53 protein-coding genes and 5 pseudogenes (2 of these 58 cut by a window edge) are annotated in these 54,995 nt (G+C 70.2%); 26 read left to right on the top strand and 32 right to left on the bottom strand.

Annotated features, from left to right (window positions below; translation table 11 throughout):
• The 3 genes from LPC08_RS25380 to LPC08_RS25390 all read left to right on the top strand — a co-directional run.
• A protein-coding gene (locus LPC08_RS25380; RefSeq protein ID WP_230453220.1) for an HNH endonuclease crosses the window boundary here: on the top strand, window positions 1–352 show its final stretch. It extends 560 nt beyond the left edge of the window; only the last 352 of its 912 coding nucleotides appear in the window; its start codon lies off the left edge, out of view; its stop codon occupies window positions 350–352.
• 169 nt (window positions 353–521) lie between these two features.
• Window positions 522–2,261, top strand: a complete 1,740-nt coding sequence (locus LPC08_RS25385) for a hypothetical protein (protein WP_230453221.1) — start codon at window positions 522–524, stop codon at window positions 2,259–2,261.
• A gap of 329 nt (window positions 2,262–2,590) precedes the next feature.
• Window positions 2,591–3,412, top strand: a complete 822-nt coding sequence (locus tag LPC08_RS25390) for an IS5 family transposase (protein ID WP_230450819.1) — start codon at window positions 2,591–2,593, stop codon at window positions 3,410–3,412.
• 30 nt (window positions 3,413–3,442) lie between these two features.
• Here LPC08_RS25390 and LPC08_RS25395 read toward each other — a convergent pair whose 3' ends face one another.
• The 3 genes from LPC08_RS25395 to LPC08_RS25405 are packed head-to-tail and all read right to left on the bottom strand — an operon-like array spanning window position 3,443 to window position 6,338.
• Entirely contained in the window at window positions 3,443–4,522 is a 1,080-nt protein-coding gene (locus tag LPC08_RS25395; protein WP_230453222.1) for a DNA cytosine methyltransferase, read from the bottom strand.
• Window positions 4,519–5,250: an MAE_28990/MAE_18760 family HEPN-like nuclease gene (locus LPC08_RS25400; RefSeq protein ID WP_230453223.1), complete on the bottom strand. Its 732-nt coding sequence runs from the start codon at window positions 5,248–5,250 to the stop codon at window positions 4,519–4,521. Before LPC08_RS25400 ends, LPC08_RS25395 begins: the two co-directional genes overlap by 4 nt.
• The gene (locus tag LPC08_RS25405; protein WP_230453385.1) at window positions 5,250–6,338 is read right to left on the bottom strand and encodes a DUF262 domain-containing protein; all 1,089 of its coding nucleotides are present in this window, start codon (window positions 6,336–6,338) and stop codon (window positions 5,250–5,252) included. The genes LPC08_RS25400 and LPC08_RS25405 overlap by 1 nt, the downstream gene beginning before the upstream one ends.
• Before the next feature lie 412 nt (window positions 6,339–6,750).
• Here LPC08_RS25405 and LPC08_RS25410 point away from each other — a divergent pair, with 412 nt between their 5' ends.
• The gene (locus LPC08_RS25410) at window positions 6,751–7,431 is read left to right on the top strand and encodes a hypothetical protein (protein WP_230453224.1); all 681 of its coding nucleotides are present in this window, start codon (window positions 6,751–6,753) and stop codon (window positions 7,429–7,431) included.
• Window positions 7,432–7,610: 179 nt separating this feature from the next.
• Window positions 7,611–8,498, top strand: coding sequence for a hypothetical protein (locus LPC08_RS25415; protein WP_230453225.1), 888 nt, complete (start codon window positions 7,611–7,613; stop codon window positions 8,496–8,498).
• Between the two features lie 478 nt (window positions 8,499–8,976).
• On the opposite strand, the pseudogene LPC08_RS25420 reads toward LPC08_RS25415, so the two are convergent.
• Together LPC08_RS25420 and LPC08_RS25430 are read right to left on the bottom strand one after the other, a co-directional pair.
• Window positions 8,977–10,004: pseudogene (locus LPC08_RS25420) on the bottom strand (Tn3 family transposase); the annotation flags it as partial.
• Window positions 10,005–10,452: 448 nt separating this feature from the next.
• The gene (locus LPC08_RS25430) at window positions 10,453–10,977 is read right to left on the bottom strand and encodes a hypothetical protein (protein WP_230453226.1); all 525 of its coding nucleotides are present in this window, start codon (window positions 10,975–10,977) and stop codon (window positions 10,453–10,455) included.
• A gap of 1,785 nt (window positions 10,978–12,762) precedes the next feature.
• On the opposite strand from LPC08_RS25430, the gene LPC08_RS25435 reads away from it, so the two are divergent.
• On the top strand, window positions 12,763–13,890 hold the full coding sequence (locus LPC08_RS25435; RefSeq protein ID WP_230453227.1) for a hypothetical protein: 1,128 nt from the start codon (window positions 12,763–12,765) through the stop codon (window positions 13,888–13,890).
• 67 nt (window positions 13,891–13,957) lie between these two features.
• On the opposite strand, the gene LPC08_RS25440 is transcribed toward LPC08_RS25435, so the two are convergent.
• Together LPC08_RS25440 and LPC08_RS25445 are read right to left on the bottom strand one after the other, a co-directional pair.
• Complete coding sequence (locus LPC08_RS25440; protein WP_230453228.1) at window positions 13,958–14,554, bottom strand: DUF3102 domain-containing protein; 597 nt, start codon at window positions 14,552–14,554, stop codon at window positions 13,958–13,960.
• Window positions 14,535–15,257 carry a nucleotide-binding protein gene (locus LPC08_RS25445; RefSeq protein WP_230453229.1) on the bottom strand — a complete coding sequence of 241 codons (723 nt, stop codon included), beginning with the start codon at window positions 15,255–15,257 and terminating at the stop codon, window positions 14,535–14,537. The genes LPC08_RS25440 and LPC08_RS25445 overlap by 20 nt, the downstream gene beginning before the upstream one ends.
• A gap of 582 nt (window positions 15,258–15,839) precedes the next feature.
• On the opposite strand from LPC08_RS25445, the pseudogene LPC08_RS25450 reads away from it, so the two are divergent.
• Window positions 15,840–16,523, top strand: a pseudogene (locus LPC08_RS25450) (potassium-transporting ATPase subunit KdpA); the annotation flags it as partial.
• A gap of 91 nt (window positions 16,524–16,614) precedes the next feature.
• Here the strand turns inward: LPC08_RS25450 and LPC08_RS25455 are convergent.
• The 4 genes and pseudogenes from LPC08_RS25455 to LPC08_RS25470 all read right to left on the bottom strand — a co-directional run bounded on the left by LPC08_RS25455 (window position 16,615) and on the right by LPC08_RS25470 (window position 18,682).
• Entirely contained in the window at window positions 16,615–17,607 is a 993-nt protein-coding gene (locus LPC08_RS25455; protein WP_370643374.1) for a DDE-type integrase/transposase/recombinase, read from the bottom strand.
• Between the two features lie 109 nt (window positions 17,608–17,716).
• Window positions 17,717–17,920 (bottom strand): annotated as a pseudogene (locus LPC08_RS25460) (transposase); the annotation flags it as partial.
• An 85-nt stretch (window positions 17,921–18,005) separates the two neighbouring features.
• Entirely contained in the window at window positions 18,006–18,428 is a 423-nt protein-coding gene (locus tag LPC08_RS25465; RefSeq protein ID WP_230453230.1) for a type II toxin-antitoxin system VapC family toxin, read from the bottom strand.
• Window positions 18,428–18,682, bottom strand: coding sequence for a type II toxin-antitoxin system Phd/YefM family antitoxin (locus LPC08_RS25470; RefSeq protein WP_230453231.1), 255 nt, complete (start codon window positions 18,680–18,682; stop codon window positions 18,428–18,430). The genes LPC08_RS25465 and LPC08_RS25470 overlap by 1 nt, the downstream gene beginning before the upstream one ends.
• Before the next feature lie 314 nt (window positions 18,683–18,996).
• On the opposite strand from LPC08_RS25470, the gene LPC08_RS25475 reads away from it, so the two are divergent.
• The 4 genes from LPC08_RS25475 to LPC08_RS25490 all read left to right on the top strand — a co-directional run bounded on the left by LPC08_RS25475 (window position 18,997) and on the right by LPC08_RS25490 (window position 21,932).
• Complete coding sequence (locus LPC08_RS25475; protein ID WP_230453232.1) at window positions 18,997–19,320, top strand: DUF7673 family protein; 324 nt, start codon at window positions 18,997–18,999, stop codon at window positions 19,318–19,320.
• Window positions 19,317–20,372 carry a site-specific integrase gene (locus LPC08_RS25480; RefSeq protein ID WP_230453233.1) on the top strand — a complete coding sequence of 352 codons (1,056 nt, stop codon included), beginning with the start codon at window positions 19,317–19,319 and terminating at the stop codon, window positions 20,370–20,372. Before LPC08_RS25475 ends, LPC08_RS25480 begins: the two co-directional genes overlap by 4 nt.
• Before the next feature lie 134 nt (window positions 20,373–20,506).
• Entirely contained in the window at window positions 20,507–21,085 is a 579-nt protein-coding gene (locus LPC08_RS25485; protein WP_230453234.1) for a hypothetical protein, read from the top strand.
• On the top strand, window positions 21,078–21,932 hold the full coding sequence (locus LPC08_RS25490; RefSeq protein WP_230453235.1) for a segregation and condensation protein A: 855 nt from the start codon (window positions 21,078–21,080) through the stop codon (window positions 21,930–21,932). Before LPC08_RS25485 ends, LPC08_RS25490 begins: the two co-directional genes overlap by 8 nt.
• Window positions 21,933–21,988: 56 nt before the next feature.
• Here the strand turns inward: LPC08_RS25490 and LPC08_RS26355 are convergent, their stop codons facing one another.
• Window positions 21,989–22,297 carry an SDR family oxidoreductase gene (locus LPC08_RS26355; RefSeq protein ID WP_370643385.1) on the bottom strand — a complete coding sequence of 103 codons (309 nt, stop codon included), beginning with the start codon at window positions 22,295–22,297 and terminating at the stop codon, window positions 21,989–21,991.
• Between LPC08_RS26355 and LPC08_RS25500 the strand changes: the two genes are divergently transcribed.
• On the top strand, window positions 22,210–23,538 hold the full coding sequence (locus LPC08_RS25500) for an IS1182 family transposase (RefSeq protein WP_230450761.1): 1,329 nt from the start codon (window positions 22,210–22,212) through the stop codon (window positions 23,536–23,538). The genes LPC08_RS26355 and LPC08_RS25500 overlap by 88 nt on opposite strands.
• Before the next feature lie 50 nt (window positions 23,539–23,588).
• Here the strand turns inward: LPC08_RS25500 and LPC08_RS25505 are convergent, their stop codons facing one another.
• The 3 genes from LPC08_RS25505 to LPC08_RS25515 form a co-directional block, all read right to left on the bottom strand.
• The gene (locus LPC08_RS25505; protein WP_230453236.1) at window positions 23,589–24,230 is read right to left on the bottom strand and encodes a short-chain dehydrogenase/reductase; all 642 of its coding nucleotides are present in this window, start codon (window positions 24,228–24,230) and stop codon (window positions 23,589–23,591) included.
• 301 nt (window positions 24,231–24,531) lie between these two features.
• Window positions 24,532–24,669, bottom strand: coding sequence for a hypothetical protein (locus LPC08_RS25510; RefSeq protein WP_230453237.1), 138 nt, complete (start codon window positions 24,667–24,669; stop codon window positions 24,532–24,534).
• Between the two features lie 474 nt (window positions 24,670–25,143).
• Entirely contained in the window at window positions 25,144–26,415 is a 1,272-nt protein-coding gene (locus LPC08_RS25515) for a DUF1214 domain-containing protein (RefSeq protein ID WP_230453238.1), read from the bottom strand.
• Between the two features lie 167 nt (window positions 26,416–26,582).
• Here LPC08_RS25515 and LPC08_RS25520 point away from each other — a divergent pair, with 167 nt between their 5' ends.
• The 3 genes from LPC08_RS25520 to LPC08_RS25530 are packed head-to-tail and all read left to right on the top strand — an operon-like array spanning window position 26,583 to window position 30,111.
• Window positions 26,583–28,157 (top strand): TnsB C-terminal domain-containing protein, encoded by a 1,575-nt coding sequence (locus tag LPC08_RS25520; RefSeq protein ID WP_230453239.1) that lies wholly within the window; start codon window positions 26,583–26,585, stop codon window positions 28,155–28,157.
• Window positions 28,154–29,059 (top strand): TniB family NTP-binding protein, encoded by a 906-nt coding sequence (locus LPC08_RS25525; RefSeq protein ID WP_230453240.1) that lies wholly within the window; start codon window positions 28,154–28,156, stop codon window positions 29,057–29,059. Before LPC08_RS25520 ends, LPC08_RS25525 begins: the two co-directional genes overlap by 4 nt.
• 44 nt (window positions 29,060–29,103) lie before the next feature.
• Window positions 29,104–30,111 (top strand): TniQ family protein, encoded by a 1,008-nt coding sequence (locus LPC08_RS25530; protein WP_230453387.1) that lies wholly within the window; start codon window positions 29,104–29,106, stop codon window positions 30,109–30,111.
• 331 nt (window positions 30,112–30,442) lie between these two features.
• Here LPC08_RS25530 and LPC08_RS25535 read toward each other — a convergent pair whose 3' ends face one another.
• Window positions 30,443–31,273, bottom strand: coding sequence for an AraC family transcriptional regulator (locus tag LPC08_RS25535; RefSeq protein ID WP_230453241.1), 831 nt, complete (start codon window positions 31,271–31,273; stop codon window positions 30,443–30,445).
• Between the two features lie 142 nt (window positions 31,274–31,415).
• Between LPC08_RS25535 and LPC08_RS25540 the strand changes: the two genes are divergently transcribed.
• The 4 genes from LPC08_RS25540 to LPC08_RS25555 are packed head-to-tail and all read left to right on the top strand — an operon-like array spanning window position 31,416 to window position 35,590.
• The gene (locus LPC08_RS25540; protein ID WP_230453242.1) at window positions 31,416–32,735 is read left to right on the top strand and encodes a tetratricopeptide repeat protein; all 1,320 of its coding nucleotides are present in this window, start codon (window positions 31,416–31,418) and stop codon (window positions 32,733–32,735) included.
• 38 nt (window positions 32,736–32,773) lie between these two features.
• Window positions 32,774–33,982: an MFS transporter gene (locus tag LPC08_RS25545; protein WP_230453243.1), complete on the top strand. Its 1,209-nt coding sequence runs from the start codon at window positions 32,774–32,776 to the stop codon at window positions 33,980–33,982.
• Between the two features lie 38 nt (window positions 33,983–34,020).
• On the top strand, window positions 34,021–34,827 hold the full coding sequence (locus tag LPC08_RS25550) for an IS5 family transposase (RefSeq protein WP_230453244.1): 807 nt from the start codon (window positions 34,021–34,023) through the stop codon (window positions 34,825–34,827).
• Window positions 34,828–34,843: 16 nt separating this feature from the next.
• The gene (locus LPC08_RS25555) at window positions 34,844–35,590 is read left to right on the top strand and encodes an FAD-dependent oxidoreductase (RefSeq protein WP_230453245.1); all 747 of its coding nucleotides are present in this window, start codon (window positions 34,844–34,846) and stop codon (window positions 35,588–35,590) included.
• On the opposite strand, the gene LPC08_RS25560 is transcribed toward LPC08_RS25555, so the two are convergent.
• From LPC08_RS25560 to LPC08_RS25600, 9 genes are all read right to left on the bottom strand, one after another.
• Window positions 35,488–36,696, bottom strand: coding sequence for an NnrS family protein (locus tag LPC08_RS25560; protein ID WP_230453246.1), 1,209 nt, complete (start codon window positions 36,694–36,696; stop codon window positions 35,488–35,490). The two genes, LPC08_RS25555 and LPC08_RS25560, sit on opposite strands and share 103 nt — an antisense overlap.
• A 73-nt stretch (window positions 36,697–36,769) precedes the next feature.
• Window positions 36,770–37,294: a DUF4142 domain-containing protein gene (locus tag LPC08_RS25565; protein ID WP_230453247.1), complete on the bottom strand. Its 525-nt coding sequence runs from the start codon at window positions 37,292–37,294 to the stop codon at window positions 36,770–36,772.
• 2 nt (window positions 37,295–37,296) lie between these two features.
• Window positions 37,297–37,983: a NapC/NirT family cytochrome c gene (locus tag LPC08_RS25570; RefSeq protein ID WP_230453248.1), complete on the bottom strand. Its 687-nt coding sequence runs from the start codon at window positions 37,981–37,983 to the stop codon at window positions 37,297–37,299.
• Complete coding sequence (locus tag LPC08_RS25575; protein WP_230453249.1) at window positions 37,983–38,459, bottom strand: nitrate reductase cytochrome c-type subunit; 477 nt, start codon at window positions 38,457–38,459, stop codon at window positions 37,983–37,985. Before LPC08_RS25575 ends, LPC08_RS25570 begins: the two co-directional genes overlap by 1 nt.
• Complete coding sequence (napA, locus tag LPC08_RS25580) at window positions 38,459–41,008, bottom strand: nitrate reductase catalytic subunit NapA (protein WP_230453250.1); 2,550 nt, start codon at window positions 41,006–41,008, stop codon at window positions 38,459–38,461. The genes LPC08_RS25575 and napA overlap by 1 nt, the downstream gene beginning before the upstream one ends.
• The gene (locus LPC08_RS25585; RefSeq protein WP_230453251.1) at window positions 40,989–41,330 is read right to left on the bottom strand and encodes a chaperone NapD; all 342 of its coding nucleotides are present in this window, start codon (window positions 41,328–41,330) and stop codon (window positions 40,989–40,991) included. Before LPC08_RS25585 ends, napA begins: the two co-directional genes overlap by 20 nt.
• Window positions 41,323–41,649, bottom strand: coding sequence for a 4Fe-4S dicluster domain-containing protein (locus LPC08_RS25590; RefSeq protein ID WP_230453252.1), 327 nt, complete (start codon window positions 41,647–41,649; stop codon window positions 41,323–41,325). Before LPC08_RS25590 ends, LPC08_RS25585 begins: the two co-directional genes overlap by 8 nt.
• Before the next feature lie 11 nt (window positions 41,650–41,660).
• A complete protein-coding gene (locus tag LPC08_RS25595; RefSeq protein WP_230453253.1) occupies window positions 41,661–41,840 on the bottom strand; it encodes a periplasmic nitrate reductase, NapE protein in 180 nt (59 codons plus the stop codon).
• Window positions 41,841–42,170: 330 nt separating this feature from the next.
• Window positions 42,171–42,866, bottom strand: a complete 696-nt coding sequence (locus tag LPC08_RS25600) for a Crp/Fnr family transcriptional regulator (RefSeq protein WP_230453254.1) — start codon at window positions 42,864–42,866, stop codon at window positions 42,171–42,173.
• 362 nt (window positions 42,867–43,228) lie between these two features.
• Here LPC08_RS25600 and LPC08_RS25605 point away from each other — a divergent pair, with 362 nt between their 5' ends.
• The gene (locus tag LPC08_RS25605; protein WP_230453255.1) at window positions 43,229–43,639 is read left to right on the top strand and encodes a hypothetical protein; all 411 of its coding nucleotides are present in this window, start codon (window positions 43,229–43,231) and stop codon (window positions 43,637–43,639) included.
• Here the strand turns inward: LPC08_RS25605 and LPC08_RS25610 are convergent.
• A complete protein-coding gene (locus tag LPC08_RS25610; RefSeq protein ID WP_230453256.1) occupies window positions 43,611–43,793 on the bottom strand; it encodes a hypothetical protein in 183 nt (60 codons plus the stop codon). The two genes, LPC08_RS25605 and LPC08_RS25610, sit on opposite strands and share 29 nt — an antisense overlap.
• A gap of 179 nt (window positions 43,794–43,972) precedes the next feature.
• Between LPC08_RS25610 and LPC08_RS25615 the strand changes: the two genes are divergently transcribed.
• A complete protein-coding gene (locus LPC08_RS25615) occupies window positions 43,973–44,236 on the top strand; it encodes a hypothetical protein (RefSeq protein ID WP_370643378.1) in 264 nt (87 codons plus the stop codon).
• A 33-nt stretch (window positions 44,237–44,269) separates the two neighbouring features.
• On the opposite strand, the gene LPC08_RS25620 is transcribed toward LPC08_RS25615, so the two are convergent.
• The 5 genes and pseudogenes from LPC08_RS25620 to LPC08_RS25640 all read right to left on the bottom strand — a co-directional run bounded on the left by LPC08_RS25620 (window position 44,270) and on the right by LPC08_RS25640 (window position 50,249).
• Window positions 44,270–44,581: an MFS transporter gene (locus tag LPC08_RS25620; RefSeq protein WP_370643379.1), complete on the bottom strand. Its 312-nt coding sequence runs from the start codon at window positions 44,579–44,581 to the stop codon at window positions 44,270–44,272.
• 8 nt (window positions 44,582–44,589) lie between these two features.
• A protein-coding gene (locus tag LPC08_RS25625; RefSeq protein WP_230453258.1) for an IS5 family transposase occupies window positions 44,590–45,395 on the bottom strand; the annotation gives its coding sequence in 2 pieces (ribosomal slippage) (window positions 44,590–45,059 and window positions 45,059–45,395; 807 coding nt in all).
• A 40-nt stretch (window positions 45,396–45,435) separates the two neighbouring features.
• Window positions 45,436–46,392: pseudogene (locus tag LPC08_RS25630) on the bottom strand (MFS transporter); the annotation flags it as partial.
• 6 nt (window positions 46,393–46,398) lie between these two features.
• Window positions 46,399–47,907, bottom strand: coding sequence for an efflux transporter outer membrane subunit (locus tag LPC08_RS25635; protein WP_230453259.1), 1,509 nt, complete (start codon window positions 47,905–47,907; stop codon window positions 46,399–46,401).
• A 2-nt stretch (window positions 47,908–47,909) separates the two neighbouring features.
• A complete protein-coding gene (locus LPC08_RS25640; RefSeq protein ID WP_370643380.1) occupies window positions 47,910–50,249 on the bottom strand; it encodes an efflux RND transporter permease subunit in 2,340 nt (779 codons plus the stop codon).
• Between LPC08_RS25640 and LPC08_RS25650 the strand changes: the two genes are divergently transcribed.
• From LPC08_RS25650 to LPC08_RS25670, 5 genes and pseudogenes are all read left to right on the top strand, one after another.
• Complete coding sequence (locus LPC08_RS25650) at window positions 50,248–51,996, top strand: alkaline phosphatase (protein ID WP_230453260.1); 1,749 nt, start codon at window positions 50,248–50,250, stop codon at window positions 51,994–51,996. The two genes, LPC08_RS25640 and LPC08_RS25650, sit on opposite strands and share 2 nt — an antisense overlap.
• Entirely contained in the window at window positions 51,986–52,432 is a 447-nt protein-coding gene (locus tag LPC08_RS25655; protein ID WP_230453261.1) for a hypothetical protein, read from the top strand. The genes LPC08_RS25650 and LPC08_RS25655 overlap by 11 nt, the downstream gene beginning before the upstream one ends.
• Entirely contained in the window at window positions 52,425–53,123 is a 699-nt protein-coding gene (locus LPC08_RS25660) for an ABC transporter ATP-binding protein (protein ID WP_230453262.1), read from the top strand. The genes LPC08_RS25655 and LPC08_RS25660 overlap by 8 nt, the downstream gene beginning before the upstream one ends.
• Window positions 53,120–54,340 carry an FtsX-like permease family protein gene (locus LPC08_RS25665; protein ID WP_230453263.1) on the top strand — a complete coding sequence of 407 codons (1,221 nt, stop codon included), beginning with the start codon at window positions 53,120–53,122 and terminating at the stop codon, window positions 54,338–54,340. The genes LPC08_RS25660 and LPC08_RS25665 overlap by 4 nt, the downstream gene beginning before the upstream one ends.
• Before the next feature lie 31 nt (window positions 54,341–54,371).
• Window positions 54,372–54,644, top strand: a pseudogene (locus tag LPC08_RS25670) (acyl-CoA dehydrogenase family protein); the annotation flags it as partial.
• Window positions 54,645–54,841: 197 nt separating this feature from the next.
• On the opposite strand, the gene LPC08_RS25675 reads toward LPC08_RS25670, so the two are convergent.
• Window positions 54,842–54,995, bottom strand: the end of a protein-coding gene (locus tag LPC08_RS25675; protein ID WP_230453264.1) for an HpcH/HpaI aldolase family protein. The gene runs 620 nt beyond the window's last position; only the last 154 of its 774 coding nucleotides appear in the window; its start codon lies off the right edge, out of view; the stop codon is at window positions 54,842–54,844.

The following is a 54,995-nucleotide window of genomic DNA, read 5'->3' on the forward strand; positions in this document are numbered from 1 at the left end:
GAGCGTGCTCGACGCCTACGAGGACCGCTGCGCGGTGACGGGGCTCCGGATGGTCAACGGCGGCGGCCGGGCGGAGGCGCAGGCGGCGCACATCCTGCCCGTCGCGGACGGCGGCCCCGACGTGGTGCAGAACGGCATCGCGCTGTCGGCGACGGCCCACTGGCTGTTCGACCGGCACCTGATCTCCCTGACAGACGATCTCGCTCTCCTCGTCTCGCACAACAAGGTGCCCGCCGCGCTGAGATCGCTGTTCGCTCGGCAGATGCAGTTGGTCCACCTGCCTTCGGATCGAAGGCTGTGGCCTCGACCGGAGTTCGTGGCGAGGCATCGCGCCATCTTCGCTTCGGGGTGATGTCGTGCGGGCTCGCCGATCGGCGGGGATGCACGATCGAATTTCGGATACGTCGTGGCCGCCCCGGGGCCTGACGAAGGCGGAACTCGGTGGTATCAGCTGGTCCAGCGAGTGCCACCGGCTTCGATACGAGATGCGCGGAAGTTCACCTCCGAACACCTTGGCCAGGATGCTGAGGATCACGCACGAGGGCGTCCCCGAACACCTTAAGGAGTTCACCCGACGCCGGCCGGAGCTCTACGATCTCTACCTGGACGACCGCGGGCAGGCTCTGGTCGTCAAGGCCGTGGACCTCGAACTGATGAGGCGGGGAAGACGCCCGAGGATGATCGCGGCGAACCTGAGCCGAGAGGTGCTCCAGCGGCTCACCCTGGACGACCTGAGCACCCTCACGCACTACCGCGACTGCGCCGACCTGGAACTGCTCCGCAGGATCCGTCCTGAATTGCAGTCCTTCATGGCCCGGCGGGATCGACCCTCCGGACCGTACTACGCCGCGCTCTCCCACATCGCCGACGTGGCAAGCCTCGGGGTCGGGACGTTGTCGCCGGGGGTGCTGGCTCGTACCGCGAGGCATGGCACCCACGTCGAGGTAGGCAGTGTGAAGGAGGGGCACGGTCTCAGGTGCGCGGAGCTGAACGAGGCGGACCGAACGCTCGTCGGACTGTGGCAGTCCGGTCGCGACGGACCGGACCCACGCTCCGGAGACCACAAGTTTCGGAAGTCCTTCTCCGTCCTGTTCCTCGCATTCGCTCGACTGGCCGAGAAGCACGTTCTCGACCTCTACCGTTGTGGTCTGGGCGTGGATGCTCGGGACGTCTCGATCACGCAGGTCCTGGAGCCCTCCGACCTTTGGAGAACGTACGACGTCCAGGCCGACATCCCGCTCGACGTCAAGAACGCGACGAGCCGCCGGGAACGGGTCCGGCACGCCTTTATCGGCAAGTTCAAGCGTATCGAGAGGGAGGATATCGCGATCGCAGGCGTGGCTTCGCAGGTCGATTACGACCGCGTCGCCCCGGGAACGGACGGCGGAATCAGCGCCACGGTTCGCCAGACCTTCCTCGGGATCGCTTCCCTGTCGTCGATCAAGCGGATCGAACACGCAATTAACGATCTGCCGAACCGTGTCCAGAGGATGGAGATAGCCTTCTACCGGAACTCCCTGCCGCCTTGGGCCTTCGAGTTCCCGCGCCCCGTTATCGACCACGAACGCCTGCTGGTGCTGGCGGAAGCCTTCGCATGGCGGCCCGAGACAATCCTCTGCGCCGCCATCGCTCGTGGACGAAGCAAGGAGGTAAGGCCCTACCGGGGTCTGGACGAGGAGCGGAGAAGTATCGTCGACCTGTTCGCGAAAGTCGTCGATCGCGCCAGCTACACGAAGGCGACCATCGCCCTGTTCGCGATTTCGGAGTTCGTCAACCGGTGCCTGGTCCACGAGGATCCGACGCCTTTCGTCCGATTCCTCCGCGAGATCGTCTCGGTTGAAGACTTCACCAACCTTCCCGAGAAGACCGACGTGCGGTTGGTTCCGTATCTGAGACGGCAACGGCTGAAGTACGAGATCTCGAGCGACTGCGAGGCGAGCTGCTGTGGCGGCCTATACGATCCTACGCACTCGATTCGAAATCTCCTGGAATTGCTGGAGCGATGTGGGCAGGCGATCACGAAATACGACATCACCTTCGAACACTTCGATGCCCCGCACCCCCACATTCTATTGGGGCGGACCACCGAAGGGCTCATGCTCACGTTGTACGCTTACTGCGGTGGTCGGCTGGCCAGCGGCGCTTGGTGCAATAGATTTCCTCTGGTCGTCGGAGAGAATGCCATCTGCGACGGGTGTGGACGGCTCATCTGTGACGAGTGCGATTTTTGCTCGGAGGGATGTGGGAAGTCTCGGCCATGAGAGCGGGTCGTCGTTCCTCCGCGGCAGGATGAAGTCCCACCGCCCGAGCTGGTGGCGCCAGTCCCGGGGAAATATCTGCACATGGTCGGTGATCACGCCGCCCACCCCGGGACCGGCAAGGGACGTGCGGCGCTCCGCCGCGCAGCAGCTCGCGAGCGAGCGGCCGCTTAAGCGGCGTTTTCCTGAGCGGATGCCAGGCAGCGTGCCCGCACCGCCCGCTGACGTTAGAGCCTGATCCGAAATTAAGTTGAGTGGTATCAGCGGGTTAGCTTGACGCCAGCCCAGGTCATTGATTCAGGGGTTTTTGCGAAAACTTCCGGAGATCAACGATGTGGACCGATACCACTCGGGCGCAGTATGCCCGTGCGGAACTGGCTTTGCCAAGCGATTTGACCGATGCCGAATGGGCACTGCTGGAGCCGTTCTTTCCGCCAGCATCGCATGTGGGCCGCCCGCGCAAGTGGCCACTCAGGCGGATTGTCGAGGCGATCCTGTATCTGCTGCGTGGCGGCCTGCCGTGGCGGATGCTGCCGCCCTGCTTTCCGCCGGTCTCGACGGTGCGGCGCTGGTTCTACCTGTGGCGGGACAATAGGCTGTGGTTGTCATTGAACCATGCTCTGTTGCTGATCGCCCGTGAGGGGACGGGTCGCGAAGCCTCGCCCAGCGCCGGGGTAATCGACAGCCAAAGCGTCAAAACCACGGAAAGCGGCGGACCTCGGGGCTATGATGCGGGCAAGAAGACCAAGGGCCGCAAGCGCCACATCCTGACCGACACCGACGGCAATCTCGTCCATGCGGTAGTCCACACCGCCGACATCCAGGACCGTGACGGTGCGCCGCTGGTGCTGGCCGAGATCATCAAGCGCTTCCCGTGGCTGCGCCATGTCTTCGCCGATGGTGGATATGCTGGCGACAAGCTCAGGGACGCCCTCCGGCGGATCGGCAAATGGACCGTCGAGATCGTCAAACGGTCAGATGCCGCAAGAGGGTTTGTCGTCCTCCCGCGCCGTTGGGTTGTCGAACGCACACTGGCTTGGCTCAATCGGAACCGCCGCCTCGCCAAGGACTTCGAGCAGACCATCGCATCGGCTACCGCATGGCTCTTCATCGCCTCGATCCAGCTCTTCGCACGCCGCATCGCAAGGCCATGAAATCACGCCGGATAATTATGAATCAGACTCTTAGGCCCGCTTGCCCATCCCCGGCACCGCGCGCTCGGCCATCGCCCCGGCGACGTGGGCGACGAGGCTCCTGCCGATGACCTCGCCGATCCGCACGGGCACAGCGTTCCCGATCAGGCGTCCCATGATGCTGAAGATGAGGGGCTTGCCCTTCTCGACGAAGCGGTAGCGTCGCGGGAAAGTCTGGAGGATGGCAGCCTCCCGCAGGGTGATCGCCCGATCCTGGGCAGGGTGCCCGAACCGGCCGTTCCCGTATCCGAAGCACTGCGTCGTCATGGTCGGAGCTGGGGCATCCCACTCCATCCGGCCGTACACGCTGGGGTAGGTCTGCCCCGTATCCTTCGCGTGGCACTTCGCGCGCAGCGACGCGTCCCAGTCGCGCCAGGTTCCGCCAGGCTTCGAAGCCCTGATCCGCCGCAGGTTAAGGTCGCTCAGGCGACACGCCGCATGCAGCGGATCGCGCGGATCGGCCTCCCCAGCCTCAAGGGGCCTGAGCTTGGCGATTGCCGCGCGGACGGTCCGCGCTTTCCTCTGCCGACCTGCCGGCGCGAGCGACACCGCACCGAGCCGGGAGGCCAGCAGGACGAGCCTCTTGCGCGTCTGCGGCACCCCGTAGCGCACGCAATCGACGACGTCCCAGGAGACTTGGTAGCCGGCGAGGTCGGCTAGGAACTGCGCGAAGACCGGGCAGTCCACGAGCTGCGGCACGTTCTCCATCGTGACGAGATGCGGCTGAGACTCCCTGACCAGGCGGCCGAAGTCGCGGACCAGGTCCCATTGCCCATCGTCGCGCCGACCCTTGCGGCTGTACGTCGAGAAGGGTTGGCAAGGAGCGCACCCTGCAAGCAATCTCACGGCACCCGCCCCGAACATCGCCTGCACCTCGCCTCCGGTCAGGTCGCGCACGTCGCGCTCGTGGAAGGCGGCATCGTTGTTGGCCTCGTATGGCACCTTGCAGTCGGGATCGAGGTCGATCCCCGCCACAACCTTCACGCCCGCGCGTGCGAGGCCGTGCGTCAGGCCGCCGACGCCACAGAAGAGGTCAACGCACTCGATCGAAGGAACCAGGGGCATCGTCATGCCCCGGCCCGCGCGGGACGGCGTTCCGGCCTCAGGTATTCATGGCCTGCGATCGCCGTCGCGAAGGATTCCACGACTTCGCGGAGGTAGGCAGCCGTGCCCTCCTTCAGCTTTCGGAGTTCGCTGACGGTGAACGTTCCGGCGCATTCGACGAAGGACAGGTTGCCGTGCGCCAGCTTGTTTCGGCGATGCCTGATGAACTCAAGCGTTCCCATCCCCTCGTGGAAGTGCCTCTTCACCCCGCGCTTCGTCTCTTCGGTCAGGCGAGCCTGCAAGCCGAGCCGTTTGAGCATCTTCTCAATGCGATCGTCGTCCCAGTTGCCGCCACCGCCGGAGACCTTGAAACCGGCTACAGGTGACCCTGCAACCAGCATCTCGAACATTTCCAGCGCTGAGGTCAGCCGCCTGTCGTAGACGAGATCCTCGTGGGTCCGCGCGATTGACCGTACCCACTCCAGCCGCACCCTGTCCGAGAGGTCGTGTGGCCTCCAGCCCTTGCCGTCGACGGCGGTGCAGACAGCCTCGACGCACTGCGTCGCGGTCGCCTCGACCAAGCTGTAGAGCAGCAGGAAGACTGTCGAGTAGAGGATCTTCTGCTGCTGCGGGGACACCTTCGGCCCGCTCCTCGGCTTGCCCGCCCCTATCTGCGCTTCGATGCTGTCCAGCAGTTCGAGGTGCGCGTCGATCTCCTGGAGGCGCTCCTCGAACGCGGTGCGTAGGGCTTCCATCAGGCGCTCAGCAGGCGGGTCCGGACGAATTCCATCCGGTCCCGCAGGCGGCGGATCGCGTTCGCCCCGTCGGACCCGATGACCTTCTTGAACTCTGCGCTGCCGATCCAGGCGGATACGTCCGGCGTCTGGCTTGCGAGCGCTGGACGCTCCTCAAGAGCCTGGAAGCTGCCGATCGCGATCGCCTCGAAGCGTGTGCGCGGCGTCTCCGTCCCCTTCGGGGTACGCCTGAACCCATGCGGGAACACCCGTGCGACGAAGCTCATCGTGTGGCGGAAGCGCTCTCGATAGCCGGCTTCAAGGGACGGATCTGCCTCGAAGGCGGCGTTCATCCTCTTCGAGTAGTCATACAGGAAGTCGGATACGCGGTCCTTGTAGCCCTCCAACCCGTCGCCGTAGGCGAAGAAGCGCGTCACCAGCTCTTCACGCTCCCGCATGTTTTCCTGCGCCTTCGGCACCGGCGCCAACTCGCCGAACGCGGGATCCCTGGCTAGGTCGATCACCATCCGCACGAAGGGGCCGACCAAGGCCCCGCGCCGGACCTCGGCGGTGTTCGCAATCTTGCTGCCCGTGTTGATGCGCTCGAACAGGTCGAAGCGCGCCCGCTCGTCGGCACGCTCGTTCAGGATGATGCCGCGGATCGAACGGTTGTTGGTCTTGCGTTGGCGGGACTCCGGCAGATCCTTGAAGCGGAACCCGGAGATCAGGTTGAGCGTGTCGAGCTCTCCCAGCCGAAAGCCTCCGAGGATGAATTGCTGGATGGTCCGCAGCCTCTGAGAGCCATCCACTATCTCCAGCCGTCCATCCGGGCGCTCCCAGAAGAACAGGAACGGGATGGGCAGGCCCATGAGGATAGACTCGACGAAGCGCGACTTCCTCGCGTCTTCCCAGGTGTCCTCGCGCTGATAGTCCGGGATGAAGAACGAGCCGTCCTCCATCTTGTTTGCGAGGATCTCGATCGTGTACTCGACCAAGTTGAATTCGATCCGCTTCGACTGTTCGGCTATCTGGGCCTCGGCTGCGGCCTTCTGCTCCTCCGTGAGTGCCGTGGGCAGCTCCTCAGCCGAGGCAGCCTCATCGCCTGCCATGTCTTGGGCGTCGCCCGAGGACATCACCGCACCCCCGGGCTTACGGCGCGCCGCGGTCCGGGCGCCGCGCGGTGCCGGTTGCCTCGGGAGCCGCGGCGATCCTTCTCGTCATCGGGCGACACCGGCAGCCCGATCGCGCGGAGCCCCTGCATGACGAGCACTCGAATCGTCGTGCCCTCCTCGGCGGCCCTGACGCGCAGCGCCCGGTGCAGCTCGGCACGGACGGGGGTCACGACCTGCACGACCGTGGCTGGTCTTCGCCGGGGGAGGTTGTCGCCGTGCTCTGCGAATCGGGTGGGCATGCGGAATCTAAAGGCGATCCGGATACGTCGTGCAATAAAGCCATTATCCCATGTCGGGCCTGGTTGGGAGGTCGGTCGCGGTCGCTCGTCGTAGGGAATATGCTGTGCCGATGGCGCCCGACGTCGCAGAAGCCGGCCTCTCCCGTCCTCCCCGTCGCCCGTGGGACCTGCACCCGGCGCTCACCGAGGAGCGCCTCGCCGCGGCAGCCCGGCTGCTGGCCCGCGGTCGCGCCGACGCCCTGGCGCTGGCCGATCCCTGGGCCGGGGACGACGCCTGGTCCGTCGGCTGCCGCGCCTATGCCTTCTCGAAGCACCAACTAGCCCGCGCTGCCGAGAGCGGGCGCTACCCCTGGCTCGGCATCCTCGACGAAACTCATCACTTCGTCTTCCTCGTGGACGGCGTGCCCGTGCGCTTCTTCCGTGGCGACGCGGAGGACCCCACGAAGCGCACGCTGCGCCAGCAGGAGAGCGAGGCGGAGCAGCTCGCCCTGGCGCTGGGCGGCGACGAGGCGGAGGGACTGATGTTCCGGCTCGCGGTGGAGACGGGCGAGGCCGGCGAGGTGAAGCGGGTCGTGTTCCTCGCGCTCCGGGGCGAGGAGGGCCGCGTCGAATGCTTCTGGCCCGTGCCAGTGGACGCCGAGGCATCCGCGCCAGGGCCGGAGAGGGGGCGCAGGAACAGTGCCGCCCACCTCCAGCTTCCCCTCTCGGCCGGCGCCCGCGCCCCTGCCCGCAAAGGCGGCCGGCGCCGCCGGGACACGCCGGCCGTGGAGGCCCCCGGCACCCTCGCCTGATCCCGCAGCGGACCTCTCCGCCCCCAGGTGGAACGGTCGTCCCGGAGCCTTCCCGCCGCCCCCTCCGGGGTGCCACACCGCCCGCGCCCGGCGCGGCATCGCGCGACCGCCGACGGTCGGCGGCGGACTGCCGCGGACGGGGCCGCACCACCTCGCCCCAGGACCACTCCCAAGACCTGATGATGAACCTCCTCGACCCCCTGCGACGCCTCCACGACGAATTCCGCGCCCGCCGCCTCGCCCGCCGCGGCGACGCCCTCCGCAACGCCCCCGAGCTGTGGGACTTCGTCGCCACCCTCGCCGACGACCTCATGCCGGGGCCGGCCCACGAGATCCCGCGCGACCTCTTCCAGGCGCTTGCCTTCGCCTGGGCGGTGCGCGCCGAGCGCGGCGTGCCGCACGACCCCTACGCCGTGCTGCGCCACGTCCGCGACCGCGCCTGGCAGGGCTGGCGCGACCCCCGGGTGCTCGCCGCCGGCCTCCGCGAGGAGCTGCCCCATGCGCGCAGCGCCGAGCGCATCGGGCGCTTCCTCAAGGAGATCGCCGACAAGGGCTGCTCCCACCTCTTCCTCCCCCTCGTCTCCGGCGTGGACCGGCACCAGGCACAGCACCGGCCGCCGGCGCACCTCCTCCTCGACGCGCTCGGGGAGGAACTGGCCGGCTCCACCATGGGGCGGATCGCGCGCGAGGCCTTCGCGCTGACGCCGTCCGCCACCGCCCGCGAGCGCGATGCGTTGATGGTGGCCCTCCTCGTCGAGGCCTGGGGCAAGGGCGACCGCGCGATGGACGGCCCGGCGCTCATCCGGGCCGCGGCCGACGGGCTCCGCCGCCTCTATCTCACGCCGGAGGCGGCACTCGCCGCCGTCCGTGCCGACGCCATCGCCGGCCACGCGCGCGCGGCCGAGGTCGTCGCGGCCGCGGTGGAAGTGTCGGAGCTGGACCGCCCGCTATGGCTGGAGGCGCTGTTTCACGCCGAGGGCTGGCGCGCGGGGACGCAGCACTTCGAGCACACCGTCGAGATACGGGACGGCACGGTGCGCGAGGTTCTGGCCGCCTCGGCCCGTTAGGGGAGGGGTCGTGCCCCCGGGCGCATGCCCCGCGGCAGAGGCGGACCCGGGGGTTACGCCCGAACCGGTAGAGCCTTGGCCGGGGCCGATCAACGCGCAGCGTGACATGGCTCCCGATCCGAAACTTCCAAGCGCACCTCGTCCACGTGATGGGACCGTGACGCGTCAGCGCTCTCTCGCTGCACGAGAGGTATCCGATTGCATGCGGAGCGATATACGTCCGCATGCGAGCGTATATGGCCCTGCCCGACCTCCGCAGCTTCTCCTACGGGAGCGGATAGGAGCGGACGACCGCCGTCCCATCCTCGCTGAGGCCGACGTCGAGCGCCGTGTTCACGAGGTCCGGGCGCTCCGCCACCCAAGTGAGCGCGGCCTTGAACAACACGAGCTGGATGACCCGCCGCACGGCAGGAAGGAAAGGGCATAGCGTCGGTTGTCAGATAGACAACGCGAAGAGCGAACGGGGCGTGAACGTGGATCAGGCGGCTGTCCTGCCGCGATCTGGATTGAGCGGGCGTCGCCGCCCTGCACTGGCGGCGGCACGGTCCCAGAGGAAGTCCCCGGAGAAGCCGATGTGCTCCCAGGTCAGGGGCGAGGTGTGGGCGAGCAACTCGTCCGGCACTGCGCGGCCCTGAGCGCGCAGGTGCGCGACGGTATCGGTGATGTAGGTGGAGTTCCAGTATACGATGGCGGCGATCACGAGGTTCAGCCCGGAGGCGCGGTACGGCTGTGCCTCATGGTTGCGGTCGGCGACGCGGCCCTGCTTGAAGGTGAACACCGCCTGGGCGAGCGCATGGCGCTGCTCGCTCTTGTTCAGGCCGGCCTGGCAGCGCTGGCGCAGTGCCGGGGATTCCAGCCAGTCGAGCATGAACAGGGTGCGCTCGACGCGGCCCAGTTCCTGCAGCGCCAGATCGAGTTGGTTCTGCCGCCGGTAGGCGGCGAGCTTTCGCAGCATGGCGGAGGGCAATACGGTGTCGGCACGAAGCGAGGCGACCAGTCGCAGGACCTCGTCCCAATGCCCACGGATCACCTCCGCCTTGACCCGGCGCCCCAGCAGCGGGGCGAGTTCCTTGTAGGCCGAGGTCGGCGCGAGGGTAGCGAGCCTGCGGTCGGCGAAGTCGCGCAGCCGCGCAGCCGCGGGCAGAACCGGATGCCCAGCATGGCGCAGAGAATGAACACGTGGTCCGAGGCGCCACCCGTGTCGACGTAGTGCGTGTCGATCCGCAGCGCTGTGCCGTGGTGCAGCAGCCCGTCCAGCACGTACGGGGCCTCGTGGCTGGTGGCCGACATGATGCAGGCGCTGTAGGGCCCGTGCTGGTCGGAGACGTGGGTGTAGAAGCCCAGGCCGGGGTCGGCGCCATAGCGGGCGTTGACCTCGCCGGCGGCGTCGCCGCGCCGGGCCGAGCGGAAGAATTGCCGGTCCGACGACGAGGTGGTGCCGTCGCCCCAGGCGGCGGCGACCGGCAGCGCGTGGTGTGCGTCGATGATGCGCGCGAGCGTCGCCCGGTCCCGCCGAACCTCGTCCGCCACGTCGCCCCGCTCGGCTGGCAACACGTCGGCCTCACCGGCGACTACGTCTGGGCCGCCGACACCCAGCCCACCCCTGGCGCGCTCAGGCCGCTACGAGAGCGGCCCTCAATTCTCGCGGCATGAGTTCCGCCTCCGTTCGCCCGAGCCGGACACTCAGCGCACTTTCGTGTCCTGACCCCAAGGCGGTCCGCGATCACACCGTTCGGCAGATCCGGCTCAGCATCGCCCATCAGCACGATACGGGCCCGCATCACCGCCGCCTGACCTGCGCTACGCCGACGGACCAGGCGCTGCAACGCCTCGCGCTCCTCCGCCGTCAGCACCACCGATGCCGCTTTCGGGCCGCGTCCCATGGTCGCCTCCCATCAGAGACGACCCACCCTACACCTCTATCAAAACGCCAACGAAATTCCGGTTCAGACCACTAGTCCCAGCTTTCCGCGGGCACCCTGGCCAGGCTTCCCCCCGCCAGGGTCGAGAAGCGCCGGCCGTGCGGCGAGATGCTCTGGCGCGCGGCATCGACCATGGCGCGCAGGCGGTCCCGGTGGATGCGCCGCTCGCCGCACTCGGCCTCGCACAACGCGATCATCTCGCAGATCTGGGGCTTGAACCGCTTCGTCCGCCGCCAGTGCCGCGCGGCCGCCTCGACGACCCAGGCCGGGTAGCCGCCCAGATCCTCCGCCCAGTCGTCGGCCATCATCATCTCGATCTGCTGCGGCTGCGGCTCGACCCGGTAGTGCGAGATCAGCGCCAGCAGCCGTGCCAGCAGCTCGGCGCGGTCCATCGGCTCGAACCACGCTTCCACCGCCGTCAGATGCTCCTCGACACGCGCCAGGAGCGCGCGATCCGTGATCGGTGGCGCACGCCAGACCACCACCTCTCGGCTTGGGCCGCCTTCCGGAAAGACCAGGCGCGAGGAGACCACTCCACGCCGGAGCAGGCGAAGCACGTCCTCCGGTGGGGTCGGCCAGGGCGGGGCGGCTTCAGGGCGCGCGGGCGCCGGGGCACCCCTCCGTTCCTGCCGGATGGCGGAGGTCTGGCTCCTCACCGGTCAGATCCTTCCGGCCAGGCGCGGGGCGGCGGCGGCGGCGGCCCAGGCGCTCATCCGCCCCTCCAGGCGCTCACCTCGGTCCGCGGGCCGCCTGGGGGCGTGCCACGGCGGGCGAGGCCCGGCCCCCCCTTCCCTAACCCCTCCCGGGGCTCCGGAGGTGTTGCCCTGGCTGGCGCGGCGTCCCCCAGGGCCATGGTCCTCGATCAGCCAGGCGAGCCAGGCGTCCCCCAGGGCGGCGGGAGCGTAGCGGTAGCCCTTGGCCCGGCAGCGGTGCACGAACAGCGCGGCGTGTCCCAGCAGATCGGCCTCCGGACAGGCGCCCCGCCCCCGCTCCAGTTCCTCCTCGCTCGGCCGCCAGTCCTGGGGCACCTCCGTGACCGCGGGTCTTGCCGGCTCCCGTGACGGGGATGGGGCCTCGCTCGCGGCGCGCGGTTCAGGGCGTGTCTGACTCTGTTCAGGAACGGGCTGACTCTGGTCACCCCGGTGACGGGGGGAGTCCTGCATCGCATCGGGGGGAGTCACCGGGATGACGGTCCCGACGCCCGCCTCCGGCGGTTCGAGGCGCAGGCGGTACTCGCAGGAGGTGTTGCCGCCGTTCCGGCGCGAGCGGCCTGTCTTCTCCAGGAAGCCTTCGGCCGCCAGCCGGGCTACGACGCCGTTCACCCAGGGGCGGCTGCGACGGAGATGCCGGGCCAGAGTCGCCTGGGACGGGTCGCACCGCCCCGCCTCGTCGGCATAGGTGGCCATGGCCGCCATCACGCAGAAGCGGTCCGCATCCATCCCGGGGTGAAGCAGCCACCAGGCGGGGACCCTGCCCCACCGCGTCACCATGCCGTTCCTGCCATTCATCCGGCACCTCCATGGGCCACCCAATGCGGCCCGACGAGCGATGCCAAGACCGCCGGGCCAAGCCGGTCAAAGGGAAAAATCCCCCCGTATGAAGGGCTTGGTCGCGATCCTGACGGAGAATCGCGCTCGCCATGACGGCGGAAGGCGCGCTTGTGACGGAGGTACGCGCGCCTCGCCGGGCCCGAGTCCGCGACTCGGGGTATGACGGAGAACCGCGCGCCTATGACGGAAAGCCTCGCGGCTTGCATTGCCCTCGTGTCCGCCATGCCCGTGGGCACGGCCCCGGCATGACGGAATCCCGCGCACCTTGGTGGCCGGCGGCCTTTCCCGTCTTCCAGGCGCCTCGCCTGGGGCCTGGAAAGCGCGCGGCCTTCCGTCATGTCGCGCCTGGCGCGACAGGGCTTGTCCTCCCCCTCCTCCGGGCTGGTGATCCAGGCGCGCGGTTCTCCGTCATGTTGCTCCCGCCCTCCCATGGCCCGCTCGTCCACCGGACGCGGAAAACCCCGCGTTCCACGCCCCCGGCAGGGGGCGGCATGACGGAGAACCGCGCGCCTTGCGCCGGCTGGGACCGGAGCGCAGCGCCATGGCGAGGCAGATCGGGCGAATCCGCCTGAGTTCGGTTTCGGGCATGGGCATTCCCCGGGTTGCCCTGCCGTCGGGAAGGGCCCCGATCCTGCAAGCGCGCGGCCTACCGTCATAGGCGCGCGGCTTTCCGTCATGCACGCGCGCTTCCCCGTCATGCCCTTCCCACCCCATCGGCGGGTCCACCTTGCCCGGACAACAGTGGAACAGGCAGGGTGGTCCGCCGCGTGACCGGCAGAGGAGGCCAGGGCGATGATGCAGCGCGCGACCCCGAAGATCCCGCTCCGGCAGGATCCGCCCCTGCAGATCACCCTGTTCGAGACGGACGACGACGGGCGCTACAGCAACACGATCGATCTCTACGATCTGGCGCCGCGCTTCGTGTTCTATACCGAGAGCCGCAAGGAGGGGAGCTACCTCAAGAGCATCCGCCGCCAGTTCGAGCACGGCGGCCTCCCCTACTCCCTGCTGCTGCGGCCCGGACGCATCGTGCGGTCGGATGGCACGGAGCGGGAGCAGTTCCCGGGCGAGCGCGAGCAGATCGTCGAGGCGGTGATCCACCGCCTGGCCACGGATCGCGGCAAGCTAACGGTGAACAACGAGAAGGTCCGGCTGACCTTCACCATGTACGAGATCCGCGAGGAACTGCGGAAGGTGCGCCACCTCTTCGCGATCGAGGAGATCAAGGACGCCCTCACCATCCTGCACACCGCGGTGGTGGAGATCACCCGGGTGGACAAGAAGTCCACGCAGGTCATGTCCTCGTCCAGCTTCCCCGTCCTGGCGCTTCGCCGTCGCGAGGACGAGGACCGCGCCTATCTTGAGTTCAACCCACTGGTGGAAGGGGCCATCAAGGACCTTCGCTACCGTCACATGAACTACGAGTGGCTGATGCGCATCAGCCATCCGCTGTCGCGCTGGCTCTACAAGCGGCTTTGCCAGACCTTCGGCAACGTGACGGGGATCGGGCCCGCCATCGTGCCGACCGCGAGTATGACCGCCATGGAGATCGCCCGCGATGGCGGCGTCGCGCCCCGCTCCCGGCCGCGCGACACGCTGCGCAACGTCGGGAATGCCGTGGATATCCTGGTCAAGCAGGGGATCATCGAGCAGGTGGAGGGCGAGGTCATCCGCGAAGGGCGCAAGAACGTCGACATCCTGTTCGACTTCGTGCCCACGGCGACGTTTCTGGAGGAGATCCGCCGTTCCGACCGGCTCTATCGCGACGCCCACCGGCGGATGACCGAGGCGGGCGGCGAGAGGCCCGACCGCTTCGTGCGGGTGGACCGCGGCATCACCGCCCGCGTGCGTGCGGAGCGCCGTCAGCTCGCGCTGCTCTCGGACGACAGCAAGGCCGCCGTGGCCGCCACCGGAGGCTGAGTTCCGCGCCCACGTCGCCGGGAGATGGGGGCGCAGGGCGCCTTCCACCGCATCGGCGGCGGAATGCTCAGTCTCTCCCCGGCCTGCTGGTCAGCGCGGCTTCGATCCGCCGCAGCTCATCCTCCAGGCGGTCACGCTCCCGTTGCAGCTTCTCGCGCCGGGCCAGGAGCGACTGCCGCGTCTCGACCGGTTCCGCACCCTGGTTCCGGCGCCAGGCCACCAGCTCCGCCCGGCGCAGTTCGGGCCGGATCAGCCCTTCAGCCTCGGCTTGGCGAAGCAGCGGCGGGTCCAGGGTGCTGAGCAGGTAGATGGTGGAATAGCTGCCCGGCAGCCGTTCCACGGGGATGGCCTTCTGCCGGTCCATCTCGATGGCCCAGCGCGCGGCCTCGCGCAACTGGTAGGCGGTGCGGCCCGAGAAGGGCAGATGCGCCTCGACGGCCGCGATGTATTCGCCGTGCGGCAGCATGTCCTTGGCCCGGATGAGCAGGCGGCCGATATCGAGGAAGGTGTTCTGCGCCCGCGACCACAGAAGGGTGATCTCCGCGACGAACTCGTCCGCCCGCCTGGGTTCCGCCTTGGCGACCTGCAGGGCATGAACGCGCGCATCGCCCTCCAGCAGCACTGGCTCCGGTGCCTGATCGAGCTTAAGCCGTTTGGCTGACACGAGACTTCCCCTTCCTCTTGCCTGACCTGGCGGCCTTCAGGCCCAATCGGCCTGAGACGAACTCCCAGACGGCGCGCATCTCCTCCGCGCCCGGATGGGTCGGCACGTCGACAAGGCTGAGACCCTTGGCACCGGCGCGCGCATAGTCGGTGCGATCCGCCACCTCCACCGGGCACAGCTCACCGGCTTCTAGCAGGAAGCGCTTGACCGCGTTGATGTTCACGCGCGGCTTGACGAAGTTCAGGACCGCCACGGCCGGGCGTCCCTCCGCGGTCAGGTGGCGCAGGAACGGTGCCACCGATTCCGCGTCGTCGAAGGAGACGCGGGAAGGCACGATGATCAGATGGGCCGCCGCGAGCAACGCGCCGAAGGCTGCCGGCTGGGTTTCTATGCTCGGCGGCGTGTCGATGAAGAGCACGTCCGTCTCCTCGAACTCGGCGTCGTCGATCAGCGCATCGGCGTCCGCCCAAGCGACCTTGTAGTGGGCGATCTGCGGGACATCTTTCGGACGGCGCCGGGCCCAGATGGTCAGCGTCGCCTGGGGGTCGAGATCGGCGGTGGCAACCCGCAGGCCGGCATGTGCGGCAGCAGCAGCCAAGTTCCGCGACAGGAGGGACTTTCCGGACCCCCCCTTCGGGCTGCACACCAGTATCCTCAGCACGGCCAACGCCTCCCCGTTGCTGCCCCAAACGGCCTGTAGCATGCAGCTTGGGCGGCCGCCTAGCGAGGGTTCCAAAAGACTGACCCAGAGGTAGCTTGAAGAGGACTAGGTGCAGCCGAAGGAGGGGTTGTCGTTTTAGGCGGCAGGTCCGCAGCGGGCGCTGAGGCTGACGGAGGGGGCGGCATCGAGATGATGGTCAGATGTTTGGCAAGGACCATGCTCTTGGGACCGTGCCGGTAATCTCGCCAGCATGTTGGCCGGGAGCCTGGAATGTTTAACCGGTCAGTCTTTTCAAGCGGACCGCTTTACGAGGGCCCGGGCCTCGCAGGCGGAATCTGTCATTCGTGGGCTTCTCCCGATGAGGGCCGCTCACAGTGTGGGATCATCGCTAGGATACGTCTCACGGCGCTCGGAACTGCGGCAGGGCCGGTAGGTGGCGCGCCCGCCGCTGAAGGTCCCGTTGCTGGTGCTATGCGTCATGCTAGTGCGAAACATGGAACGGCTGGGCGGGGTAGTGAGGCAAAGCATTACAGCCGCGCACTCAGCGCCGCGGACAATGCCGCCAGGCCTTGAGCCCTTGCGACCGAGGGCCACGCCCTGACCGTAGATCTGAGACTCCATGACATGACACCGTCCGGTTGGGCGAAGATCGCGCTCGTTCTCGCCGCCCTGGCCCAGGGCCGTCTCGGGCCCGCCGCGGCCCTCGATGCCCGCCTGCTGAGCCTCGCCGGGGTGGACCCGTCGTGCGGCCAGAACTGGCTCGGCTACCTGCTGGCCATGCTGGCCTTCAACGCGGCGGGCTTCGCGCTCCTCTACGCGATCCTGCGGCTGCAAGGGGTGCTGCCGCTGAACCCGCAGGGCTTCGCCGGCATCCCGCCCTGGCTGGCGCTGAACACCGCCGTCTCCTTCGTCACCAACACGAACTGGCAGGCCTACAGCGGCGAGGCGGCGATGTCGCACCTGTCGCAGATGGCGGGGCTGGCGGTGCAGAACTTCCTCTCCGCCGCCACCGGCCTCGCGCTCGCCTTCGCGGTCGCGCGCGCCTTCGCCGGCGGCGGGCTGCGGGAGCTGGGCAACTTCTGGGCGGATGCGACGCGGGTGACGCTGTGGCTGCTGCTGCCCCTGGCGCTGCTCGCGGCCTTCGCCTTCGTCGCCATGGGCGTGCCGCAGACGCTGGCGGCCGCCGTCACCGCCGCCACCCCGGACGGCGCGGAGCAGGCGATCGCGCTGGGCCCCGTCGCCTTCCAACTCGCCATCAAGCATCTCGGGACCAATGGCGGCGGCTTCTTCGGCGTGAACTCGCTGCATCGTAGGGATGCAGGTTCGCAGCCACGTAGCGTACGCCGATGTCGCGGTGCGTCGCTCGCTCGATCCGCCGTGAAGAGAGGATGCCGTTAGCCTAGCTGTCTGGTTGTGAGACCTCCTTGGTAGCTTCAGCGACGAGGCGTGCCTGGGCGATGTTGCTCGGACCGGCATGACCTTCGGGCTTGCCGCGGGCGAGCTCGCGGTGGGCCTTGAGGCGTTCGGCGACGACCTGGCTGGGCATTCTGCCATCGAGCACGCGCTGGCGGCGGGCGTTGTAGGCGGTGTTGAAGCCGCGGAGCAGTTGCTCGAGCTGCTGGTGCGAGTGGACAGTGATGCCGAGCACCTCGCTGCTGATGCGGCCGTTGAAGCGCTCGGCCATGCCGTTGGTCTGCGGCGTACGAGGCCGGGTGTGCCGGTACTCGGCGCCGAGGTCGGCGCAGGCCCTGGCGAAGGCGGCGGTGAAGCAGCTGCCGTTGTCGGTCAGCACGTAGGTGAGGCGGAAGGGGAAGGCGGCCGCGGCCTCGCGCAGGAAGGCGATAGCGCTCCTCTCCGTCTCGTCGTCCTTGACCGCGAGATGGACGGAGCGCGAGTGGCGGTCGATGGTGACGAAGAGGTAGCGCTTGCGCTGCTCGCCGGCGATGGTCCGCAGCTTGGGCAGGTGCTTGATGTCGATATGAACGAAGCCGAGGTCGTAATCCCGGAAGGTGCCCTGGCCCTTGGCTGGCGCGGCGGAGGGCGGCAGCGGCCGACGGCTAATCCCCTCGGCCTTGAGGATGCGCCAGACGCTGTCGCGGTTGAGGTGCGGCAGGAAGTGGGTGACCACGAAGGTGAGGTCGTCGAGGGCGAAGTGGGTGGCCCGGCGCAGGGCGCAGACCACCGCCCGCTCTTCGTCGGTGGCCTTCCAGGGCAGCCGGTGAGGCCTGGCCGAGCGGTCCAGGCACGCGCCAACCCTGCGCTTGCGCCATTTGCGGATGGTCTCGGCAATCACCTCGTAGCGCCCGGCCAGAGTGCCGCTGGGCTCGGTCGAGCGGGCGATCTCGACGCGGATCGCAGGCGTGGTGCGGGCATTCGGATGGATCTGGAGCATGGCTTATCTCCGTCCCCGCAGGGCGCGAGGCAGGCGCTCGAACCGGTAGGCGCACTCTACAATCGCTACCCCAACCGGGTCCCAACAATGTTCCGCAACCTGACAGCTAGGCGTAGATCAGGAGCGCCAGCAGCAGCCGCGGATGGTACTGCGCCTTGCCGCCGGGCAGCGCCCGCACCTCGAAGGCTCCGAGCGGCGCTCGCTCCGCTGCCGCGACCACGAAATGCGCCACGTCATCCGCCGGGAGCCAGTCCTTGGCATCCGGCGGCGGCAGGAACGCCTGGTCACGGCTGAACGGGATGAACTGCGCCATGCCCGCCAGATTCGCCGATCTCAGCCCAGATGGGAATCCGACAGGCTGCTAGCTTGCGTCGGAATACGCAGCCAGGGGAGGAACATCAACGGATCACCCACGGATCCAACAACGAGACGCCAGTCGCCAGGAAATCCGCGGTATTGCGCGTCACGACGGTCAGATCGTGCACGAGGCCCGTTGCGGCGATCAGGGCATCGCGTTCAGCCCTCGGGTCCGGCACGTGCAGTCGTGCACATCGCTGGGCGACCCGAGTGTCGACCGGCAGGACACGCTCCCGGAAGGTCGGAAGGACCTGGTCCTCAAGCCAGCGCCTGAGCATCTGCCCCTGTGCCGGATCCCGATGCTCGATCCGCAGCACGCCGAGTTCAAGCTCCAGGACCGTGATGGCCGAGAGGAACAATCCGGCGACTTCCACACTATCGGCCCAGCGCACCACGGATGGATCGGCGTTGCCTGTCCGAGCTTTGCGCAACTCCGAGACGACGTTGGTGTCGAGGAGAAACATCAGGACAGATCGGCAGCCTGCATTCCGAGATGGATCTTGGGCGGATCGAAGCCGATGCCGTCATCATCCGGCATCGCCAGCAAATCGGCGATTCCCGTTTGAGCCCCGCGAAGGCGCTGGTAGTCCTCGAAACTCAACAGGACATGGGCCGGCCGGCCGCGATCGGTGATGAAGACCGGGCCCTCGACCGCCGCCTTCTTGGCCCGGCCGGTATCCTGATTGAACTCGCGGCTGGTGAGGGTCGTGACGGGCATGGAGGCTCCTCCTGAGGATGTAGGAACATTTATACATTCTGGCGTTGCTTTCAAGAGGTCTGCGACGACGGATTGACGGTAGGCGTCCAAAGGGTGTGACCGCTGCCCGCCTCCAAGCGCTGAGCCTGGCGCGGTCAGGCGCCAAACTACCGCCGGAGGCCTTGTTTCCAGGGCGTTTGGTGCCTCGCGAAAGCCCCTTCACGCACGCTAATGTATGATTAGCGTGCTTTCGACGGAAAAGGGTTGGGTTGCCTCAGTTGAAGTGCCGCGTCATCCTGATGCCGTGCAGCTTTTCGAAAGGAAGGGGAAGCGCGATGCACGCCACGGACCTTGCCGACGACGATGAGGCGGACGGTGCCCTTCTGCGTTTGCTGACCATCGCCGAGGGCGACACACACCAATCCGCCTACGTCGCGAATTTCCTCCTGGCCTGGTGGAACGCTCGCAACTGCGGCGGCTTCGATCTCACCGACCTCTGGGGGGTCGATAGCGCGATCTCCTGCGACATGGTCCGCGTGATGGGCTTCGTCGCCCGCCGTCACAACTACCCTACGACCTACGGCCTTGGGGCGCGCTTCGAAGGACTGGTCCAAACCTGGCGCCCGCACCTCACCGGCAAGCCACGACCCTCCGCATGAACAGCAGATCGAAGGTGGTAGCGGTATCGCTCGCTGCGCCCACCGCTTCGGCCCCCGCATCGCGGTCGCCTGCCAGCACCCGTGAAGCCCTGCCGCCGGAGCTGGCGCACCTGGCCGAGGGGAGCTTCGGCGAGGCGCTGGCCAAGGCGGTGGACCTCGCCCAATACACCCTCGCACCCCGCACCGCGCAGGCCTACGAGGGCTATTGGAGCGCCTTCCAGGCCTGGTGCGAGGGCCACGCCGCCCCGTCGCTGCCGGCCCCGCCTGCGATCGTCGCGGCCTACCTCGCCGAGCGCTCTGCCACCCTCGGCCGCTCCGGCCTGCGCCTGATCCTGGCCGCCATCGCCCACCACCACCGCCGCGCCGGCCAGCCCTGGACCTCGCGCGATCCGGTCATCGGCAGCGTCATGCGCGGCATCCTGCGCCAGCAACAGCGCCCCGCCCGCCCGGCCGCGGCCCTGACCTCGGCCGAGGTCAAGCGCCTGCTCGACGCCTGCGGCGGCGACCTCGCGGGCACCCGCGACCGGGCGCTGTTCCTGCTGGGCTTCGCCGGCGCCCTGCGCCGCTCCGAGCTGGTGGCGGTCGACCGCGAGCACCTGCGCTTCACCCCCGAGGGGCTGGTGCTGACCATCCCGCACTCCAAGCGCGACCAGGAGGGGCAGGGGGCCTCCCTGGGCATCCCGCGCGGGCTGAACCCGCTGACCTGTCCGGTGCGCGCGATGGAGGAGTGGCTGCGGCGTTCGCGCATCCCCTACGGCGCGGTGTTCCGGCGCCTGAGCAGCCGCGGCGCGCTGGAGGGGCGGCTGACCGGCAACGGCGTGTGGCGGATCCTGCGCCGGCGGGCAGAGATTGCCGGCATCAGCGTGGAGGAGGGCGAGCGCCTGTCGCCGCACGGGCTGCGGGCGGGCTTCATTACCGAGGCCTACCTGAAGGGGGCGCTGGACGAGCAGGTGATGCACCACACCCGGCAGAAGAGCCTGGCCACCACCCAGGGCTACCGGCGGCGGGCGCGCATCACCCGCGACAGCCCCGCCCGCCTGCTCGACCTGTAGGGCAGGGAAGGTTGCCCGCGCCTGCCGGGGCGGCCTATGCCGCCGACCCGCCCCCTCAGGCGGAGGCTCCCCTGGCGCCTGCGGACACAGAGTGGCTGCGCCACACCCTGACGGTGAGTGGACCGAATGAGGCGGTGGCGCGCTTTGCCGCGGCTGCGGCCGGGCCCGGGGTGATCCCCTGGGTGCTGGACCTCGACCGGATGGAGGAGGACTGGTTCCTGACGCTCGCATCCCCGCCGGAGGGTGAGCGGGCGATCAGCCTGGCCGGGGCGCGCATCCTGGCGCGGCGGCTGCGCGAGGCGGCGGCGGCCAACCACCAGCGGGCGCTGGCGCGGATGGTCAGCGACCGGCGCTGCCCCTTCGACCTGCAGCGGCTGTTGCCGGTGCCGCCGGCGATCCTGCGGCTGGGGCCGGAGGATCCGGCCAGCCGGGCATGGCTATGGGCGCAGTGGGGCACGACGCGGGCGCTACGGCACGTTCGGCTGCTGCCCACCGAGCTGGACGGGCGGCGCAAGCGGATGGGTGAGCTACGGGTGGAGTTCTGGTCGGCCGACTGGTCGCCCTGGCAGGCGCTGCGGCGACTGCGGCGCGGCTGGCCAGAGCTGACCCTGGCGCTGCGGCCGCACTACGGGGACGCCGCCGAGGCCGAAGCGGCGGGCGAGGGGAAGGTGGCGATCCTCCATCGCAAGTCGGCGCGAGCGCGCCGTGGCTGAGGCGGCCTCGGCCGCGGCAGCCGACGATTGGGGGCGGGACTTACCGACGGCGGAGCAGTGTTCGCCCGAGGCGGCGCCGCACCTGGCGGTGGAGGGGTTCGCGGGGCCGCTGGACTTCCTGCTGGAGATGGTGCGCCGGCAGCGGCTGGATCTCGGGCGGCTGCCGATCGTCGCCCTGGTCGAGCAGCTGGTGGCGGCGTTGGAGGACAGGGCCGGGGCGGTGCCGCTGGAGCGCCGGGGCGAGTGGCTGGTGATGGCCGCCGAGTTGGTGCGGCTGAAGGCGCAGCTACTGTGGCCGGCGAGCCCACAGGAGGCGGAGGCCGCCGAGGCCGAGGCGCGGCGGCGGCTGGGGCAGATGGAGGGGATCGCGGTCATCCGTGCGGCGGCGGCGTGGCTGGGGGCGCGGCCGCAGCTGGGCCAGGCGGTGTTCGAGCGGGGGCGGCAGCACAGGCCAGCGGGACCGGGGGCGGAGCGGGTGGTGGCGTTCTGGGAGGCGACGCTGGTCATCCTGGAGGGCAGGGCCGGGGAGAGGAGCGAATCCGACGCCCCGGCCGCTTGGCGCCCCACGCCGCCCGAGCTGTGGCGGGTGCCCGAGGCGCTAGCGCGCATCGCCGCGCTGCTGCGCGAAGCGCCGGCCGAGGGCCTGACGCTTGACGCCTGCCTGCCGGCGCTCGACCCCGCGGCACCGGACCGGCCGCTCCAATACCGCGCAGCGCTGGCCAGCACCCTCGTCGCCGGGCTGGAACTCGCCCGTGACGGTGCTGCCCGCATCGAGCAGGAGGAATCGTTCGGGAACATTCGATTGAATTGGCCCACAGGCACTCGGCACCCCGGCGAGCTGCAGTGAAGGTGGAACAAGGACAGCACGCCTTCTCCCTACCGCGCACGCTGCCGGAGCGCTGATCAGGCACCGCCGTCGATGGTCAGGATGGTTCCGGAGGTGTAGCCCGACAGCGGGCTGGCGAGGAACGCCACGGCGTGGCCGATCTCCTCCGGCCGCCCGGGGCGGCCGAAGGGCAGCGTCCGGAACAGCTCCTGCCAGCGATCGGCATCGCCTAGGAGCGTGTCCCGGTAACGGCTGAATAGGCTCGACAGGTGGGTTGGGTGGTGATTCGCTCGCCGGCATGACGAAGAGCTTTCGGCCCTGGAAGGTGGACGAGGTCTGGCTGCTGCCGCCCTCGGTGCAGGAGTTCGTGCCCCAGGGGCATCCAGCGCATCTGGTCCGCGACATCGTGGCGGAGGAACTCGATCTCTCGGCCATTCTTTCGGCCTACACGGAGCCCCGTGGCTATCCGCCGTACCACCCGGCGATGATGGTGGCGCTGCTGCTCTACGCCTACAGCCGAGGCGTCTATTCGTCGCGGCGGATCGCGCGCGCCTGCGAGGAACGGCTCGACTTCCAGGCAGTAACGGCGCTGAACAGGCCGGACTTCCGCACCATCAGCGAGTTCCGCCGGCGTCACCTGCCGGCACTGGCTGCGCTCTTCGTGCAGGTGCTCACCTTGTGCCGACGCGCCGGCCTGGTCGGCCTTGGCCATGTCGCGGTGGACGGCACCAAGCTGCGGGCCAATGCCTCCAAGCACAAGGCGATGAGCTACGCCCGGATGAGCCCGGCCGAGGCCGAACTGGCGGCCGAGGTCGAGGGATGGCTGGCGCAGGCGGAGGGAGCCGACGCCGAAGAAGACGCCACTCTCGGGGACGAGCGGCGCGGCGACGAGATGCCGGACTGGATGCGCGACAAGAGGCACCGCCTGGAGCGGATCCGTGCTGCGAAGGCGGAGTTGGAGGCCGAGGCGCTTGCTGCTGCGGCCTCCCAGCCGGATCCGGGAACGAAGGCCGACGGCTCGCCGCGTGGGCGTCGCGGACGCAAGCCGAAGCATCCGCCTTGCGAGCCCAGGCCCACGGCACAGCGCAACTTCACCGATCCGGAGAGCCGGATCATGAAGGGTCGCGACGGCTTCGTGCAGGCCTACAACGCTGGGGCCGCGGTGGACGCGACGGCACAGGTGATCGTGGCGCATCACCTGACCAACAACGCCTCCGACCAGGACGCCTTGGGACCGCTGCTCGACGCGGTCACGGCCAACACCGGCGTCACGCCCACCGAGGTCTCCGCCGACAGCGGCTATTGCTCGGAGGCCAACCTGGCCGACCTCGACCGGCGCAAGATCCGCGGCTACGTCGCCACCGGTCGCGCCAAGCACCCCGATGGCGGCGAGGACCGTCGCAGAGGCCCACTGGTTTCAGCCATGCGGCAGCGGCTCAGGCGTGCCGGCCGGCGCAGCCGCTACCGGTTACGCAAGCAGGTCGTCGAACCCGTCTTTGGACAGATCAAGCAAGCACGAGGGTTCCGACAACTCCTCCTCCGCGGCCTCGAGAAGGTAAAACACGAGTGGGCGTTGGTCTGCACCGCCCACAACCTCACCAAGCTCGCCAAGGCACCAACAGGATGACCCGCGCTGCAAGCTGGCGCACCACGGGCGCCGCTCAACGTTCCACAATGTCAGCCCGAAAAGTGGTTACCGAGACGGGCTCCTAGCTCCTGCTCCGCGCGGTGTCGGGCCAGCATCTGGTGGCGCTCGGTGGCAGTGGCTCCGGGGTTGATGCCGACCACGCGGATGTTGTTGGCTGGGCTGGCCCGGCCCAGGGACCGCGTTAGGGCCATCAGCGCCGCATTGCCCGCGGCGCCGGCGATGTAGCCCGCTGGGAACTTCTCCCCCGCCGCGCCGATGACGTTGACGATCACCCCGCCGCCTCGCGCCTTCATGAGGGGGTAGAGGGCACGGGTCAGGGACACGAAGCCGAAGACCTTCAGGTCCCAGGCACGGCGCCAGGTCTCGTCGTCCACCGCGAGGAGGTTCCCCGGCGGGATGGCCCCGGCGTTGTTGACGAGGATGTCGATCGCGCCGGCGAGGCCGGCGACGCGCCGCACCTCGGCATCGGAGGACAGGTCGGCGGAACAGGTCTCGACCCGGACCTGCTGGGCGCCGCGGATGGCCTGCGCCGCCTCCTCCAGCACGGCGGGGTCGCGCGCGACCAGGAACAGGTCGCAGCCCTCGGCCGCCAGAATCCGCGCCGTGGCACGTCCTATGCCGCGCGAGCCGCCCGTGATGAGCGCCCGCTTGCCCGCCAGTTGCAGATCCATAGCCACCTCCCTCGGGATCCCCCGGTTGGGCTCAGAAAGACGCTCCAGCGGGCTGATCCCCTACACGTTCGCCTTCATCCTGGCACATCGCACCGAGGCGCTGCAGCACGCCGCACAGCCCCAACCGTTCCCCGCCGATCTCGCGAGGAGCGATCAAGCACCTGGTTTGCGCCCTGCTGATGTTAGCCGGTGTCGGCATGCTGTTCTGATGCGTGGGCGACACGCTCGGAACGGTCAGATCGGGAGCCATGAGCCCGGAACCGCCTAGCCGGCGGCAACGGGATGGATGCTGGCCTGGCGATCAGAGGCCACGGACCGCGTCCGCCGCGCTGTTCGCGCTGAACCACAGCGACGTCCCGAACAGCTGGGCGATCGAGACGATGGCGACCGGTCCAAGGAGGTCCGGGCGCTGCGGAAGGCCGCCCTCGTTCGTGTCCATGGAGGCTGCGTCCGATCCTCTGCGATGCGTGGGGCGCCGCGCGCTGCCACACGGCGGGCATTCCGCGGCGCCGATAGGCGGCGGAGTTGCACAGCCGAAGCCGGCGAGGCCACGGGCCCACGCTTCCGACCCTCGCTGTCCAGTGGGCAACGATACTCTCAGCCGCCGCCCTGCGTCCTTCTACGAGGCGACAGTGGGTATAGACCATCGGCCAAACTGCGCTGACCGATCGGTGAAGGTTGCCGGCCAGGCGATCCGGAAGGATTGCAATTGGCCATAAAGGGGTCTCAGTAGCAGGGGAACCGAAAGTTCGATTCAGCGCATCGACGCGGTTGCGTAGGATCGCACCCGGTCCACAATGGAACCTTCGTCCCGGAGTTGCGCAGCAGGCAAGTCGCTGAGCGGGTTGAACTGCGGCGTTGGCAAGAAGCTCAAGATTTTGGCGCGGCATGCGCGACGCTCCAACCCTTCCGATCACGTCGTGGCGATGTCGTTCAGCTTCCATGTTCCCTCGAACACGGGCTCCAGCGGGCCGTAGAGGCGGAACATGGCGAAGAAGCCCTGCCCTGGGATCGTCCGGATCCAGTTGTCTTCCATCCCGGCCGGCACCTGCGGCCCGAAATGCAGGTCTACGGACCTGTCGGCGTTCTTGCGGAGATTGACCAGGCTGCTGCGCCCCGCCCGCTGCTGATCCGTGTCGATCATGCTGCGCGTCCGGTTGTCGTAAAGGGTGACGGACCAGAACGCCTTGGCCGGCGTGCCGGCCTCGACGCGGAGCCGGTAGGCCTTGCCGCCCTCCAGGAACGCCCCGCGGCCATCCCGGAAGGTCGAGGTGTACCAGGTGCCCTCACCCGACACGGGATGCGCCGTGTAGAGGTAGCGGGCGTTCATCGCGAGCTGATACCAGCCCTGCGCCCGCTCATCCAACTCGATCCGCTCCGCCGTCTCGAACTCCGGCGTCGTCGCGAAGGTGATCCGCTCCCACTGGCGGTCCGGCCAGATCTGCCGCCCCTCGAAGCGGTTGGCGAAGGCCATGTTCGCCGTCATGGCCGCGCCCATTGCCGCGGCCCTGGCCAGGATGCGCCGCTGCCGCTCGTCCGGGCGAAACGGCTTGCCGGGCTCCAGTCCCAACGGCTTGATCATCGCATACATCAGCTTGTCCTGCGGCTCCACCCGCACGTCCGAGAGGCCATCGGCCAGGTATTCGAAGAAGTGCTCGTCCTTCGGCCAGTCGGAGTCCAGCGGGACGCCGCCGACGCGGATCACGCGCGTCGGCGGGATCGCGTCCCGCCGCGCCAGCGGATACAGCCCGATGGAGGCGAGCAGGTTGACGAGTGCATCCGGCCCCTCGCCCGGCCGCGGCGTTCCGCGGGCGAGCACGAACACCCGGCTGGTGCGGCAGCGCGCCGCCAGGAACCCCGCCGGCACCTCCCCCTCGAAGCCGGGCGGGAGGAGGAGGAGCTTCGCGCCCCGCCGCGTCTCGCCGATGCCGATGTCGAGGGCGGCCCGCTGCCAGAAGTCCACGATGCCGCCGAGGACGCCCTCCGGGACGTCGATCACGAAGGGGCCGGTCCGGCTCAGGTTGATGATGGACATCCCGTAGGTCGAGACGTCGTTGCCCGTCATGAAGATCTGCTTGGGAGACAGCGGCCGGTCGAAGACGATCATCGCCGGAGCCGCCGGATCGAGGCCGACCGCCGCGAAGGCCCGTGTCAGAATTTCGATAATCGTAGAATCGAGCTCCATGGATTTCAGATGGTTAAGGGCGTCCAGAAGCCGTCGTTGCATCAGCCTCTTGCTTATTCAGTATAATCGTTATAAGGTCGTTCCGATTTAGGGAGTGACCGGTGCGGCGGGTCGAACTCCACGCTCCTGGCGATGCAGCCTGGTCTCTGGGCGAGGAGCGGCGGCGTGTGCTGATCGAACTCGTTGCTCATGAGCGAACAACGGTTGCCGAAATCCGGGCCGCAGCCGAGCAACTCGGCATCGGACAGGCCTACTGCTATCGCCTGCTCCGGCGCCTGCGCGCGGATCCGACCGTCACCGCGGTCGTGCCACGGCCTCGTGGCAGGTCGCATGGTGCAAAGCTGCTCAGCCCGGACGTAGAGACCATCATCGAGACGGCCATCGACGACTTCTACCTCCAGCGGAACTGTCCGTCGGCTTCGGCTCTCGTCCGTGAGATCGCACGGCGCTGCGTCCAGGAGCAGAGGCCCGCGCCAAGCTACACAGCCATCACCCAGCGCTTGGCGGACCTTGATCCGCGCGAGGTACTGCGTCGGCGCAAAGGGGCGCGGCATGCGCGGCGTAAACTGGGGCGGATCGTCGGGCACCTCACCGAGGAGCAGCCTCTTGGCCTCGTCCAGGTCGACCACATCCTGGCCGACGTCATGGTGGTCTCGGCCCTCGACCGCCAGCCCCTCGAACGCCCCTGGCTCACCCTGGCCATCGACGTCGCCACCCGCATGGTCGCGGGCTTCCACCTCAGCCTGGAGCCGCCCTCCGCACTGAGCGTCGCACTGGCCCTCAGCCGCACCGTCTTGCCCAAGGAGGCCTACCTGCGGGATCGCGGGGTGGACCTGCCCTGGCCCGTGTCGGGCCTGCCGCAGCGCCTGCATCTCGACAATGCCAAGGAGTTCCGCTCGGCGGCGCTGCGACGGGGCACGGCGCAGTACGGCATCGAGGTGCGCTACCGGCCTCCCGCCACGCCCCATTGGGGCGGCCACATCGAACGGCTGATCGGCACGATGATGGGCGCGCTGCGCCTGCTGCCGGGTGCCACCGGCCGCAGCGTGGCGGAGCGCGACCGGGATCCGGCCGCGACCGCGGCGATGACGCTGGACGAGCTGGAAACCTGGTTGGTGCACCAGATCGCCGGTGTCTATCACCACGGCGTCCACCGGGGCCTCGGCAAAGCCCCGATCGCGGCCTGGACGGAGGCGATGGCCCGCTTGCCCGACCCACACCGGCAACCGCAGGATCCGGATCGTTTCCTTCTCGACTTCCTGCCGTTCCGCCAGCGTACCATCCAGCGGAGTGGCATTTCCCTCTTCAACATCACCTATTCCGATGGGGTGCTGTCGACCTTCCCGGTCGGGCGGCGCCAGATGTTCATCGTGCGCTACGACCCTCGGGACATGTCGCAGGTCTATCTGCGCGACGAGGAGGGACAGTACTGGCCCATTCCCTACGGCGACCGCCGCCTGCCCGCGGTGTCGCTGTCGGAGATCCAGGCCGCCAGCCGTCGCCTGTCTGCCGCCGGGACACGGGACGTCACGCAGCGCCAGATCTTCGCCTCGATCGATCGGCAGCGTGAGATCGTCGCTGGAGCTGAGGCGGAGAGCCGGCGCATGCGTCGCGACCGGGAGCGCCTGATCCAGCCGCGGCGTCGGGCAACTCCGAAGGAGGAGCCGCGGGTGGAGGCGATCTCCTCCGAAGACGACGTGGGTCCGATTCTGCCCTATGCGGTGGAGGAGTGGTCGCGATGAGCGATCTCGGGCACCTCGACCCCGCCTACCAGCCAGTGGCCGAACTGCCCGATGAGGAGCGCATCCAATGGATTCGCGCCGAGCGCTGGATCAGTCACCCCGCGGCCGAAGCGGCACTGGCCGCCATGGACGACCTGCTGACCTACCCACAGCGCAACCGCATGCCCTGCCTGCTGGTGCACGGCCGCACCGGCATGGGCAAGTCGATGATCCTGCGCAAGTTCAGCCGGGATCATCCACGGGCGGTGGATGCCCGTCTCGGCGTGGCGCAGATGCCGGTGGTGCTGATGCAACTGCCACCCGAGCCCGCGGAGGTGCCATTCTACGAGGAACTGCTCGGGGCGCTCGGGCTGCCGCTGCTCGGCGAGGTCAGCAGGATCCGGGCACGGCGGATGGCACGTGACGCGCTGCGCATCGTCGGCGCGCGGGTCCTGGTGATCGACGAGATCCATGCCTTGTTGGTGGGTGGAGACCGGCAGCAGCGTATCTTCCTCAACGTCATCCGACTGCTGGCCAACGATCTGGAGATGCCCCTGGTCTGCGCCGGCACGCCGGAGGCCAGGCGTGCCCTCCTGACCGACAGCGGCTTGGCGGATCGGTTCGAGGCGGTGGAACTGCCGCGCTGGCGCGACAATCTGGCCTTCCGGCGGCTGCTGGCCAGCTACGGAGCGCTGCTGCCGCTACGGCGGGGTTCGGAACTGGATCAGGGCAAGGTCCGCACGGCCATCCTGACCCTGACCGAAGGCATCACCGTGCGCATCGCGCGGCTGCTGGAGCGGCTGGCGGTGGAGGCGATCCGGGACAGCAGCGAACGCATCACGCTGCAAAGCTTCGAGACCCTGCCACAGCGGGCTCCCCTGCTGTCGATGGAGGCACGGCGGCGAGCGGACATCTCCGCATGAGGATAGGGCAGGGGACTGGTCAGACGGTCCAACCCCTGTTGATCGTGCCACCATCGGAGGAAGACGAGCTGACCTCCTCCTGGCTGATCCGTACGGCACAGTTCCATGGGCAGCCGGTGCTGAAGCTGCTGCGGGAGATCGGACGGGCGCCGGATGCCATGGATCTGAGCGCGATGGATCTCGGCACGCCGAGGAGCGCTCTCCGGCCGGCTGCGGCGGTGCTGGGCGTCGGGATTGAGTATCTTGCGAAGCGCAGCATCCCCGGCGCCTACCCTTGGGCGAGGGGGCTGCTCGCGCGCTATCCCGGGGCGGGACCGATCCGCTATGCCGCCTGCCCCCATTGCCTGGAGGAGCAGCGGCTATCTCATGGCGTCAGTTGGCTCCGGCGTGCCTGGGTGCTGGCCCCCTGCACGGTCTGCTCCCGCCACCATGCACCGCTGGTGGAGGTCCGGCCAGGCGAGGTCGCCCACCCCGCATGGGCAGACTACGCGAGCCGATATCCACTGGCCGGGATAGGCAGCTACCTCGCCCGGCCAACGCGACCGGACGCTGCCGCCGCGCCATCATCCGAAGCCCGCCCGATGGCAACCGGGATGGAGGCGATCCTGTACCATGAGATGGTGCGGCTGCAGGAGGCATCGCTGCTGGCCTCCGCTCCGGGGCGCGCGCGCCGGCCCATGCGCGGGCAGGACAGGTCAGCGCACGACGTCGTATGGGCATTCACGCGAGCCGATCGGTTCGAGCCGGATCGCCTGGTTTACGAGGCCTTCGCGCTGGAGCGCCTCGACAGTCGCTGGCAGATGGCGCGGCGGCGATTGGCCGGGCCGGTCGAGTTCTCCACACTTTCGTTGCGCAGCCGGCACCTGATGCTGGCGACCGCGACGATCCTGACGAGCACCACGGCGTTGCGGCGCGCATTCCGTGACCCGCCCGGCGACTGGCAAAGTGATGCAGCCGCTCTCCTCGACTGCCTGACCGATGCCGATCGGATGGAATGGCGAAAGCGTCAGCAGAACTGGCGGACCAGAGAATTCTACCATTTGAAGGAGTAAACCTCCTTATCGCGCTCGTTCTACTTTTCAAAAGAAACGACAGCGGCGATCGGACGCGGCGAGGACATCGCAGCGGACGCGCTGGCCCTTGGGGCCCCAGGGTTGGGGCCGTCTGCCCGCCGGGACCGGGCTGGAGGCGGGGGCCGGGCCGGCGGGCGCGACCCTATGGCTGAAGGACGCGCCGCTGCTGCATCCGGACGTGATCGCGGTGCCCGGGCAGGAACAGGCGCCCCGATGGAGGCGCAGGGCCTGCGCGAGGTGGTGGCCCAGGCGCGGTCGGAGGCGTGAGGGACGCCGCGCCGCTGGCCGGTCCCTGCCGGCCGCGCGCGGCTCACCCCTCGGTGCGGGGCTCGCCCCCCGGGCCTGCCTCCGCGGGCGCGTTCCGGCCGCGCCCGCGGAGGTAGGCCTGGGGGGCGCAGCCCATCTCCATGCGGAAGGCGTAGGTGAAGGCGGAGGTCGAGCCGTAGCCGAGCTCCATCGCGGTGCGCGTCACGCCGAGGCCGCCGCCGAGCAGCTCCACTGCCTTGAACAGCCGCAGTCGCCGGCGCCAGGAGCGCAGGCTCATCCCCACCTCCTCCTCGAAGCGGCGCGCCAAGCTACGCGCCGACATCCCGACCTCGCGGCCCCATTCCTCCGGGCCGCGGGGGTCGGCAGGGTCGGCGTAGAGGGCCTCGCACACGGCCGCCGGTGCGCCGCCGCGCGGCCACGGCAGGGCACCGGGAAGGGGTGACGCGCGCCGGAGCTGGTCGAGGATCAGGGCCGCGACGCGGCGCGCGTAGCCGTCGCGATCATTCCGTCCCTCGATCTCCGCCGCCTCCACGATCAGCTCCCGCAGCAGCGGCGTCACGGCGAAGACGCTGGGTTGCGCCGGCAGGCCGTCACGCACCTCGTCGGTGATCCAGAGGCTGCGGAACTCCGCCCCGAGCAGCGATCCCACCCGGTGTGACAGGCCGGTCGGCAGCCACACCGCCTGCTCAGGCGAGATCACGAAGGAGCGGCCCTCTACCGCGACCGTCAGCACGCCGCTGATCGCATACACGACTTGGTTCCAACGGTGCGCGTGCTCGGGGAAGTAATGGCGCGCCGCGATGGACTGGGCTCGCACGGTCAGGGGGTCAGGGGCCGACAGTCCCGGCGGTGCCGCGATGGTTTCCCAGATCATGGCGCCCCGCGCTTGGCCCTCACATTGGCAGATATTCTACAGAGATTGTCCCCCTGTGGAAGGCGACGAGGGCTTGGGGAAATTATGTTTACCCTCGAACAACAGCACCTCCCCTGTTCCCTCTCGACGCGAGGAACCAGCCATGGCCCATCTCGACAGCCGCGGCCTGCCGATCTCGACCACCTCCGACCGTGCGGCCGAGCGCTACCGCGAGGGTGTCGATCTTATGCTCTCCACTTGGCCTGGTGCGGCCGAGGCGTTGGACGAGGCGATCGCGGCCGACCCGGACTTCGCCCTTGCCCACGCCGCCCGCGCCCGCACGCACGCCATGCGCTCCGAGAGCGCGAAGGCCAGGGCCGTGGCCGCGACGGCGGTCAAACGGGTGGCGCGCCGCGGCACGGAGCGCGAGCGGAGCCACGTCCACATCATTGCTCTCGCAGTGAACGGGCGCTCGGCCGAGGCGCTAGAGCAGGTGCGGATGCACGCCGACACCTGGCCTCGGGACATCGTTATCCTGTCCCTGCCGCTCGGCGCCTTCGGGCTGCTCGCCTTCTCCGGCCAGGCGGACCACGACCAGGCGCGCGTGGACCTGTGCGAGCGCCACGCCTCCCACTTCGCGGCCGACGACTGGTGGTTCCTCACCTACCGCGGCTGGTCGCACGCGGAGAACGGCAACGTGGCTTACGGTCGCGATCTTACCCAGCGCGGCTTCGACCTGCGCCCGAACAATGCCAACGCAGCCCACGCCCTGTCGCACGCGATGTACGAGGGTGGCGCCAATGATGAGGCCGACCGCCTGATCCAGGCTTGGCTGCCGACCTACCCACGGTCGGGCATCCTGCACGGGCACATCGCCTGGCACTCTGCCCTGGCCGCCCTGGAGCACGGCGACGTGGAACGTGCCCTGGCCATCTACGGCGAGCACGTGCAGCCCTCCGTCTCCACCGGCAATGCCGTCAACGTGGTCAGCGACACCGCCTCGTTCCTGTGGCGCCTGCAGGCCTACGGCCACCGGGTGCCGGAGGGGCTGTGGCAGGCCGCCTCGACCTACGCGACCCCGGCCTTCCCGGGTGCCGGCTTCGCCTTCGCCGACATGCACATGGCCCTGCTGGCCGCGGCGACGGGGGACAGTGAGGGGCTGGAACGGCGCGTCTCCACCCTGATGGGGATGATCGAGGCCGGGACGCTGGCCGCGGGGCCGGTAGTGCCTGCCATCTGCCGCGCCGCCCTCGCCTTCGCCGACGAGAACTACGCCGGGTGCGTCCGCATCCTGGAGCCGGTCGCCGACGACGTCGTGCGCGTCGGCGGCAGTGGTGCCCAGCGCGAGCTACTGGACGACATGCTGCTGCTCGCCCTGATGAGGAGCGGCGAAGCTGCCAAGGCTGGCAGCCACCTCGACCGCCGCCTGCACCGCCGTCCCTCGCCGCGCGACAAGGCGTGGCAGGGCGCGCTGGCGGTCTGAGGCAGGCCATGTCTCAGGCAGGCACCGCGGCCGCCCCCATGGCCATCCGGTCGGCGACCGCGTCCCACGCGCACGAGCGCGGCAACGTCCTGCGCTTGGCGACCGCGCAGGCGCTCGCCGGGGCCAACTCCGTGGTCGTCTACGCCACTGGCGCCGTGGTCGGCAGCATGCTCACCCCGAACCCGGCGCTGGCCACGCTGCCGGTTTCCATCTTCGTGGTCGGCATGGCGGCCTGCACCCTGCTGTCCGGGCTGATCGCCGCGCGCCATGGCCGCCGCGCCGCCTTCCTGGCGGGCGCCGGCTGCGGCGTGCTCGTCGGCCTACTGGCCGCCCTGGCCGTGGTGCTGGGCTCCTTCTGGCTGTTCTGCGCTGGGACCTTCTTCGGCGGCGCCTACGCTGCCGTGGTGCTGAGCTTCCGCTTCGCCGCCGCCGACTGCGCGCCGGCCGAGAGGCGGCCGCGGGCGCTGTCGGCGGTGATGGCTGGCGGAGTCTTCGCCGGGGTGATCGGTCCGCAGCTCGTCACCCACACCATGGACCTGTGGCCGCCCTACCTATTCGCTGTCACCTTTATGGCCCAGGCCGGCGTGGCCGCGTTCTCCGCCCTGATCCTGCTCGGCGTTCGGCTGCCAAAGCCGACGGCGGCCGAGCAGGCAGCGGGCCGCGGCCGCCCGCTCGGGCTCATCGCGCGCCAGCCCCGCTTCGTCACCGCCGTGATTTGCGGTGTAGTGTCCTACCTGCTGATGAACTTTCTCATGACTTCCGCGCCGCTGGCGATGCGGATGTGCGGACTGTCGCAGGGCGATGCCAATCTAGGCCTGCAGTGGCACGTCATCGCCATGTACGCGCCGAGCTTCTTCACGGGGCGGCTCATCACTCGCTTCGGTACCACCCGCGTGGTGGCGGCCGGACTGGTGCTGACGGCCGCCTCTACGGCGGTAGGCCTACTGGGCGTGGACGTGGCGCACTTCTGGGGCACACTGCTCCTGCTCGGCATCGGCTGGAACTTCGGCTTCGTCGGGGCCTCGGCCATGGTGCTGGAGTGCCACCGGCCTGAGGAACGCGCACGGGTGCAGTCGTTCAACGACTTCGTCGTCTTCGGGACGATGGCCTTCGGGTCCTTCCTATCGGGCGGTCTGCTCGCCTCCTACGGCTGGGACACGGTGCTCTGGCTGTCCTTCGCGCCGTTGGCCCTCGCGGTGGCCGCGCTGGCTCTCACCCGGCCGGCGCGCTCTGGCCGCGCGACTTGAGGGTGTTACGGACCTGCGTGCGGCCTCGTTTAGGGTGAATGCCCTCTCGCAAGCCGTACCCGTCCGATGTGTCAGATGAGGAGTGGGCGCTGGTCGCGCCTTATCTGACGCTGCTGCCCGAGGAGGCCGGTCAGCGTGAGCACCCGTTGCGGGAGGTGTTCAACGGGCTGCGGTACCTGGTGCGCTACGGCGTGGCCTGGCGGGGGATGCCGAACGATCTTCCGCCCTGGCACGCGGTCTACGACCAGGCGCAGCGCTGGCTGCGGGCAGGCTGCTTCGAGATGCTGGTGCAGGACCTCCGGGCGGTGCTCCGCCTGGCTCAGGGCCGGTCGGAGGAGCCCTCGGCGGCCGTGCTGGACAGCCGCACCCTGCGCTCCACGCCCGAGAGCGGCGCACGCGCCGCCTGGGACGGGCACAAGCGGATCAGGGGCTCCAAGCTGCACCTGGCCGTCGACACGCTCGGCCACTTGCTGGCGCTGCACGTCACCCCGGCCAACGCCGATGACCGCTCGACCGTCTCCACCCTGGCCGAGGCCGTCCAGGACGCGACCGGCGAGAGCGTGAGCCTGGCCTATGTCGACCAGGGCTATACGGGTGAGCGACCCGCTCAGGCCGCAGCCGCTCACGGCATCGTCCTGGAGGTCGTCAAGCTACCCGAGGCCAAGCGCGGCTTCGTCCTCCTGCCCCGGCGATGGGTTGTGGAGCGCTCATTCGGCTGGTTCGCCCGCTTCCGCCGCCTCGCCCGCGACTACGAGCGCCTGCCCGAGACCCTCGCAGGCCTGCACCTCGTCGCCTTCACCGTCCTGCTCCTCAAGCGTGCCGCAGAACTCGCCGCCAGTGCGTAACACCCTCTTGAGTGCCGTGCGGACCCGGGTCGCCATCATCGGCGGGGGCCTCGCCGGCCTCTGCGCCGCGCGGGCGCTGCACGAGGCGGGGATGGAGTTCCTGCTTCTCGAGGCCCGCGATCGGCTCGGCGGGCGCGTGCTGTCGGTGGACGCGGCGGGGCGGGACGCGGGTGACGGCTTCGACCTCGGCCCGTCCTGGTTCTGGCCGGCCATGCAGCCCGGGCTCGAGGCGCTGGTGCGGGCGCTGCGCCTGCCGCACTTCGCCCAGCACGGCGAGGGGGACATCCTGCTGGAGTGCACCGCGCACGGCTCCCCCCAGCGCTACCGGGGGATGCGGCAGGAGCCGGAGGCCATGCGCCTGGTCGGCGGGATGGGAGCTCTGGTGCGGGCGCTGGAGGCAGGGCTTCCTGCGGAGGCCGTCCGGCTCGGCGCCCGGGTGGCCGGCATGACGCTTGGTGGCGCCGGCGTCACCCTGCGCGTGGCACGGAGAGGCAGGGAGCCACGGAGCCGGGGCACCTCCAACCTCATCCTGGCTGCCCGGCTCCGATCCACGGAGCGACAGGCTGCGGCCAGCGGCGTCACATCTGGCGTGAACAGGGTTTGCTTACCTCACCGCGCAGCACCCACAGTGCAAAACTCCGCCCAGCCCGACAACCCGGATCAGCTCGGCTTCCCGTCCGGCCGCGGCCGCAGGAGCATGGGCCCGTGCGTGACGAGGAAGAGGCAGAAGGCGAGGATCCACAGGGTGCCGGCGGCGGCGTAGGGCAGCATGCCGGGCAGCATCTCCTGGCCGAAGGCCCGCAGCAGCGCCGCGAGGGGGAGCAGCATCCAGGCGGCCACCATCGCCAGCGACGCCCGCAGCGGCCGTCCGGTATGACCAAGCGTCGCGCGCGGCATGACCGCGAGGATCATCAGCCCGATGGCGCCGATGCCCTGAAGGTGCAACCAGTTGGCTGCCCATCCCACACCCGTCAGCAGGTAGGCCGCCTTCACCGCCAGGGCCACCGGCACCAGCAGGTAGGCCAGGTGCAGCACCCAGAGGATCGGCTGCCCGAGGGTCCGCATCCCCTGCCAGCGCGACAGGCGCAGCAGCGCCAGCACCGCGGCAAGCGTGGCCACGGCCCCGGCCAGCGTGCCGCCCGGCACCGCCAGATCCACCGCGGCGACGGCCAGCAGCGCGGCGATGCCGGCGGCATCCACGCCTGGCAGCGGCCGGGGCGCGGCGTCCTCGCCCGACGCCCTGAGCGCGTTGCGGGTGAAGGCGGGGATGATGCGCCCGCCGATCAGGCCTACCAGAGCCAGGGCGACGTTGAGCGAGAGCAGCGCGCCGCGCTCGAAGGTGCCGCCCCACCACCCCGCCGCCTCGCCGAGCATGAGGACGTCGCCCGCCCAGAAGGCAAGGACGAGGGCGGGCGGGCCGAACAGGCGCGGCGTCGCGGCCCGCGCCACCGCCGGCAGCACGGTGACGAGCAGCGCCGGCATCGGCAGCAGCGCGACGATGGCGGCGACGCCGGCCGGCACCGGGGAGCCGGGCAGCAGGACCAGGCGCGCCGCGACGAACAGGGCCGCCAGCAGCGCCAGCGGCGCGCCGGCATAGGCGGGGCGGCCGGTCCAGTTCGGGATGGCGGTGAGGAGGAAGCCGGACAGGGCGGCGCCGACGCAGCCCGCCAGCATCTCGTGCCCGTGCCAGCGGGCACCCGGGAGGGGCCCGTCCGACGGTCCATGCCCGTGCAGCGCCGCGAGCCACAGCGCGACAGCGATGACGGCCCAGGCGGCGCAGAGCAGGAAGAAGGGCCGCAGGCCCTGGCGGAAGACGGCGATCCCGGCCACGGCCGCTGCGTCCCGGGGGGTGGTGTCGGTTGCGCTCATGCTGGGTCCGATCTGCGGCGTGGCGGCGGCGTCCCGCCACGGAAGGCGCCCGGCCCGATGGCCGGGGCGGCTGCTAGGGCTTCACGCCGTCCTGCATCCGCAGGGCCGAATCACGCCAGGGCCGGAGCTGTGGCAGCATCTCAGCGGCCAGCCGCCGCAGGCCGTCATCCGGCCCCTGCGCCGCCGCCTCGTAGCCCCGGATCTCCTGCGTCAGCGCCTGGACCTGGACCTCCGCGTAGCGGCGACTCAGCGCGAGATGGTCAAGCGGCTCCAGGTTCTCCAGCACCACCCGGTGCTCGAACTCCTCCTCCGTCGGCAGCGCCAGGTTGCGCTCCCGGGCCACGGCCCGCAGGCGGTCCAGTTGCTGTGGCCGGAAGCGCGCCATCCCCGCCGCGAAGGCCTTGACCTCCGGCCGGGTGTCCTTCGCGGCGGCCAGGGCGGCGGCGCGCTGCTGCAGCACGGCGGAGCTGTGGGCGAAGGCGAGGAAGCGCCCGGGCTCCACGGGGCGGGCTCCCGCCGCCGCGTCCTGGGCCGCGGCGGGAAGGGGTGCGGCCGCGACGGCGAGGAGGAGGGCACGGCGCGCGGTCCCCTGCGTCACGGCTACTGCCATCCCGGCACGCCGGTCATGTCCGGCAGCCTGTGGGCGATGCCCTTGTGGCAGTCGATGCAGGTCCGCTCCCCCGTGAACAGGAACCGCTCGTGCGCCGCCGCGGCCCGGGGGTTCTGCTTCGAGATGTCCATGGAGACCGTGGAGTGGCAGTTGCGGCATTCCAGCGAGTCGTTCGCCTTCATGCGTGCCCATTCGCTCTCGGCCAGATGCCGCCGAAGGTCGAGGAAGGCGTCCCGCGTGCCGATCGAGCCGAAGATGTGTCCCCAGACCTCCTTGGAGGCCTGCATCTTGCGCGCGATCTTGCGGGTCCATTCGTGCGGCACGTGGCAGTCCGGGCAGCCGGCGCGCACCCCCGAGCGGTTGGTGAAGTGGATGGTACCCTGGAGCTCCTCGTAGACGTTGCTGCGCATCTCGTGACAGCTCACGCAGAATTCGGTGCGGTTCGTGGCCTCCAGGGCGGTGTTGAAGCCGCCCCAGAAGACGACGCCGGAGACGAAGCCGCCGAGCGTCAGGAAGGCGAGGCTGAAGCTGGTCGTGGGCGAGGTCGCCACGCGGACCAGCTTCAGCCCCCAGAACCCGGACCACAGGCGCCGGATCAGGCCGGGCCGGCGAAGCGGCGCCCGGTCCGATCCGGGGGACCCGCCACCCCGGGGGGCATCCTCCTCCGCGCCCGACATCAGCGGTTGCTCCGGCCGCCGGGCTGCCGCTCGGGCTCGGTCAGGGCGTCCATGTCCACGAAGCGGTTCTCGACCAGGGGCCGCGCCTCCGTCTGGGGGACGTGGCAGGCGAGGCAGGAATAGCGGCGGGGGGCAAGGCCGCCGAGCGTGTTGCCCTCCCGGTCCTGGTAGTGGGTGACCGAGATCATCGGCGCTTGGCTCTGCTCGGTGAAGCGCCGGGCGTGGCAGGACATGCACTTGTTGGCGTTGAGGTCGAGCGCATAGCCCTCGATGGCATGCGGGATCACCGGCGGCTGGTCGGGGTAGTTGCGGCGGACCCGCACGTCGTTGGTGACGGAGCGCTGCATGGGGGGCGCGGGCTGCTCGCGGGTGAAGGGCTCAGGCCCGCGCAGCCGCGGTGCGTCCTGGGCCAGCAGCGTGCCGGTGGCGAGGCAGGCGGCGGCAGCCATGACGCCGATCAGCAGGCGGGGGCGCATCACCGCACTCCCGCGCGCGGGTCGGGCGCCGAGGCGGGCGCCGGCCCCGTGGGGGCCGCGGCCGCCACCACCTTGACCGCGCACTTCTTGAAGTCCGTCTGCTTGGAGATCGGGTCGGTGGCGTCGAGCGTGACCTTGTTGATGAGCTGGCTGGCGTCGAAGAAGGGCACGAAGACGACGCCGCGCGGGACCTTGTTGCGGCCGCGCGTCTCCACCCGGCTGCGGATCTCGCCGCGGCGGGAGGCGATGCGGACCTCCTGGCCCCGGTGCAGGCCGCGCTTCTGCGCGTCCTCGGGGTGCATGAACAGGATGGCGCCGGGGAAGGCCCGGTAGAGCTCGGGCACCCGCAGGGTCATCGAGCCGGAATGCCAGTGCTCCAGCACCCGGCCGGTCACCAGCCACAGATCGTATTCCGCGTCCGGTGCCTCGGCGGGCGGCTCGTAGGGCGCGCCCATGATGTTCGCCCGCTTGTCGGGGTTGCCGTAGAACTGGAGCCCGGTCCCCTTCTCCACATAGGGGTCGTAGCCCTCGCGGTAGCGCCAGCGCGTCTCCTTCCCCTCCACGACCGGCCAGCGCAGGCCGCGGACCTCGTGATACGTGTCGAAGGGCGCGAGGTCGTGGCCGTGGCCGCGCCCGAAGGAGGCGTATTCCTCGAACAGCCCCTTCTGGACGTAGAAGCCGAGCTCCTTCGATTCGCGGTTCTCGTAGCCCGCCGCGATGTCGCCCAGCGGGAAGCGGTCCACCTGGCCGTTGCGGAACAGCACGTCGAACAGGCTCCGGCCCCGGTACTCCGGGGCCTTCGCCAGGATCTCGGCGGGCCAGGCCTCGTCGGTGGTGAAGCGCTTCGAGAACTCCATGAGCTGCCACAGGTCCGAGCGCGCCTCGCCCGGCGCGTCCACCAGCTGGTGCCAGAAGTGGGTCCGGCGCTCGGCATTGCCGTAGGAGCCCTCCTTCTCCACCCACATCGCGGTGGGCAGGACGATGTCCGCCGCCATGGCCGTGACCGTCGGGTAGGGATCGGAGCAGACGACGAGGTTCTGTGGGTTGCGGTAGCCCGGATAGGTCTCGTTGTTGGTGTTGGGCGCCGTCTGGAGGTTGTTGTTGCACATGATCCAGTAGGCGTTGAGCTTGCCGTCCTTCAGCATCCGGTCCTGCTCGACGGCGTGGTAGCCGACCTTCCCCGGCAGCAGCCCCTCGGGCAGCTTCCACAGATGCTCCGCGTGCCTGCGGTGCTCGGGGTTGGCCACCTGCATGTCGGCGGGCAGGCGGTGCGAGAAGGTCCCGACCTCGCGCGCCGTGCCGCAGGCGGAGGGCTGGCCGGTGAGCGAGAAGGGGCTGTTGCCCGGCTCGGCGATCTTACCGGTCAGCAGGTGGATGTTGTAGATCATGTGGTTCGCCCAGACGCCGCGGACGTGCTGGTTGAAGCCCATGGTCCAGAGCGACATGACCTTGGTCTTCGGGTCGGCGTAGAGCTTCGCCAGGGCTTCGAGCTGGGGCTTCGGCACGCCCGAGAGCTCGTGCGCCCGGTCCAGCGTGTAGTCGGCGACGAGGCGGACATAGGCGTCGAAATCGGCGGGCTGGGAGACCTGGGCGTCGTTCGCGTGCTGGGCGCGCTGCTCCAGCACGTTCTCGGGCCGCAGGCCGTAGCCGATATCCGTGTTGGCCATGCGGAAGTTGACGTGCCGGTCCACGAATTCCCGGTTCACCGCGCCGGTCCGGATGATGTGGTTGGCGATGTAGTTCAGGATCGCGAGGTCCGAGCCGGGCCTGAAGATGACGGCCGCGTCGGAGAGGTCGGTCGTCCGGTGCTCGTAGGTGGAGAGGGTGTGGATGCGGACGTGCTCGGCGCTGAGGCGGCGGTCCGTGACCCGGGTCCAGAGGATCGGGTGCATCTCCGCCATGTTCGAGCCCCAGAGCACGAAGGCATCGGCATTCTCGAAATCGTCGTAGCAGCCCATCGGCTCGTCCATGCCGAAGGTGCGGATGAAGGTGACGGCGGCCGAGGCCATGCAGTGGCGGGCGTTCGGGTCCAGGTTGTTGGAGCGGAAGCCGGCCCGCATCAGCTTCGAGGCGGCGTAGCCCTCCCACAGCGTCCACTGGCCGGAGCCGAACATGCCCACCGCCTCCGGCCCCTTCTCCTTCAGGACCTTCTTCCAGTGCGCGGCCATGGTGTCGAAGGCCTGGTCCCAGGAGACGGGCTGGAGCTCGCCCTCCTTGTCGAAGCGGCCGCCCCGCATCCGCATGAGGGGACGGGTCAGCCGGTCCGAGCCGTACATGATCTTCGAGAGGAAGTAGCCCTTCACGCAGTTGAGGCCGCGGTTCACCTCGGCGCGCATGTCGCCGTGGGTGGCGACGACGCGCCCGTCCTTCACCCCCACCATGACGCCGCAGCCGGTGCCGCAGAAGCGGCAGGGCGCCTTGTCCCACTTCAGCCGCAGCTCCTCGCCGAGCGGGATGTTCTGCGCCCCCGCGGGCAGGGCGACGTTGGCCGCGGCGGCCGCGGTGGCGGCGGCCAGGGCCTTCATCAGGTCACGGCGTGAGAGATCCATGTGTGTGGCCCCCGGCACTGGCTTGCCCAGGATTGGCTTTCGCGGGATCGGCTTTCCCGGCACCGGCTTCCCTGGGATGGGACGGTTCGAACTGGTGGAAGACGAGGTTGGCCGCGAGGACGCCATCGAGGCACTGGACCTGGCCCAGGCGCTCGACGATGTCGCTCTCGGTCGTTGTCTCGAGCGTGACGACGAGCCTGCCCTCCGGCACCCCGCCATGGACCTCCACGCCGTCCATGCCGCCCAGGACGGCCGCGACCCCGGCAGCGCGCTCCCTGTGGCAATGCACGACGAGGCTGGAGACGTGGAACTCGTCAGGCATCGGCAATCCCCCCGGCCGCGGGCGCCGCGACCGCGATGGCGGCGGCGGGGCAGACGGGGGCGCAATCCGCGCAGCCCGTGCAGGCCTCCGACTCCACGCGCGGGACGGCGCCGCCGCGGACGAGGGAGAAGCGGATGGCCCCGGTGGGACAGGCGTCCCGGCAGCTCATGCAGGCGACGCCGTGGAAGGCGAGGCAGGAGCGCGCGATGGCGGCCACCGGCGGGCGCGCGGCGGCCGGCGGCCGATCATCCGGGATTTGGGCGCGAGCGGATCGGCCGAGGAGGAGGCCGCGCCGGCCGAGCTGGGCGGAGGAGGCCATGGTTGCCGCCCTCACACCGGGCCCGGCGGGCCGGTGAACAGGTAGTACATCCAGACCAGGAAGCCCCAGCCCGCGACGACGCCGACGGCAATGAAGGGCCAGATCAGCACGGCGAGGATCAGAAAGACGAGGCCTTCCTGCCGCCGCCGCGACCGCGCCTTCGGATCGACCTCTGTGGCCCCGGTGCTCACCTGGCCTCCCCCTCCCGCCGTGGCACGCCCCATCGGGAGATACCCTTCGCTGCCCCGCCTCCCCGTTCGGAAGCCGGGGCGACGCGGGGCATCCTTCCCGCTGCCGGACCGGGATCGGCGTCCTCGCCCCGAAGCTCGTCCGTCCCGACACCGCCCGGCATCCACCCGACCGGGTTTCGTGGCGGATGCCGCCCCTCCGTCCCGGGCGTCGGGGACAATGCCGGCGCGGGAAGGGCCGGTCTTTGCGCCAGATCAAACAGGGCCGTCCCGAGGGGAGGAAGCAGGCTGGCCCCGGGGCCCTTCAAGGGAAGGTGATGCGTGGCCCGGCGGTCAGCCCCTCCCGGCGATGGCCCTGAGCGCCTGGCCATCGCGGATGGCGACGCGCTGCCTCCCCCCTGAGACGAGGCCGCAGCGCTCCCAGGCGCGCAGTGTCCGGCTGACGGTGTGGAGCGTGGTGCCGGCCATCTCGGCGATGTCCTGGCGGGAAAGCGGGAAGCCCACCTCCGTGCCGTCCTCCGCCGGCTGCCCGGCCTGCCCCACCAGGCGCAGCAACACCCGGGCGATGCGGCGCTCGACCGGTTCCATCGCGAACTCCCGCAGCCGCTGGAGCATCTCTTCGGTCCGGCCGCCGACCATGTCGAGGGCGTTCCGGGCCAGGCCGGGATGCTGCTTCAGGAGGCTGGCGAAGGTTTCCGCCGCCCAGGCCAGGACCTGGCTGTCCACGATCGCCGTCGCCGTGGCCGGGTAGGGGGTCCGACGGAAGACGGCGACGCAGCCGGGAACGTCCCCCGGCTCCATGACCCGGATCGTCAGGGCATCGCCGCCCGGGGTCCCATGGCTGATCTTGACCCACCCCCTTACGAGCAGATGGAGGTAGCTCGGCTCGTGGCCCTGCAGGAACATGATCTGCCCGGCACGGAAGAGGCGCGGGGTGGCCGTGGCCGCGATGGCCTCCAGGGCCTCGTCGGAGAGGTTCCTGAACAGCGGCGTTCGGCCTAGGAAGGCTGGGTCCCCCTCTCGGGCCATGGCAAGTTCCCTCCAGCAACGCTTCGTGCCGTTCGGACAGGCTTGCTCGCCGATCCGTCGGCCGCCTGATCCAAGCCGATACCCTCAACGCAGCAACCTTGCCAGTCGGGCAGTTCATGCGGCCTGTGCACGGGAAGGGCTGGAGCGACGGGTTGGGGGACCTGATCAGATGTGGCCGGCCCTGTCAGCGACGTCCGCTGAACCGTCTGGCGCCCGCGGGTTTGCGGGCGCGTCGCCGCCCCCCCTGACGACTACTCCACGGTTGCTGCGGATCGGGCGACGATCGGGCCCCAGCAGTCGAGGTCCCCACGCCAGAAGGTGCCGAACGCCTCCGGCCCGCTTGTCCCGGCGCGGATCCCGTGATGCAGGCCGAGAGGGGCGCACGGCGGGAGGCGCAGCTGCGGGCGCTGCTGGCCGAGTACGTGGACCGGGCAAGGGCGCTGCGCGAGGTGGCGCGGGAAGCGTGGGACGCGGCCGAGGCGGCGCAGTCGCGCCTGACGGACGAGCAGCAGCATCGTGGCGACAGCGGCTTGGCCGTGCTGCGGGAGCGCGCTGACGCGATGACGCTGGAAGCGGCGCAGCTGCAGCTCGACGCCTACGAGCGGTCGGTGGAGGCTGCCGCGGCGGCGACGGTGGTGGGAATGGCCCGGCGGGGGATGGCGTGGCTGCCCGCCTCGGACCGGCCGGTAGATGATGCGAACGACCCGTTCCGGGTCTCGCGCCCGGATGGGGAGCCGGCGCCGGTCAGTCGTGCAGCCCGTTCGGCGGTGTGACGGTGGCGATGACGGCGTCGGCATCGTCGAGCAGATGGTAGGTGGCCACACGGCTCGGCCCCGGCTCCGGGTCGAGCATGCCGACCTGGCCGTCGGCCAGGCAGATGAGAGGCGAGCCTCGGGACAGCGCGTCCCGGTAGGCGGCCTGGAGCACCGCCGCGGCGGTCTGGGGGCTGTCGGCTGGGATGGAGAAGTCGCAACAACTCTGGGTGGTGACTTCCTCGCGGATGCGCAGTCGAAATGTCGGTATGTGGTGCTCCTGGCTGCCGTTGCAGCCGCCAGAACGTCTCTACCAGCAATCGTCCAAATATGATATCAATGTCTCGTTAATGAATGAGACAGATCGGCTGCCAGAGGGCGGCCTGCTGCTCGGCGGCGCCGGCTGCCCTCGACGCCGCGGACAAGGAGCGGCGACTGGACCTGGGATGCGTGGCGGCGCAGGGCACCTTCGGGTGCGACGGCAGCGGGTGCTCCAGCATCATTCCTAAGGGTAAGCCAGCCACCGCTTTTCTGCTGGAGTTGATCGCCCGCCTCCAGGCCAGCGCCACGGTGCCGATGATTGATGTGCGGGCCTATGCCATGTGGCTGGCGGCGTAGCTGCCCCCGGGCAAATCCTTGCTCAGTGGCGGATCATCCAGATTGCCCGCCGAACCGCAGCAGGTTGCCTGACCGGAAGCCCAGCAGGCTGACGAACCCGGACAGGATGCCCAGCAGCACGAACAGCCACCGCATCCCGATCAGCTCCCCCAGCGGGCTGGCCAGAGCCAAGCCCACCGGGGCGCCCAGCGCCATGACAGCCATCAGTAGCGACAGCGCGCGCCCCTGCTGGTGCCGAGGAACCGTGGACTGCAGCAGCGCCATGAGCGGAGCATCCCCGATGACGAACGCCAGCCCGCTCAGGCCCCACCAAGCCACTGCGGCCCAGAACATGCTGCCCGGCATAAGAACACCTAACAGAACCGCCCAATCTGTCCGAGGCAGACGAGGGCGCAGGCGAGTGTGGCGAAGGCGAGGTGGATGTCGGCGCGGCGCTCGTAGCGGATGGTCAGGCGTCGGTAGCGGGCCAGCCAGGCGAAGGTGCGTTCCACCACCCAGCGGTGTCGGCCGAGCCGGGCGCTGCTCTCGACGCCGCGCCTGGCGATGCGCGGGGTGACGCCGCGGGCGCGGCACTCGCGACGGCAGCGGCGGTGATCATAGGCCTTGTCGGCGTGCAGCTTGTCCGGCCTGCGGCGCGGGCGGCCCCGGCCCCCATCCCGGATCGGCGGGATGGCGTCGAGGGTGGGCGCCAGCATCAGGCTGTCGTGCCGGTTGGCCCCGCTGAGTATCAGGCCAAGCGGCGTGCCGCGGGCGTCCGTGACGAGGTGGCGCTTCGTGCCCGGCTTACCCCGATCCGTCGGGTTCGGCCCGGTCTCGGCGCCCCCCTTTTGGCCGGGACAGACGCGCTGTCCAGCGCGGCCCGGCGCCAGTCGATCTGCCCGGCCACCTGGAGCCGCTCCAGCAGAGCTCGGTGCAGGGCGGCCCAAACCCCGGCCTCCTGCCAGTCCCGCAGCCGACGCCAGCAACTCATCCCTGACCCGCAACCCATCTCGGAGGGCAGCATCTCCCACGGCAGGCCGGACCTCAGCACGAACAGGATCCCCGTCAGCGCTGCCCGGTCAGGTAGCCGCGGACGACCCCCCTTCGGCTTGGGCCGCTCCCGCGGCAGCAGCGGCTCGATCGCCACCCAGAGATCATCCGGAACTAGGGGCTTCGCCATGCCCCAGGAACGCTCAAGAGATGGTTTCGTTAGGTACTCTAAGAGCCGCCAGCGCGAGGCCGAAGCAGGAGGCGGCGAACCCCCACAGGACCCAGAGGATGTGCCGCCGTGGCGAGAGCGCGGCCACCACCATCCCGCCCGCGATCATGGCGGCCCCCGCCACGCCCTCCATGACCGCGACCTCCGCGGCACCGCCCCCGAAGTGCTCCTTCACCAGCAGGGGCACCAAGGTGTAGGACGGCATGATGACGAGCACGACGGCCCCCAACAGCCCGTAAAGGCGCCGCAAGCCAGGGTGGCCCCAGACCAGCAGGACACCCTCCCGAAACTCCGACAAGATGCCGGTCCGCCCCGTCGGCGGCGTTTTGGGCTGCGGGATGCGGAAGACCAGCAGCGGCACGATGCCGAGTAGCGCTGTCAGCACGTCGATGCCGAGCGCCAGCCCGATCGGCATCACGCCGATGGCCAGGGCGCCGAGCGGCGCGGCGGCCACGGTCATCAGGCCCAACAGCGTCTGGTTCAGCCCGGCGGCCTGCGGCAGGAAGCTCGTGGGCACCAGCATGGCCGTGCTGGCCGTTGCGGCCGGGGCCTGGAACGCCTGCATGGCGCTGCGGACGGCCATCATGGCGTAGGCATGCCACAGCTCGATCCGCCCGGTCAGGAACAACGCGATCAGCACCAGCATGCAGAGCGCGCTGACTGCGTCCGCCCCGATCATCAGCAGTCGGCGGCTGTAGCGGTCGGCGAAGACACCCCCAAGTGGACCGAGCAGCGCCTGCGGCAGCAGAGCCGCCATGCCTGCAGTGGCCAGCGCCGAGACGCTGCCAGTGGTGTCAGTGATCCACCAGAGCAGCACGAACTGCGTCAGGTCAGAGCCGATGAGCGAGAGCGCCTGTCCGGTGAAGATGGACCAGAAGCGCAGCTTCCATCCGGGGCCCGCGTCATGGCAGGCCCCAGCAGGCACGTGCTCGGTGGTGGCGGGTGTCGGCAGGTGCATGGTGCCTCACCGTCCGGCGAAGGCTTCAGGCCTGGGGCCCGGCGCCCCAGCGCTTGCCTGCTGTTCCCCCATGTCGCCGAAGCCGCCGCCCATCGCCGTGTACAGGGCCACCGTGTCGGCAAACCGCGCCGCGCGTGCCTGGATGAGGGCGATGCGCGCCCGGGCGTCCGCCTGCTGCGCGGTCAGCACCTCCAGCGTCGTAGCGGCGCCGAGCCGCTGCTGCCGCCGGGCGATCTCCAGGGACTGGCTCGCGACGCGTGCCGCCTCGCGCTGCGCCTGCAGGGTCTCGGCGTCCAGCTCCACCGCGCGCAGCGCGTCCGCCACATTCTTGAAGGCGCCCAGCACGGTGCCGCGGTACTGGGCCGCCGCGACGTCGCGCGCGGCGACGGCCGCGTCGCGCTGGCGCGCCAGCCTGCCCCCCTGGAACAGCGGCTGGGTCAGCCCGGCGGCCACGGACCAGATCAGCCCCTGCGGCGTGAAGGCGTCGACGCCTGCCGTCTGCGCCGTGCCGTAGCTGGCGGTCAGCGTCAGCCGCGGCAGCATGTTGGCCGTGGCGACGCCGATGCGGGCATTGGCCGTCTGCAAGGCGGCCTCGGCCGACAGGATGTCCGGGCGCTGCCGGACCAGCTCTGAGGGCACGCGGACCGGCAGCGTTTCCGGCAGGCGCAGCGCATCCAGGCCGGGCACCGGAGGCGGCGCCCGGTCGGTGGTCCGGCCGGTCAGCACGGCAACCTGCGTGCGCTGCTCCTCCGCAGCCTTCAGCAACGCCGGGAGGTCGGCGCGGCGCTGCGCCACCTCGGACTCCTGCAGGAGCACCTCGCTGCGCGGCACGGCGCCGAGCGCGAGACGGCTGCGCAGCAGGCGCAGGCTGTCCTCGGACGCCGCGATGATCTCGCGCGTCGCCTGGATCTCGGCCCTGAGCGCCGCCTCCTGCACGACAGCGTTGACAAGGTTTCCGGCCAGGGTGAGCGCGGCGGCGCCGACCTCATGGCGCTGCCGGTCCTCCTCCGCGACCAGTCCCTCCACCTCGCGGCGGGTGCCGCCGAAGGTGTCGGGGGCGTAGCTGACCTCCACCCGGCCGGTGTGCAGCGAGTAAGGCGGGAAGCTGCCCGTGCCGCCGGTCGGAACGGGCTCCGCTCTCTGGCGTGTGGACTGCGCGGACAGCCCGAGCGTCGGGAAGAAGCCGCCGCGGCCCGCCGCTACCAGGGCCTGCGCCTGCCGCAGGGTGGCGCGTGCGGCCTCCAGGTCGGCATTGTTGACAAGCGCCTCGGCGACGAGGGCGTCCAGTTCCGGCGAGCCGAAGGCGCGCCACCAGTCCGCGGCCACCGGCGCGCCCGGCACGAAGCGCTGGACGCCGCCAGAGGCGCCATCCGTGCCGACGGTCGAGGCCGCCAGCGGTGCCGGGCGGTACCCGGCCGCGTCCGGCGCTGCCGGGCGCTCGAAGTCGGGGCCGACGGCGCAGCCCGCGAGCAGGGCGAGCGCCACCCCAGAGAGAAGGAAACGGCGACTGGTCATGCTCAAATGGCCTTCTCGGGGGCGACGGGCGAGGGTACGTGCGCCTGCTCCGGCGCCGCCTCGGCCTTGCCCGCGAACCATTTGTAGAAGAGTGGGATCAGGAACACGGCCAGGAAGGTCGCCGCCAGCATGCCGCCGACCACGGCGGTGCCGATGGAGACGCGGCTGCCCGAGCCCGCGCCGGTGCTGATGGCCAGCGGCACGCAGCCCAGGATGAAGGCCAGCGAGGTCATGACGATGGGCCGGAAGCGCAGCCGCGCCGCGGCCAGCGCCGCCTCGAAGGGCGACTTGCCCGCACGGCGTTCCAACACCGCGAACTCGACAATCAGGATGGCGTTCTTGGCGGCCAGGCCCACCAGGGTGATCAGGCCGACTTGGAAGTAGATGTCGTTGTTCAGCCCGCGCAGCCACACCGCCAGCAGGGCGCCGAACAGGCCGAAGGGCACGGCCAGCAGCACGGCGATGGGCAGGGTCCAGCGGCCGTACTGCGCCGCCAGGATCAGGAAGACCATGATCACGCCGAAGCCCAGCGCCAGCGCCGCCGCGTTGCCGCCTGCCACCTCCTGGTAGGCTGCGCCGCTCCAGGCGATGCCGAATCCTTGCGGCAACGTGCTGGCTGCCAGCTCCTGCATGGCCTGCAGCGCCTGGCCGGAGGAATAGCCCGGCGCGGCGCCGCCGTTGATGGTGGCGGCCGGGTAGCCGTTGAAGCGCTCGGCCAGATCGCTGCCGACCACGCGGGTGAGCGTCAGCATTGCGCTGGCAGGCACCATCTCGCCATTGGCGGCGCGCACGAAGACGCGGCTGAGGTCGCCCGGTTCGCGTCGGTACTCGCCCTCGGACTGCAGGTTGACCCGGTAGTTGCGGCCGAGCAGGGAGAAGTCGTTGACGTAGAGGCTGCTGAAGGTGCTCTGCACGGTCTCGAACAGCGCGGACAAGGCCACCCCGCGCGCCTTGGCGGCGTCGCGGTCGATGTCGAGGCGGTAGCGCGGCACGTTGGACTGCAAGGTGGTGCTGACGCCAGCCAGTTCCGGGCGCGCCTGGGCGGCCGCGACCAGGCCCTGCACGGCCGCCGTCATCGCCTCGCGCCCGCCGCCAGTTCGGTCCAGCACCTTCATTTCGAAGCCCCCGACCGTGCCGAGGCCCTCGATGGCGGGCGGGTTGAAAGCCATCGCGACAGCGTCGCGTACTTCGGACAAGGCGCCGAACAGGGATCCCGCCAGCACACGCGCGTCCTGCTCCGGCGCCTTCCGCTCCGACCAGTCCTTCAGCTCGATGAAGGCGGCGCCCGCGCTGCTGCTGGCAGCGCTGGAGAGCAGGTTGAAGCCGGAGAAGGACATGACCGAACGGATGTTCGGGTCGGCGCGCAGGATGTCCACGACCTCGCGCCCGGCGGCCTCGGTGCCGTCCAGCGCCGTCGCGGGCGGCATGTTCCAGACCACGAACAGGCTGCCCTGGTCCTCCTCCGGCACCAGGCCGCCCGGCACGGTGCGGAACAGCATGACGGTCAGGCCGCAGACCATGGCGAGCGACAGCATCCCCAGGAAGCCGCGGCGCAGGAACAGGCGCACCCCGGCCGCGTAGCCGCGCGTGAGCCAGTCGAAGCCGCGGTTGAACAGCCGGAAGGGCAGCAGGGGCTGGCCGTGGCCGGGCTTGAGCATCACCGCGCACAGGGCTGGCGTCAGCGTCACCTCCCAGTCGGCGAGGTACATCGCGCCGTAGTTCTCGAGCTGATGGCCGCGGGGGATGGCGGTGCGGCCGGCCCAGAGCGTGTCCACGATGGCCTGTCGGTCCACCGCGTGCGTCATGGCGCGCCGGACGCGCGGATCGGCCAGGACGGGGTTGGACTTGTCCAGGGCCATGATGCGGATGTTGTTGATCGGGCTGCCCAGGACCTCGAAGCGCCGGTCGCGCTCCACCAACGGGATCTGGTCCGGCGGGATGTCGCAGGCGAAGTCCACCTCGCCGGAGAACAGGGCGTTCACCCGGCCCGACACCTCCGGCACCTCGACGTAGCGGATGCGGCGCGCCGGCGGGCGGCCGCCCCAGTAGGCGTCGTGCGCCTTGAAGGTCAGTGAGACCTCGGGGCGGTACTCGGCGATGCGGTACGGGCCGGTGCCGACCGGGCGCCGGGCGACAATCCGACCGTGGAAAGGATGTGCCTCCGGCCTCCCGGACCGAGATGCGCGGCAAGGGGCTTCTGCCGGGATTGCCGGAGGTGAACAGAGTCCTCGCTCGGGCCTCTGCCTCGTCCCGCATGAAATTTTCCGGTCAGCCGCCCAGCCGTTGCGACCAGCGGCTATGGTCCGCCCCGCCATTCCGACCGTGTGACAAGGAAATGACATGCGTGGGCTCTTGAACGTGGGGCTGCTCTGCGCGGCCGCTTTGGCAGGGCAGGCTGCCCGGGACGGTGCGAACGCGCAGACGGTCTTCCCAGTGGACCGGGCGGAGATCCTCGCCGGCAGCCGCTTCGACCTGAAGGTGGAGTTCCCCGGTGTGGTGGCGCAGGACAGGATGCGCGTGACCATCAACGGCCAGCCGGTGCAGTCGGTGCTGGGCCGCGCGCCCGAGTTCGTCGAGCGCGAGGACGGGCAGGCGGCCTCCAGCCTGCTGCTGCGCGACGCCAGCCTCTCCGCCCCGGGCGTATACACGGTGACCGCGAGCGACGGCACCAACACGGCCAGCGTGACCTGGCAGGTCTATGCCGGCGGCGCCCGCCAGGCGCGCAACGTCATCCTCTTCGTCGGCGACGGGCTGACGGTCGCCAACGTGACCGCCGCGCGCATCCTCTCCCGCGGCATCCGCGAGGGCCGCTACGAGGGCCGCCTGACGATCGACGGCTTCCCCGCCATGGCCACCATCGGCACCTCGGGCGTGGACAGCATCGCCACCGACAGCGCCAACTCGGCCGCGGCCTACAACACGGGGCACAAGTCGGCGGTGAACGCGCTGAACGTCTATCCCAGCCGCGCCCGCGACACGCTGGCCCATCCGCGGGTGGAGACGCTCTCCAGCATCGTGCAGCGCAGCCGCGGCATGTCCGTGGGCGTGGTGACCAACACCGAGATCCAGGACGCGACCCCGGCCGCGGTCTTCGCCCATACCCGCCGCCGCTCCGACTACATCCCCATCACCGACCAGATGCTGGAAAGCGGCGTGGACGTGCTGATGGGCGGCGGCTCCGCCTCGCTGCTGCCGCGCTCGATCGCCGGCTCCCGCCGCTCCGACGAACGCAACGTGCTCGATTCCTTCCGGCAGCAGGGCTACGCCTTCGCCGAGACGGCGGGCAGCCTGGCCGAGATCGCGGCGAAGCCGGAGACGCGCCGCCTGCTCGGCCTGTTCAACCTCGGCAACATGGACGGCGCGCTGGACCGCCGCCTGCTGCACCGCGGCACCACCCAGCGCTTCCCGGAGCAGCCGGACCTCACCCAGCAGGTGCGGGCGGCGCTGGAGGTGCTCTCGCGCAACCCGGCCGGCTTCTACCTGATGGTGGAGAGCGGGCTGATCGACAAGGCGAACCACCCGCTGGACTGGGAGCGGGCGGTGTTCGACACGATCATGCTGGACAATGCCGTGAAGGTGGCCCGCGACTGGGCGGCGGAGCGCAACGACACGCTGATCGTCGTGGTGCCGGACCACACCCATGGGATGTCGATCATGGGCACGGTGGACGACGACAAGCCGGGCCCGCTGATGCGCGACAAGGTCGGCGTCTACCAGGATGCCGGCTTCCCGAACTACCCGGAGCCGGATTCCGAGAACTACCCGACCAGCGTGGACGTCAGCCGCCGCTTGGCGGTCTTCTTCAGCGCCACGCCGGACTATTGCGAGACCTTCCGCCCCAGCCTGGACGGCCAGCGCGTCCCGGCGGTGCGCCAGGGCAACGTCTACGTCGCCAACGAGAAGCTCTGCGAGACGCCGGGGACGCAGCGCCGCGAGGGCGTCCTGCCGCGCACGGCCGACACGGGCGTGCATGCGGTCGACGACGGCATCCTGCGCGCCTGGGGCCCAGGCAGCGAGCGCTTCCACGGCTTCGTCGACAACACCTACATCTTCCGCGGCATGGCCGAGGCGCTCGGGCTTGGCCAGTAGCCGCACGATCGGCCGGCGCGTCCTGTTCGGCGCGCCGGCCCTCCTCTCCCTCCGCGCCGCGCGGGCGGCGGAGCCGATCGGCTTCGACGAGCTCTACGGCGCCTGGACCGTGACCGGCCTGCGCTTCTCCGACCGGGTGCAGCGCCTCGCCGGCCACGCCGTCACGATGCGCGGCTTCATGGCGCCGCCGCTCTCCGCGGACGCCGTCTTCTTCGTCCTGACCCGGGAGCCGATGTCGATCTGCCCCTTCTGCTCCTCCGACGCGGCCTGGCCGCCGGACATCCTGGTGGTCTATCTGCGCCGACGCGCCCTGCCGCTCGATCCCTCGACGCGCATCGAGGTGACGGGGAGGCTGGAGACCGGCTCCTGGACCGATCCCGAATCCGGCTTCGTCAGCCAGCTCCGCTTGCGCGACGCGAGCTTCACCCGTGCCTGACGTCACCTTCGCCGCGGCGGGCGCGCTGAGCCTGCGCGACCTGGTGCTGGGGGTCGCCGAACGCGGCAGGCCACCACGCCGGCTGCTGGAGGTCCCGGTGCTGGACCTTCCGCCCGGGTCCAGCCTGGGCATCGCCGGCCCCTCCGGCTCCGGCAAGACCACGCTGCTGCACGCCCTGGTCGGCATCGCCACGCCCCTGTCGGGCCGCATCGCCTGGGGCGGGACGGTCCTCACCGACCTGCCGCCCGCCGGCCGCGACGAATGGCGCCGCCGCCACGTCGGCATGGTGTTCCAGGAGTTCCATCTCATCGATGGGATGGACGCGCTGGGCAACGTGCTCCTGCCCACGCGGTTCTCCCGCTGGGGCCCCACGCCCCGGGAAGCCGATGCGGCCAGGGCCCTTCTGCACCGGATCGGCCTGCCCGCCGGGCGTCAGCCGGTCGCGGCGCTGAGCCGAGGCGAGCGGCAGCGCGTGGCCCTGGCCCGTGCCCTGCTGGGTCGCCCCGCGCTGCTGGTCGCCGACGAGCCCACCGCCAGCCTGGACGATGCCGCGGCCGCCACGGTCGCCACGCTGCTGCTGGAGCTGGCGGCCGAGGCGGAAGCCACGCTGCTCGTCGCCAGCCACGACCCGCGCCTGCTCGGGCGCCTGGAGCGACGCGGCCGGATCGAGGCGGGCGTGCTCCTCGCATGATGAATCCCTGGCCCGTGGCCCGGGCGGCGCTGCGCCGCCGCCCCTGGACGGCCGCCGCGCTGTCGCTGCTGGTGGCCCTCGCCGTCGCGCTGGGCGTGGCTGTCGGCGCGGTGGAGCGCGGGGCGCAGGCGGGCTCGGTCCGCGCCGTCGCCGGCTTCGACCTGATCGTCGGCGCGCCCGGCAGCCCGACGCAGCTCGTCCTCGCCTCGGTCTTCCTGCGCCCCGACGCCGTCCCGCTGATGTCCGGCGCAGTCCTGGGCCGGCTGCAGCAGGAGCAGGGCATCGCCTGGTTCTCACCGATCGGCTTCGGCGACAACTGGCGCGGCAACCCCATCGTGGGTGTCACGGAGCCCTTCGTCACCCGCGGCGGACGCCGCGCGCTGGCCGAGGGGCGCCTCTTCGCCGGGCATGAGGAGGCCGTGGTGGGCGCGGCCGTGCCACTGCGGCCCGGCGAGAGCCTCACCCCCGGCCATGGCCGCCACGCCGATCCGGACGAGGGCGAGGGGCACGGCCATGAGCACAGCCATTACACCGTGGTCGGCCGGCTGCCGCCGCAGGGCAACGCCTGGGACCACGCCATCCTGGTGCCGATCGAGAGCGTCTGGGAGCTGCATGGCCTCGGCGACGGGCACGGAGCGGATGCGGGGCAGGAAGCGGGGATCGGCGCGCCCTGGACGGACCCGCCCGGTGTGCCGGCCGTCGTGGTGGCGCCGGTCGCGGTGGCCGATGCCTATCGGCTGCGCAACGCCTATCGTGGCCCGGAGAGCACCGCGGTCTTCACCGCCGAGGTGCTGGTGCCGCTGCTGCGCGTGCTGGGCGACGTGCGTGACCTCATGGTCGGCATTGCCGGGGTGACGACGGCGCTCGTCCTGCTGGCCGTCTTCCTGTCCCTCACCGCCCTGCTCGCCACCCGCCGGCGGGAACTCGCCATGCTGAGGGCGATCGGCGCTCCCCGTGCCTATGTGCTCGCGGCCGCCTGGACGGAGATGGGCGTGATCCTGGGCGCCGGTGCCGTGGCCGGGCTGGCGCTGGGGCTCGGCCTCGCCCATGCCCTGGCCGCTCTGGCCAAGCCGGATCTGGCCTTCGATCTGCCCGTGCGGCCAGCCTGGACAGACCTGGCCGTGCCGCTCCTCGCCTGCGCCGTGGGCCTGCTCGCCGCCCTGCTGCCCGCCTTCGCCAGCAGCCGCCGCCCCGTCGAGGCCGACCTGCGTCAGTGAGCCTGTCACGGGGGCCCGCTGTTTGTGTTCGCTGGAGCACAAGCTGGGCATCCACGGCTGCCCCACGGCGGTGCTGGCCTTCGGCGATGCCGGGGGCGCCATCGGCACGCTGGTGGGCGAGGCCAATCGCGGCCTGAACCACATGTTCACCATGATGAACGCGGCCCGCCTCTCGGTCGGGCTGGAGGGCTTGGGCATCGCCGAGCGCGCCTGCCAGCAGGCCCTGGCCTATGCGCAGGAGCGGCGGCAGGGACGGGCCGTGGGCGATGCCTCCCCCGACGCGGCGCCGATCGCCCGCCATCCGCTCAGCCCGTGGCCCCGGTGGAGGGAGCAGCGGGGGGAGGCAAAGTCTCCCCCCGGGGGGGGGAGCGCAACACTGGGGGACGCGGCAAGACGACCACCTGCGGAAGGCGCCAGCCGCAGGAGTGGCACCGGACGGAGATGGCGCCGTTGCCGCCTCCCGGTGCCGTCTCCGCTCGTGACGGCGGCCTGCCCATACGATCAGCGAAGGCGAGTCGCGCTTCTCGCCTCCTGCGATGCGGCGAGGAGGCCGGCTTTCAGCAGCATGGCGTCGTTACCGGGTGTGACCAGCCCGAAGCCTTCCGCCAGCCGCGTCCTGGCCGCCGGGCCATCCGAGCAAAAGATGCCCGCGATC

It is taken from the genome of Roseomonas sp. OT10 (genome assembly GCF_020991085.1).
GTDB lineage: Bacteria > Pseudomonadota > Alphaproteobacteria > Acetobacterales > Acetobacteraceae > Roseomonas > Roseomonas cutis.

Coding starts and splice junctions, on each gene's coding strand:
- LPC08_RS25385 (WP_230453221.1), top strand. CDS start 522: ATGCTGAGGATCACGCACGAGGGCGTCCCCGAACACCTTAAGGAGTTC.
- LPC08_RS25390 (WP_230450819.1), top strand. CDS start 2,591: ATGTGGACCGATACCACTCGGGCGCAGTATGCCCGTGCGGAACTGGCT.
- LPC08_RS25395 (WP_230453222.1), bottom strand. CDS start 4,522: ATGACGATGCCCCTGGTTCCTTCGATCGAGTGCGTTGACCTCTTCTGT.
- LPC08_RS25400 (WP_230453223.1), bottom strand. CDS start 5,250: ATGGAAGCCCTACGCACCGCGTTCGAGGAGCGCCTCCAGGAGATCGAC.
- LPC08_RS25405 (WP_230453385.1), bottom strand. CDS start 6,338: ATGGCAGGCGATGAGGCTGCCTCGGCTGAGGAGCTGCCCACGGCACTC.
- LPC08_RS25410 (WP_230453224.1), top strand. CDS start 6,751: ATGGCGCCCGACGTCGCAGAAGCCGGCCTCTCCCGTCCTCCCCGTCGC.
- LPC08_RS25415 (WP_230453225.1), top strand. CDS start 7,611: ATGATGAACCTCCTCGACCCCCTGCGACGCCTCCACGACGAATTCCGC.
- LPC08_RS25435 (WP_230453227.1), top strand. CDS start 12,763: ATGATGCAGCGCGCGACCCCGAAGATCCCGCTCCGGCAGGATCCGCCC.
- LPC08_RS25445 (WP_230453229.1), bottom strand. CDS start 15,257: ATGCTACAGGCCGTTTGGGGCAGCAACGGGGAGGCGTTGGCCGTGCTG.
- LPC08_RS25455 (WP_370643374.1), bottom strand. CDS start 17,607: ATGCTCCAGATCCATCCGAATGCCCGCACCACGCCTGCGATCCGCGTC.
- LPC08_RS25465 (WP_230453230.1), bottom strand. CDS start 18,428: ATGTTTCTCCTCGACACCAACGTCGTCTCGGAGTTGCGCAAAGCTCGG.
- LPC08_RS25470 (WP_230453231.1), bottom strand. CDS start 18,682: ATGCCCGTCACGACCCTCACCAGCCGCGAGTTCAATCAGGATACCGGC.
- LPC08_RS25475 (WP_230453232.1), top strand. CDS start 18,997: ATGCACGCCACGGACCTTGCCGACGACGATGAGGCGGACGGTGCCCTT.
- LPC08_RS25480 (WP_230453233.1), top strand. CDS start 19,317: ATGAACAGCAGATCGAAGGTGGTAGCGGTATCGCTCGCTGCGCCCACC.
- LPC08_RS25500 (WP_230450761.1), top strand. CDS start 22,210: ATGACGAAGAGCTTTCGGCCCTGGAAGGTGGACGAGGTCTGGCTGCTG.
- LPC08_RS25505 (WP_230453236.1), bottom strand. CDS start 24,230: ATGGATCTGCAACTGGCGGGCAAGCGGGCGCTCATCACGGGCGGCTCG.
- LPC08_RS25510 (WP_230453237.1), bottom strand. CDS start 24,669: ATGGACACGAACGAGGGCGGCCTTCCGCAGCGCCCGGACCTCCTTGGA.
- LPC08_RS25515 (WP_230453238.1), bottom strand. CDS start 26,415: ATGGAGCTCGATTCTACGATTATCGAAATTCTGACACGGGCCTTCGCG.
- LPC08_RS25525 (WP_230453240.1), top strand. CDS start 28,154: ATGAGCGATCTCGGGCACCTCGACCCCGCCTACCAGCCAGTGGCCGAA.
- LPC08_RS25535 (WP_230453241.1), bottom strand. CDS start 31,273: ATGATCTGGGAAACCATCGCGGCACCGCCGGGACTGTCGGCCCCTGAC.
- LPC08_RS25540 (WP_230453242.1), top strand. CDS start 31,416: ATGGCCCATCTCGACAGCCGCGGCCTGCCGATCTCGACCACCTCCGAC.
- LPC08_RS25545 (WP_230453243.1), top strand. CDS start 32,774: ATGGCCATCCGGTCGGCGACCGCGTCCCACGCGCACGAGCGCGGCAAC.
- LPC08_RS25550 (WP_230453244.1), top strand. CDS start 34,021: ATGCCCTCTCGCAAGCCGTACCCGTCCGATGTGTCAGATGAGGAGTGG.
- LPC08_RS25560 (WP_230453246.1), bottom strand. CDS start 36,696: ATGAGCGCAACCGACACCACCCCCCGGGACGCAGCGGCCGTGGCCGGG.
- LPC08_RS25570 (WP_230453248.1), bottom strand. CDS start 37,983: ATGTCGGGCGCGGAGGAGGATGCCCCCCGGGGTGGCGGGTCCCCCGGA.
- LPC08_RS25575 (WP_230453249.1), bottom strand. CDS start 38,459: ATGCGCCCCCGCCTGCTGATCGGCGTCATGGCTGCCGCCGCCTGCCTC.
- napA (WP_230453250.1), bottom strand. CDS start 41,008: ATGGATCTCTCACGCCGTGACCTGATGAAGGCCCTGGCCGCCGCCACC.
- LPC08_RS25585 (WP_230453251.1), bottom strand. CDS start 41,330: ATGCCTGACGAGTTCCACGTCTCCAGCCTCGTCGTGCATTGCCACAGG.
- LPC08_RS25590 (WP_230453252.1), bottom strand. CDS start 41,649: ATGGCCTCCTCCGCCCAGCTCGGCCGGCGCGGCCTCCTCCTCGGCCGA.
- LPC08_RS25600 (WP_230453254.1), bottom strand. CDS start 42,866: ATGGCCCGAGAGGGGGACCCAGCCTTCCTAGGCCGAACGCCGCTGTTC.
- LPC08_RS25605 (WP_230453255.1), top strand. CDS start 43,229: ATGCAGGCCGAGAGGGGCGCACGGCGGGAGGCGCAGCTGCGGGCGCTG.
- LPC08_RS25615 (WP_370643378.1), top strand. CDS start 43,973: ATGAGACAGATCGGCTGCCAGAGGGCGGCCTGCTGCTCGGCGGCGCCG.
- LPC08_RS25620 (WP_370643379.1), bottom strand. CDS start 44,581: ATGCCGGGCAGCATGTTCTGGGCCGCAGTGGCTTGGTGGGGCCTGAGC.
- LPC08_RS25635 (WP_230453259.1), bottom strand. CDS start 47,907: ATGACCAGTCGCCGTTTCCTTCTCTCTGGGGTGGCGCTCGCCCTGCTC.
- LPC08_RS25650 (WP_230453260.1), top strand. CDS start 50,248: ATGCGTGGGCTCTTGAACGTGGGGCTGCTCTGCGCGGCCGCTTTGGCA.
- LPC08_RS25640 (WP_370643380.1), bottom strand. CDS start 50,249: ATGTCATTTCCTTGTCACACGGTCGGAATGGCGGGGCGGACCATAGCC.
- LPC08_RS25665 (WP_230453263.1), top strand. CDS start 53,120: ATGATGAATCCCTGGCCCGTGGCCCGGGCGGCGCTGCGCCGCCGCCCC.